The sequence below is a fragment of the Mesorhizobium sp. WSM4976 genome, from assembly GCF_029625685.1.
In the GTDB taxonomy this organism is placed as follows: Bacteria; Pseudomonadota; Alphaproteobacteria; order Rhizobiales; family Rhizobiaceae; genus Mesorhizobium.
Genome location: NZ_JARTVT010000026.1, coordinates 57672 through 115342, shown reverse-complemented (window position 1 = coordinate 115342; position 57671 = coordinate 57672). Strand labels below are relative to the sequence as shown.

Annotated in this window: 39 protein-coding genes and 10 pseudogenes (2 of these 49 cut by a window edge); 27 read left to right on the top strand and 22 right to left on the bottom strand. The window is 58.0% G+C overall.

Annotation, left to right across the window (positions count from 1 at the left end; all coding sequences use genetic code 11):
* From P9272_RS27695 to P9272_RS27665, 7 genes are all read left to right on the top strand, one after another.
* On the top strand, positions 1 to 447 hold the 3' portion of the coding sequence (locus P9272_RS27695; RefSeq protein ID WP_224571099.1) for an SPASM domain-containing protein. It extends 270 nt beyond the left edge of the window; 447 of the gene's 717 nt are visible here — the last part of the coding sequence; its start codon lies off the left edge, out of view; it ends in the stop codon at positions 445 to 447.
* A gap of 1064 nt (positions 448 to 1511) precedes the next feature.
* Positions 1512 to 2768, top strand: coding sequence for a diaminobutyrate--2-oxoglutarate transaminase (ectB, locus tag P9272_RS27690; RefSeq protein ID WP_063169362.1), 1257 nt, complete (start codon positions 1512 to 1514; stop codon positions 2766 to 2768).
* A complete protein-coding gene (locus tag P9272_RS27685; protein WP_063169361.1) occupies positions 2761 to 3600 on the top strand; it encodes a hypothetical protein in 840 nt (279 codons plus the stop codon). The genes ectB (P9272_RS27690) and P9272_RS27685 overlap by 8 nt, the downstream gene beginning before the upstream one ends.
* Positions 3601 to 3766: 166 nt before the next feature.
* Complete coding sequence (gene ectB, locus P9272_RS27680) at positions 3767 to 5068, top strand: diaminobutyrate--2-oxoglutarate transaminase (protein ID WP_063169360.1); 1302 nt, start codon at positions 3767 to 3769, stop codon at positions 5066 to 5068.
* A 463-nt stretch (positions 5069 to 5531) separates the two neighbouring features.
* Complete coding sequence (locus P9272_RS27675) at positions 5532 to 7361, top strand: IucA/IucC family siderophore biosynthesis protein (protein ID WP_063169359.1); 1830 nt, start codon at positions 5532 to 5534, stop codon at positions 7359 to 7361.
* A 390-nt stretch (positions 7362 to 7751) separates the two neighbouring features.
* On the top strand, positions 7752 to 8318 hold the full coding sequence (locus P9272_RS27670; protein WP_158515808.1) for a GNAT family N-acetyltransferase: 567 nt from the start codon (positions 7752 to 7754) through the stop codon (positions 8316 to 8318).
* Between the two features lie 282 nt (positions 8319 to 8600).
* On the top strand, positions 8601 to 10331 hold the full coding sequence (locus P9272_RS27665) for a GMC family oxidoreductase N-terminal domain-containing protein (protein WP_224571100.1): 1731 nt from the start codon (positions 8601 to 8603) through the stop codon (positions 10329 to 10331).
* Positions 10332 to 10412: 81 nt separating this feature from the next.
* Here P9272_RS27665 and P9272_RS27660 read toward each other — a convergent pair.
* Positions 10413 to 10556, bottom strand: a pseudogene (locus P9272_RS27660) (transposase); the annotation flags it as partial.
* Between the two features lie 456 nt (positions 10557 to 11012).
* Here P9272_RS27660 and P9272_RS27655 point away from each other — a divergent pair.
* Together P9272_RS27655 and P9272_RS27650 are read left to right on the top strand one after the other, a co-directional pair.
* On the top strand, positions 11013 to 11942 hold the full coding sequence (locus tag P9272_RS27655) for a 2-oxoglutarate and iron-dependent oxygenase domain-containing protein (RefSeq protein WP_063170383.1): 930 nt from the start codon (positions 11013 to 11015) through the stop codon (positions 11940 to 11942).
* A 476-nt stretch (positions 11943 to 12418) separates the two neighbouring features.
* Complete coding sequence (locus tag P9272_RS27650) at positions 12419 to 12859, top strand: GNAT family N-acetyltransferase (RefSeq protein WP_158515807.1); 441 nt, start codon at positions 12419 to 12421, stop codon at positions 12857 to 12859.
* A gap of 142 nt (positions 12860 to 13001) precedes the next feature.
* Here P9272_RS27650 and P9272_RS27645 read toward each other — a convergent pair.
* From P9272_RS27645 to ectB (P9272_RS27605), 9 genes and pseudogenes are all read right to left on the bottom strand, one after another.
* Positions 13002 to 13232, bottom strand: a pseudogene (locus tag P9272_RS27645) (IS3 family transposase); the annotation flags it as partial.
* Between the two features lie 117 nt (positions 13233 to 13349).
* Entirely contained in the window at positions 13350 to 14519 is a 1170-nt protein-coding gene (locus P9272_RS27640) for a Xaa-Pro peptidase family protein (RefSeq protein WP_063169356.1), read from the bottom strand.
* A gap of 81 nt (positions 14520 to 14600) precedes the next feature.
* Positions 14601 to 15869 (bottom strand): acetyl-CoA carboxylase biotin carboxylase subunit family protein, encoded by a 1269-nt coding sequence (locus P9272_RS27635; protein ID WP_082826583.1) that lies wholly within the window; start codon positions 15867 to 15869, stop codon positions 14601 to 14603.
* Between the two features lie 313 nt (positions 15870 to 16182).
* Entirely contained in the window at positions 16183 to 16626 is a 444-nt protein-coding gene (panD, locus tag P9272_RS27630) for an aspartate 1-decarboxylase (protein ID WP_063169354.1), read from the bottom strand.
* Between the two features lie 986 nt (positions 16627 to 17612).
* Positions 17613 to 18806 (bottom strand): annotated as a pseudogene (locus tag P9272_RS27625) (IS256 family transposase).
* A 756-nt stretch (positions 18807 to 19562) separates the two neighbouring features.
* A complete protein-coding gene (locus P9272_RS27620; RefSeq protein ID WP_224571101.1) occupies positions 19563 to 20030 on the bottom strand; it encodes a transporter substrate-binding domain-containing protein in 468 nt (155 codons plus the stop codon).
* Positions 20008 to 20376, bottom strand: a complete 369-nt coding sequence (locus P9272_RS27615) for a GNAT family N-acetyltransferase (RefSeq protein ID WP_063169352.1) — start codon at positions 20374 to 20376, stop codon at positions 20008 to 20010. The genes P9272_RS27620 and P9272_RS27615 overlap by 23 nt, the downstream gene beginning before the upstream one ends.
* A 328-nt stretch (positions 20377 to 20704) precedes the next feature.
* Complete coding sequence (locus P9272_RS27610) at positions 20705 to 22165, bottom strand: aldehyde dehydrogenase family protein (protein WP_063169351.1); 1461 nt, start codon at positions 22163 to 22165, stop codon at positions 20705 to 20707.
* A gap of 225 nt (positions 22166 to 22390) precedes the next feature.
* Positions 22391 to 23707 carry a diaminobutyrate--2-oxoglutarate transaminase gene (gene ectB / locus P9272_RS27605; RefSeq protein ID WP_063169350.1) on the bottom strand — a complete coding sequence of 439 codons (1317 nt, stop codon included), beginning with the start codon at positions 23705 to 23707 and terminating at the stop codon, positions 22391 to 22393.
* A 621-nt stretch (positions 23708 to 24328) separates the two neighbouring features.
* Between ectB (P9272_RS27605) and P9272_RS27600 the strand changes: the two genes are divergently transcribed.
* From P9272_RS27600 to P9272_RS27565, 8 genes are all read left to right on the top strand, one after another.
* On the top strand, positions 24329 to 24793 hold the full coding sequence (locus tag P9272_RS27600; RefSeq protein ID WP_063169349.1) for an Lrp/AsnC family transcriptional regulator: 465 nt from the start codon (positions 24329 to 24331) through the stop codon (positions 24791 to 24793).
* Positions 24794 to 25268: 475 nt separating this feature from the next.
* Positions 25269 to 26954, top strand: coding sequence for a GMC family oxidoreductase N-terminal domain-containing protein (locus tag P9272_RS27595; protein ID WP_063169348.1), 1686 nt, complete (start codon positions 25269 to 25271; stop codon positions 26952 to 26954).
* Positions 26955 to 27724: 770 nt separating this feature from the next.
* Positions 27725 to 28846: an alpha/beta hydrolase gene (locus P9272_RS27590; protein WP_063169347.1), complete on the top strand. Its 1122-nt coding sequence runs from the start codon at positions 27725 to 27727 to the stop codon at positions 28844 to 28846.
* Between the two features lie 224 nt (positions 28847 to 29070).
* Entirely contained in the window at positions 29071 to 29943 is an 873-nt protein-coding gene (ehuB, locus tag P9272_RS27585) for an ectoine/hydroxyectoine ABC transporter substrate-binding protein EhuB (RefSeq protein ID WP_082826582.1), read from the top strand.
* Between the two features lie 59 nt (positions 29944 to 30002).
* Positions 30003 to 30674: an ectoine/hydroxyectoine ABC transporter permease subunit EhuC gene (gene ehuC / locus P9272_RS27580; RefSeq protein ID WP_063169346.1), complete on the top strand. Its 672-nt coding sequence runs from the start codon at positions 30003 to 30005 to the stop codon at positions 30672 to 30674.
* Positions 30671 to 31339 (top strand): ectoine/hydroxyectoine ABC transporter permease subunit EhuD, encoded by a 669-nt coding sequence (ehuD, locus tag P9272_RS27575; protein WP_063169345.1) that lies wholly within the window; start codon positions 30671 to 30673, stop codon positions 31337 to 31339. Before ehuC ends, ehuD begins: the two co-directional genes overlap by 4 nt.
* Before the next feature lie 119 nt (positions 31340 to 31458).
* Positions 31459 to 32235 (top strand): ectoine/hydroxyectoine ABC transporter ATP-binding protein EhuA, encoded by a 777-nt coding sequence (gene ehuA / locus P9272_RS27570; RefSeq protein ID WP_063170381.1) that lies wholly within the window; start codon positions 31459 to 31461, stop codon positions 32233 to 32235.
* Positions 32236 to 32797: 562 nt separating this feature from the next.
* On the top strand, positions 32798 to 33466 hold the full coding sequence (locus P9272_RS27565; protein ID WP_176477193.1) for a hypothetical protein: 669 nt from the start codon (positions 32798 to 32800) through the stop codon (positions 33464 to 33466).
* Between the two features lie 248 nt (positions 33467 to 33714).
* On the opposite strand, the pseudogene P9272_RS27560 reads toward P9272_RS27565, so the two are convergent.
* Positions 33715 to 34785 (bottom strand): annotated as a pseudogene (locus P9272_RS27560) (IS5 family transposase).
* 715 nt (positions 34786 to 35500) lie between these two features.
* On the opposite strand from P9272_RS27560, the gene P9272_RS27555 reads away from it, so the two are divergent.
* The 8 genes and pseudogenes from P9272_RS27555 to P9272_RS27520 form a co-directional block, all read left to right on the top strand.
* Positions 35501 to 37180, top strand: a complete 1680-nt coding sequence (locus P9272_RS27555; RefSeq protein WP_063170379.1) for an ABC transporter substrate-binding protein — start codon at positions 35501 to 35503, stop codon at positions 37178 to 37180.
* On the top strand, positions 37177 to 38166 hold the full coding sequence (locus P9272_RS27550) for an ABC transporter permease (RefSeq protein WP_063169344.1): 990 nt from the start codon (positions 37177 to 37179) through the stop codon (positions 38164 to 38166). The genes P9272_RS27555 and P9272_RS27550 overlap by 4 nt, the downstream gene beginning before the upstream one ends.
* Positions 38163 to 39095, top strand: a complete 933-nt coding sequence (locus P9272_RS27545; RefSeq protein ID WP_063169343.1) for an ABC transporter permease — start codon at positions 38163 to 38165, stop codon at positions 39093 to 39095. The genes P9272_RS27550 and P9272_RS27545 overlap by 4 nt, the downstream gene beginning before the upstream one ends.
* Positions 39092 to 40102, top strand: coding sequence for an ABC transporter ATP-binding protein (locus P9272_RS27540; RefSeq protein ID WP_063169342.1), 1011 nt, complete (start codon positions 39092 to 39094; stop codon positions 40100 to 40102). The genes P9272_RS27545 and P9272_RS27540 overlap by 4 nt, the downstream gene beginning before the upstream one ends.
* Entirely contained in the window at positions 40095 to 41096 is a 1002-nt protein-coding gene (locus tag P9272_RS27535; protein ID WP_063169341.1) for an ABC transporter ATP-binding protein, read from the top strand. The genes P9272_RS27540 and P9272_RS27535 overlap by 8 nt, the downstream gene beginning before the upstream one ends.
* Positions 41097 to 41230: 134 nt before the next feature.
* On the top strand, positions 41231 to 43066 hold the full coding sequence (locus tag P9272_RS27530; protein WP_095769039.1) for a CocE/NonD family hydrolase: 1836 nt from the start codon (positions 41231 to 41233) through the stop codon (positions 43064 to 43066).
* Positions 43067 to 43465: 399 nt separating this feature from the next.
* Positions 43466 to 45334, top strand: a complete 1869-nt coding sequence (locus P9272_RS27525; RefSeq protein ID WP_082826580.1) for a CocE/NonD family hydrolase — start codon at positions 43466 to 43468, stop codon at positions 45332 to 45334.
* An 88-nt stretch (positions 45335 to 45422) separates the two neighbouring features.
* A pseudogene (locus P9272_RS27520) lies at positions 45423 to 45760 on the top strand (IS110 family transposase); the annotation flags it as partial.
* A gap of 44 nt (positions 45761 to 45804) precedes the next feature.
* Here P9272_RS27520 and P9272_RS27515 read toward each other — a convergent pair.
* From P9272_RS27515 to P9272_RS27485, 7 genes and pseudogenes are all read right to left on the bottom strand, one after another.
* Positions 45805 to 45997, bottom strand: a pseudogene (locus tag P9272_RS27515) (transposase domain-containing protein); the annotation flags it as partial.
* A 28-nt stretch (positions 45998 to 46025) separates the two neighbouring features.
* A complete protein-coding gene (locus P9272_RS27510) occupies positions 46026 to 48089 on the bottom strand; it encodes a recombinase family protein (protein WP_063169338.1) in 2064 nt (687 codons plus the stop codon).
* The gene (locus tag P9272_RS27505) at positions 48076 to 48378 is read right to left on the bottom strand and encodes a hypothetical protein (RefSeq protein ID WP_063169337.1); all 303 of its coding nucleotides are present in this window, start codon (positions 48376 to 48378) and stop codon (positions 48076 to 48078) included. Before P9272_RS27505 ends, P9272_RS27510 begins: the two co-directional genes overlap by 14 nt.
* A 49-nt stretch (positions 48379 to 48427) precedes the next feature.
* Positions 48428 to 49745 (bottom strand): annotated as a pseudogene (locus P9272_RS27500) (IS66 family transposase); the annotation flags it as partial.
* A 69-nt stretch (positions 49746 to 49814) separates the two neighbouring features.
* A pseudogene (tnpB, locus tag P9272_RS27495) lies at positions 49815 to 50167 on the bottom strand (IS66 family insertion sequence element accessory protein TnpB).
* Positions 50164 to 50598 carry a transposase gene (locus P9272_RS27490; RefSeq protein WP_063169336.1) on the bottom strand — a complete coding sequence of 145 codons (435 nt, stop codon included), beginning with the start codon at positions 50596 to 50598 and terminating at the stop codon, positions 50164 to 50166. The pseudogene tnpB and the gene P9272_RS27490 overlap by 4 nt, the downstream one beginning before the upstream one ends.
* Before the next feature lie 365 nt (positions 50599 to 50963).
* Positions 50964 to 52168: pseudogene (locus tag P9272_RS27485) on the bottom strand (IS110 family transposase).
* 209 nt (positions 52169 to 52377) lie between these two features.
* Between P9272_RS27485 and P9272_RS27480 the strand changes: the two are divergent.
* Positions 52378 to 52617, top strand: a complete 240-nt coding sequence (locus P9272_RS27480; RefSeq protein WP_063169335.1) for an IS110 family transposase — start codon at positions 52378 to 52380, stop codon at positions 52615 to 52617.
* A 48-nt stretch (positions 52618 to 52665) separates the two neighbouring features.
* On the opposite strand, the pseudogene P9272_RS27475 reads toward P9272_RS27480, so the two are convergent.
* The 3 genes and pseudogenes from P9272_RS27475 to P9272_RS27465 all read right to left on the bottom strand — a co-directional run.
* Positions 52666 to 52946, bottom strand: a pseudogene (locus tag P9272_RS27475) (integrase core domain-containing protein); the annotation flags it as partial.
* A gap of 188 nt (positions 52947 to 53134) precedes the next feature.
* Positions 53135 to 54142 carry an ATP-grasp domain-containing protein gene (locus P9272_RS27470; protein WP_063169333.1) on the bottom strand — a complete coding sequence of 336 codons (1008 nt, stop codon included), beginning with the start codon at positions 54140 to 54142 and terminating at the stop codon, positions 53135 to 53137.
* Positions 54143 to 54913: 771 nt separating this feature from the next.
* Positions 54914 to 55243, bottom strand: coding sequence for an ATP-binding protein (locus tag P9272_RS27465; protein WP_272482847.1), 330 nt, complete (start codon positions 55241 to 55243; stop codon positions 54914 to 54916).
* A gap of 2 nt (positions 55244 to 55245) precedes the next feature.
* Here P9272_RS27465 and P9272_RS27460 point away from each other — a divergent pair, with 2 nt between their 5' ends.
* Positions 55246 to 55551 carry a hypothetical protein gene (locus tag P9272_RS27460; RefSeq protein ID WP_164548505.1) on the top strand — a complete coding sequence of 102 codons (306 nt, stop codon included), beginning with the start codon at positions 55246 to 55248 and terminating at the stop codon, positions 55549 to 55551.
* 808 nt (positions 55552 to 56359) lie between these two features.
* Here P9272_RS27460 and P9272_RS27455 read toward each other — a convergent pair.
* Positions 56360 to 57671: the 3' portion of an amidase gene (locus tag P9272_RS27455; protein WP_063169332.1), read on the bottom strand. Its footprint extends 122 nt past the window's final position; 1312 of the gene's 1434 nt are visible here — the last part of the coding sequence; its start codon lies beyond the right edge, outside the window; the stop codon is at positions 56360 to 56362.

Genomic DNA, 57671 nt, shown 5'->3' with positions numbered 1-57671 from the left:
AGCCGCCTGGTCGGAGACAAGTATCGCGATCTGGTTCGTCAACTCGTCGACGCGGACATCCCCTTGATCCGATTCGTGGCCTTGGGCGAGCCCCACCCAGATATAGCCGACATTATTCCTACCGAAGCCCTGATAAAAGCGCGGCCGGTGAGCAGTAGGGGTGGAAGCGTCGACCCTAAGATCGTTGCACCACGTCAGCCAGTGGTCGGAGCCCTAACCTGCGTGGACGCACGACAGTATCGGAATGTTCTTCTTCCAAACGGCGACGTTACCCTGTGCTCTATGGATTTTGAACGGCGTCACGTATTGGGCAACCTTCTATATGAGGGTTACTCCGCTCTGTTTGAAAAGCCAGTTTTTCGCGAAATCGTCGACCGCATGAATGGAGCAGATGGTTTTCTGCTTTGCAGGATGTGTGAATTCGCCGACCCAAACGACCGGACCTGAGTGCATGCCGGCCGAGAGGGCGTGCCTGGCAGTGCGGATGGCCCCACGACAGATGCACCTGCCCGCGACGCCATCGTGTTTTCACGTTACGCCAGTATGTTCCTGTAGGCGCGGCAGTGGGCCTCGAGCATTTCGGAGACGAGCTCATCGAAAGGTCTTCGCCTTCCAACCGAGCTTGTCGGCCTGCCTAGCTTGAGGTAACGCCGATCACAGGTCAACCATCGGTCGGATGGAAACAGTGTTAGTCGATCCCGATCAGAGCTTGATTGCTTACTCACGGCTCACCTCGTCAACGCCTTCACCCTCCCGGACGATCTCCTTTTCGACTCGCCTGAAGGCAGCAGCCCAGCTGCGGCCGGGGATGGTTGCCGTCGCGGTAGTGGACGTTCTCGAAACCGATGCGGCCCTTCGCCAGCGCGTCTCCCGGTTGCTTCCGCCTGGCCTACGAACGGGCTTTCCGTCAAGGGGGTCCACGGCGGCCCCGCCCTCTTGATCCGGCGGCTCGGGCCAGTCATCGCGCAAGAGATCGGAATCCGCATTCTTCTCAAAGAGAGCGTGGCTTTCGCTGTGTCATCGGTCATCAAATAGTTTCTTGAATCAGGTTGGTGTCCGCAGCCCGAGGTTGAACGGCGAATATTGATGACCGCCGCGAAGCCGCTCGCTCGCTACGGCGCTATTGAGGAGCGCGCTCGCGAGCGGCTTCGCTACCGCCGAGCGACACAACCTCTGGCGACGCGACCCTGCTGATCTCCTTGGACTCATTCATTTGTCCGGAGCGCTATGGGCAGCGAAGGGTGGGTACGTCAACTACCTGATGCCATAGTAGCGATGCTTTCGCGGAAGCTTTAGAAGCCATCCTGTTGCAGCACATTCGAAAGCATCCGAATGGAGGGCAACGCAACCCAACAATATTTGATGAGGATGCCGGCATCACCAGACCAAACCCAGACCAAACAAAGCTGCCTCCGGCATTCTGCTTCAACGTTAAGCGACGAACATCTGCCGCAAACCACTAGCCATTAAACAGCTCTCTTCTTTGAAAGACTATGTGCAGAGGACTTGATATGGACACCGACGCTTTCACGGCTCATGAATCTAACGTTCGTCGTTATTGCCGGGCGTTCCCCACCGTCTTTACGAAGGCCCTTGGGGCGACGATCTGGGACGAGACGGGTAAGCCCTTTATCGATTTCCTGGTGGGTTCCGGCGCACTCAACTACGGGCACAACAATCCGGATATTATGGCGCCAGCGATTGAATATCTCGTCGGTGAGAACATTCTTCTGTCGCTTGATATGCATACGGCGGCAAAGCGTGACTTCATTGAAGGGTTCGTCGATTGGATCCTGAAACCCAGAGGCCTTTCGTACAAGATTCAGTTTCCCGGGCCGACCGGCACGAACGCCAACGAAGCGGCGCTGGCGCTGGCGCGAAAATACACCGGCCGCTCGAGCGTCATGGCCTTTACGAATGCGTTCCACGGCATGTCGCTCGGCTCTCTAGCGGTGTCGGGCTCGGCCTCAACCAGGGAACTGGGAGGCGTCGCTCGCCACGATGTGATCCGTGTTCCCTATGACGGCTATCCGAGCCAAGCTTTCGATTCCGCCAGTTACATCGACAGCGTTTTGAGCGACCCGGGGAGCGGCATAGAAAAGCCTGCCGCAATCATTCTGGAGACCATCCAGGCCGAAGGCGGCATGAACGCCGCATCCGCAGCTTGGCTCACGGAAATTCAGCGCATTTGCCGTACGCACGGCATTGTTTTTATCGTCGACGATATTCAGGCGGGTGCGGGCCGAACTGGCGATTTCTTCTCATTCGAGTCCGCGAAAATCGAACCGGATATTGTGTGTCTTTCCAAGTCCCTAAGCGGTTCAGGTAGTCCGTTGTCCATCGTTCTGATTCGACCCGACTTGGACATATGGAAGCCCGGAGAACATAGCGGGACCTTCAGAGGCAACAATTTCGCCTTCGTGACGGCAGGAGCCATGTGCAAGATGTGGTCGGATAGGAAATTTACTGCAGGTGTCGAGCGGACAGCCGTCAGGCTGCAAACGCACCTCGATCGCCTGGTTGCGAAATTTCCAAGATACATCGAACAGAAGCGCGGCCGCGGTCTGATGGCCGGCCTGAAATGCCGTTCACCGGCAGTTGTCGGCCGCGTGCACGATGTCGCATTCGAAAATGGCCTTCTTATCGAATCCTCGGGGCCAAATCGCGACGTTATCAAAGTCCTCCCACCGATAACCATCACCGATGCCGAACTCGATCGTGGCATCACCATCCTTGAACACGCACTACAGGAGCAAGACAATGCCTAGTCAGATATCTCAAGTGCCAGCCATCTCGCCGGTTTCGATCAAAGAACGGACCGGGTCGATCAACACGGCGGAGATCATCTCGGTCCTGAAAGGTGAGCTCACCGCTCTGCACATCAAGCAAGCTTTCAGCACCGAAGTAGCCGAGGAGATCACTACGAACTTTATTGGAAGCTCTGGTCTCAGAGAGCGTAAAGATGGTGTGCCCGGACAATATGTCGGCGCATCTCACTACAGGAAGGATGCAGCCACCTATTTCGCAGACGCCGAAAACGCGCGGCCGTACGTCGATGCCCTTTTTAAGAATTTGGTTGACCCGGTTCGAGCAGTATTCAGGGCGTTGAAGCGAGAGCTTCACAACCAGGGAATCGAATTGCGGCTAGCCCGTTCCGAACACGGCCAGGCCAATGTTTGTCGCGGCCTCAGTTGGTCGGGCACAGGCACATTTTCCTTGGATCCCCACGACGACGTCGCTCAAGTCTTACGTGCTGGCGATGATTACGAGCTTTCTGCGGTGGCGCACAATACGGTCGCAGCGCTCAACCTCTATCCCAGCATGCCTGAGGAAGGCGGCAATCTGAAGCTCTGGAGCCACAAGCCGACGGTTGCGGACCGGATATCGCAAGGTGTGGAGACCACTGGATATCCCTATTCGGCAGCCTATCTGGAAGCCGTCCCTTGCCGCGAGTTCGAGCTCAAAACCGGGGATATCGCCCTAATCGATGGCGGCTTCGTTCACGGGGTTACCGGTCAATTAGGCGACGGAAAGCGTCGCCTAGTGCTGAATTGCTTTTTCGGATTTGCGCGGCCTGATCTTGTTCTCTGGTGGACGTGACGTTGGACCTCGCAGCGATCGACTGGCTTGGGCCGTGAGTTGGCGTGGCCAGGCGTGTGACTGCTCATGCTGCCGTCATACAAGCCGAACCTCGAACCGATTGAAATGGCCTTCGCCAGACAGTTTGGGCTGATGCCTTTGCAGGCTACAATTCAGGACTCGCCCTATGAAGAAGCAGTTTACTCCTACAAACGATGTAAGCCTCGCGATCTTTGATCGTCTTGAGTCTGAGGTGCGGAGCTACGTCCGTGCGTTCCCAGTTCTGTTCGATCGAGGCGTCGGCACTGCCCTCATAGCTACAGACGGTCGGGAATACATCGACTTCTTGGGAGGCGCGGGAGCCTTGAATTACGGGCACAACAACCCAGCCTTCACGCGGGCGTTGTTGGACTACATTGCGCGCGACGGAATTGTGCACGGGCTCGACCTTGCTACGACCGCCAAGAAGGCCTTCATCGAAGCTTTTGAGCAGTTTATTTTGAAGCCCCGCGGTCTGTCTTATAAATTGCAATTTACTGGCCCCACAGGTACGAACGCGGTCGAGGCGGCTCTGAAGCTAGCTCGCCAAGTGACCGGCAGGTCAAACATCGTTTCGTTTACGAACTCGTTTCACGGAGTCAGCGCTGGGGCGTTGGCGGCAACCGGAAACACGAAGTTCCGAGATGCTGTCGGCTTTCCCCTCGCGCACGTGACATCGTTGCCGTACGAGGGCTATCTCGGCGCTTCAGACACGATCGAGTATTTCGAGAAGCTTCTCGATGATCCTAGCAGTGGTCTCGGCAAACCCGCTGCGGTGATCCTAGAAGCAGTGCAGGGCGAAGGCGGTGTCAATGCTGCTACCGTTGAATGGCTGCAACGGCTGCGTGATCTGACCTCTCGGCACGAGATCCTGATGATCCTCGATGATATTCAGGCTGGTGTCGGTCGCACAGGGAAATTCTTCAGTTTCGAGGCGGCTGAGATCGTGCCGGACATCGTTACCCTGTCAAAGTCGTTGTCTGCAATTGGAACGCCTATGGCCCTTGTCCTCATGAAGCCTGAACTTGATGTCTGGACGCCGGGTGCGCACACCGGCACGTTCAGGGGCAACAACTATGCTTTCGTCACTGCTCGTGCGGCCCTTGAGACTTACTGGTCCGACTCCAAGTTTGAAGATGAGATTGCTCGCAAATCAGCCATCTTGGCTCAAGAACTCAAGTCGATCGCAGACGACTTCCCCAGCCTTGCTCTGAATGTCCGAGGCCGCGGCTTGATGTATGGACTCGTATCACCAAAGCACCACTCATTGCCGGGGCTCATTTCCCGGGAAGCTTTTCGTCGCGGCTTGGTGATCGAGATCGCTGGCTCGTATGGTGAGGTGCTCAAGTTCATGACAGCCCTTACCATAACCGAGGCTGAACTGCGCCGTGGTCTGTCGATCGTACGCGACAGCATTGGCGCGGTGCAGGACAGCATTTCAGCGGAGTAGGCATTCACTCAGTCCCCCCTACCCAGTCTGGGCTTATCAAGCAAAGGAAATTCCGCTTTAGACGTATGCGATTGTATGGAGACGGACAGCAAAAATGGACACTCGGAGAGCTCAAACAATGGACACCGACCGCTTGACGTGATCGAACGACAGTACGGCATGTGCAAATCAATACACACTTCTTGCTCGTTGCAAGATGAAGGACGACGTCCAGGGCCGGTGAAACCGGTATTCTAATATATTATATAAGTAAGATGGTAATATTGCTGGTTTATCACGAGCGAAGACGAACGGTACACAACACATTAGAAATTAACTTGTATAAGAGGTCCGGTATTTCTTATCCTTTCTGATGAAAAATAGAACGGATTTTGTGCGACGTCGAAGTTTGGCGAGACGAGTGTAAGGCGCGTTCGCGAACCTTACACCGTTACGTTCTGAAGGAGTTGAGATCGTGAGTGATATGACAGCCCGAGACGATGAGATAAGCCTAGCCGAACGCGTAACGCAGCATTTGAAACCGCATTTATGGGCAAAGGCCAACCGGCTCCTTATCCGTAAAGCAATCAGCGAATTTGCACACGAGTTGCTAATTGCTCCTCGACTCCAGCGAATGGAAGGCGACTGGGGGAAGTATGTGCTGGAAAGCGAGACCCCTGGGTTGGAGTATTGGTTCCAGGCTCGGCGCCTCCTGCTAGATCACTGGCAAGTGGACGCCGGCTCTCTGGAGAAAAGGATTGAGGGCAGGCCGGCCCCCCTGGATGCGCTTGATTTTGTTATTGAGTTCAGCCGCCATCTTGGCATAAAGGAAGAGATGATGCCGGTTTACCTGCAGGAGATCAGCAGCACGCTGTATGGCAGCGCGTACAAGCAGGCCAAAACAGAGATATCCGCCGCAGAACTGGCTTTTGCCGATTACCAGATCGTTGAGGCTGGCATGACGGAGGGCCACCCGACCTTTATCGCGAATAACGGTCGCATTGGCTTTGACGCGCTCGACTATAGTCGCTATGCGCCGGAGGTGGGCAGTTCGATAAGACTCATATGGCTGGCCGTCCATAAAGAAATGGCAACGTTTAAGTCCATTTCAACGCTCGACTACGACCTTCTCATGCACGAGGAACTCGGTCGACAGGCGCTGGAACAGTTCGACGCAGCGTTGCGTCAAAAGGGACTAAACTCGACCGATTACATCTATATGCCAGCGCATCCTTGGCAATGGTTCAATCGGCTCTCAACTATCTTCGCGGCGGATATCGCCAACCGGCACATTGTCTGCCTAGGCCAGGGGAAGGACATATATCATGCCCAGCAATCGATCCGCACACTTTTCAATATAAGCGATCCGCATAAACGGTACGTGAAAACGGCGCTGTCGATACTTAACATGGGGTTTATGCGCGGCTTGTCACCGACACACATGCTGGCGACGCCCGCCATCAACGAATGGTTGAAGAATTTGCTCGACAGTGACTCCTATTTAGCCGCCAACGGCTTCAGCATCCTTCGCGAGGTCGCGACGATTGGCTATCGCAATCGTTGTTTCAACACCGCCCTCAAGAAGGACTCCCCTTACAAGCAGATGCTTTCTGCGCTGTGGAGGGAAAGCCCCCTTCGGCAGTTGAAAGAAGGGGAACGTCTGATGACAATGGCGTCGCTGCTTCATGTCGATTACAATGGTGAAGCACTCGTGACAGCCCTCATCAATGCCTCGGGGTTAGACGCCGCCGCTTGGCTACGCCGCTATTTTGAATCTTATCTGGCGCCGCTTCTCCACTGCTTTTATGCTTACGATCTAGCGTTTATGGCACATGGAGAAAATATAATTCTAGTTATGAAAGATCACGCTCCGACGCGAGTTATCATGAAAGACATTGGCGAGGAGCTTCGTATTCTAGGCGGAGATCTCAACGTGCCGGAGGAGATTAAGAGGATCTGCATTCAAGTAAATCGCGACATGAAGCACGACTTCATTTTCACCGACGTTTTCGACTGCTTCTTTCGTTACTTGGCTGTAACACTCGAAGAACATCTTGATTTTCCGTCGACACACTTCTGGCAGCTCGTAAGCGAGTCCATCCTTGGCTACCAGACGAAACATCCGGAATATGACGAAAAATACAGGCAGCATGACCTATTCGCTCCAGAATTTCTGCGACGATGTATGAATCGACTGCAGATACAAAAAAACCAGCAAATGGTGGACTTCGGTGATCCGGGAGAATACCTGCACACCGTCGGCACGCTGAAGAACCCACTGGCGGGCATTCGCAAAGTGACCAGTGCAGGTTAAGCTTGAAGGAGGCGCGTATTTTAAATGAACAATGTAGTTAGCCGGTTTTGGGCCAATACCATACCCCCCCCTTGGGGTAAGCAACCCCTTGCGTAAACGCCGCCGCAGCATGTTGCGCGTATCAGGCGCCCGCTCACCAGCGCGTCGCCTGCTTCCATTCTGAAAGGAGGCGCCTAATTTTTTTATCGCCTTCGGGCCGGCTTTCCAGGTGCCGTCAACACTGACACGGTTAGGCGCCCAAAGCTTGATTTGTGTAGACCTCGCTACCTTAAGCATAAACCTCGTCGAACGCCTTCAATCAAGCACTGCGGCCTTGACGCTCATGCTAGGAGATCATGGCCGCGTTGGAGGTAAGTGCGGCTCTAACTTATGGCTAGAAGGGAGCTTCTCATGTACATTCTAGAAACGCCGCGCCTAATCCTAAGGCCACCGTCGCATAGCGACGAGCTTCTTCTACATGAGCTTCATAGCGATCCATTTGTGGTAAATGCCATGTGGGATGGAGTCTATCCGACCCGAGAGCAATCGAAAGCTAAACTACAACAGTTCATCCATCATTGGCAGAGCAATGGTTTCGGCTTATGGATGGTGTTCGTAAAAGGCGAAGGCCAAGTCGGAAAATTCGCAGGCTACTGTGGATTGATGTACAGTGGCCCGTATCTGCCCGAAGATCCCACTAATGTGGAAACCGTATCGTGCCTCCACCTTGCGTCTTCCGGTAAGGGGATCGCCGCAGAGGCCGGCAGGGCAGCGATCCAGTTTGCTTTCGAGAACCTAACGCTCGAGAAGGTCACTTCATTCATTCGCCCAACGAACACGCGTTCGCTTCGGAAAGCACCGAAAGTAGGCCTTCGCTATGTAAGAGACCGGGTCTACAATAACGTAGTTATGCGATATTTTGAAGTGACAGTCTTGACTGCTGTAAAAATCGAAAAAGTCGTCGTTATCTCTTGTTAGTATCATTGTTTCTCGGAAGACGGTGATGCAAGAAACCGTAGGCGAGCGCTGCTCTCGCCCTACGAACTTGCAATCATTCACACCGACGCACCGGCGTGTCCGGAGATGCATGTGCCCTGGAATTGAGAGCTTGTCGGTTCAGAGATAGTTCAGATGGGTCGCTCGGTCTCGCTTCGGGCATGCCCTCGACCGATTTGGCGATCAAATCGCTCCGTTACAGACGGCATGATGTGGAGCTGCCGCGCCGTAAGTGACCATATCTCAGGCGGTAGGAGGAGCGCTTTGCTGAAGAAGCCCATCACACTTGGTACCTTGATGGGGAGTTGCGTGGTTTTCGATTATATCGTCGTGGGTGGTGGCTCCTCTGGATGCGTGATGGCGAGCAGGCTCTCCGCCTATGGCGCTCGCGTGCTGCTCATTGAAGCTGGCCCTGATACGCCGCCGAATGCCATTCCTGACGACATCCAGGATGGCGACCCAACGCGTGCTTACCTTAATCCCGGTTATCGATGGCAGTCACTCCACGCGACAACGGTGCGAGGTGGCCGCAAGCCTGTCCATTACGAACAGGCGCGCGTCATGGGTGGCGGCTCCAGCATCAATGCCCAAGTCGCCAACCGCGGCGGGCCCGGAGATTACGATGAGTGGGCCTCAAGCGGTGCAACGGGCTGGGGTTGGGAAGACGTGCTGCCCTACTTCCGTCGTCTAGAATGCGATTTGGATTTCGGCGGGGAATTTCATGGCACGAACGGCCCCTTGCCAATCAAACGTGTGCGCCAATCAGACTGGTCGGGCTTCATCCGGGCAATCTCCGATGCTTACGATGCTTTGGGGCTTCATTTCAGGCCAGACTTCAATGGTGCATTCGGTGATGGCTATTCAGTTGTCCCATTGACCAACCGCAATGGTCATCGGGTCTCCTCCGCGATGGCGTACTTACCCGAAACCGTCCGCTCTCGCCGCAATCTAACGATTTTATCCGAAACGACAGTTGCGCGGCTGACCTTTTTGGGAACAACGGTAACGGGGGTCGAGACGGAGAACAAATCGGGCGTGCAATCGTATAGCGCTTCTTGCGTTATCCTGTGCGCAGGAGCACTCCATTCACCCGCCATATTGATGCGCTCCGGGATCGGCCCCGCGAAGGAATTAGTACAATTCGGAATCCCTATCGTTGCAGATTTGAAAGGTGTGGGCCAGAATCTTCAGGAACACCCCACGATTTGCGTTTCGGCCTATTTGAAGCCGGCCGATCGCTTGTCACCCGGCGTGAGCGAATATATTCAGATGCACGCCCGCTACTCGTCGGGTTACGAAGGCTGCCCGTCGACCGATATGGCAATATCGACTGTTGCCAAATCATCCTGGCACCCGCTGGGGAGGCGCCTCGGCACTCTCGCCGTGTGGGTCAATCGCAGCTACTCGACGGGAACTGTGGCGCTCAAGGGTAGTTCGCATAAAATAGAGCCGGAGGTCGATTTCAACTGGTTGAGCGACAAGCGGGACGCCGAGCGCCTCAAGCAGGGCTTTCGCTTCATAGTCCGCCTGCTGCAGCAAGATTCGCTGTCCTCTGTGGCGCTGGACCCGTTTCCGTCAGCGTTGAATGCGCGAGCGAAGCTGGTGAGCAAGGTCACAAGCACAAACTATGCACTCACGTCATTTCTGGCGCTGCTCATGGACGCGTCGCCGCGGCTGCGCCGTGGGCTGATTAGGCGCGTCATAACGGATGGGGATAGCATTTCCGATCTCGTCAACGACGAGAAACATCTGGATCGGTATATTCGCCAGAACGTCATCCCAAGTTGGCATCCGACGTCGACCTGCAGGATGGGGGCAGCCGCGGATCCTGGCGCTGTGACCGATCCGTCGGGACGCGTTCATGGTATTTTGGGTTTGAGGATCGCCGACGCTTCCGTCATGCCATTTTGCCCTCGGGCGAACACAAACATTCCGACGATTATGGTGGCTGAGAAATTGGCCGACACAACCTTGAGAGACGGCAGACGGAGCTAAATCGCTGCCTGCTTTGCTGCTCGGCTAGTCGTCTCGTCGAGACGGCGGATAACGTCGACAAGCGCTTCCTCAGCTCATGTGCTCCTTGGTGCCGCCAGGCAGAACGCCGAACCCGATGTAGATGGCTTTTTTGCGAACGAAGTCTTCGTCCCTGAGCTTGACCGCTCGACCCGGATAGCGTCGAAAAAGACTATGGGATAGGAAAATTTCGAGCGGTCGGTTTCTGCCATTCGGCCATCGTCCGGGACGGCGTGTGTGATGGACGAGCTCAGGTAGCTGGCGATACCTCGCGTCATAGAGCTCTTCGAGATGGCCGATCCTGCCATGAAACCCGGAGGTCGGCGCTGGTCTGGATTGAGCCTGGAAGTCATAAAGCAATTCAGAATTGTAAATCGCTCTTAGTATCTTGGCCGTGATAATGTTAAACTAACCGCGACGGATGTAACAATATATACAACTATATTAACATACAAATCGTTGTTATCTTCACCAGGAAGCGCTAGAGATCAATTGCTAAGACGGAATCACCGCCCAGCCATCGGCTTAGCCTTAGAATGGGACATCATGTCGACTTTCGTTATTATTGGAAGAGACGGCGCGTTGCCCACATCCAAGGAACTGTCGACTTTGAGAGCCGCGGCAAACACTAATCAACTTAAGCGCCCAAAAAGGGGATTGACTATGACCACGCTGCCGAAAATTTCACTTTCGAAATTGAGAGACGATGCAACGCGACGTGACGAGCGCCAGCGCCTGCAAATGGCATGCCAGGAATACGGGTTCTTCTACCTTGTCGAGCACGGCATCCCCGGGGAACAGATCGCGCAAGCCATTGAGGCTTCCCGGCGATTCTTCGCATTGCCACAGTCGGTTAAGGAACGCTACGGGCACGCCTTTCAGGACGTGTACCCCACTGCCGCCCGTGGATACAGTCCTTTACACGGCGAAATGCTACATCCTGAGGCCGGCTTCGATCCAAAGGAGGTATTCGACCTCGGAATTGAGAACGAAGGCGACCGGCGTCCGTTCTCCGGCCGCACGCGCCTTCCGGATGAAGCCTTGGCTCCTGGCTTCGCAAGAAACCTGCTTGCTTTGCAGGCTACCGTGCTCGCCGGGATTGTCCCCCAGATCGGGGATGCGCTGGCGGACCTGATAGGTATGGAAGAGGCATGGTTCCAACGCCATTTCAGCACGCCGACGCTTGGGCAACGCGTGATACGGTATCCAGCTCGCGGCGGCACTTGCGCAAAGCACACGGATCATGGCTTCTTCACGCTGCTGCTGCAAGAGGAACTCCCCCTGCGTTCCTTGCAGGTGTGGTTCCGCGGTCGATGGATGCCGGTGCCGAGCCTGCCCGATAGTCTCGTAGTCAATCTGGGCGACCTCCTTCAGGTCTTGAGCGACGGCCGCTTCAAGAGTACGCCCCACCAGGTCGTGCATAGTGGTCCGACTGATCGAATTTCGCTGCCCTTCTTTATTTATCCCGAGATCGACGCTCGCCTGACTTCGCGACAAGGGCAGCAAGTTAGTGTTGTAGAAATGATGCTGCGCAACGTTGAGTCAATATGGGTGACTGGGAATGGCGCCGGACGCGCGCGCGAACTGCAATGATTGTCTGCTTTTCTAAAGCATGCGCAATTATGGCGCCGACGCGGTGCAGATCTCCGTGGTAAGCTGGAAGAACTCTCGCATCCGCTAGATTGTCCCGCCGTCGCGCGTGTAGCGCGGCGGTCGGAAGCCCGCTTCGGGATGAATGCACCTATGGTGTCAGATTGTTTGCATCGTGTGGTCGCAGGGAAAGATCGCACTAGATCTGCACCGCTGTCGCAAACGTGCTGCGGGAAAACCTGAGGGAACTTGATCCCATGATAACGCTCGCCCAACTCGCGCTTGACGTATCGCGAACCGAGCTCCCGGGAACCAGTTCCAGCGCGACCACGACGCCGTCACAGGCGGAAAGATCTTATAACACCCGGCGGTCGCGTGCTGCACGTCTTGCGGGCCGGTGGCAGTTATCGCAAGCCGTCAACCTTTCAGGCCGAACACCTCGCGCCCTGGAGCCCATTCTCAGCCGGAGCCCGCCCCTCATGGAGATTCGTCTCGCAGGCACTGCCGACCGCGATGCATGGCGGTCCCTTTGGTACGCATATTGCGCCGACCAAGGTCTCAATTCATCAGAACAGGCGACAGATAGGATCTGGCGGCGCATCGAGCGCCCAGACGAACCGATTAACGCGCTGATCGCGGTCTCAGCAACTGGCGTTACCATAGGTTTTGCTACCTTTGTCATTCACCCGTATACTCTTAGCGATCGTCCGGTCTGTTTTCTCGCAGATCTCTATGTCGACGAGTCTTCGCGGCGCCAGGGGATTGGCCAAGCCATGCTCACGAATCTGGCCTCCTACGGTCGCGACCAAGGCTGGCTGAGAATCTATTGGAATACGGACAGATCAAATTATCATGCGCGGGCGCTCTATGACAAGATCGGTAAATTGAGTCCATACCTTACCTACTACTATGACCTGTAGACTTGCTCTGAGGTCGTAACGAAAGCGCATTGACCTGCCCCAGTCTTTTAAACAGTGGCGAGTAGACTAGAGGTGCAGCCATTTATGTTGCGCACATGGGCTTGCAGCGGAATGTATTTTCGGCGCGATGATCCATTGATCAGGCAAGGACCGTGTTCGAGGTAAACTCCGTGCGGTGGTCTGCGACGATCATGCCGGGCTTGCCGCGCTGGGCGATCAGGTCGTCAGTTCGCGAGCAACGCGGCGACCAGAGATCTGTGTCCGGAATCGCGTAAGGCATTCGCGCGTCACGTCGTCGACGAGTTGATCGGCCGCAGGAGAACTGGTCGTACAGCGACCAGCGTGCGTTCGGCTTCGCCTCGACACGGATCGGCCCCGCATGCCGACCGCCGCTCGCCGTCCGCACTTCAACAAGGTAGGCGACATCTCGTCGACCGGCAAGATCTATTCCGGACGTCCGCGCTGTCGTTATGACAAGCCATATTCTAATTTAGATCTCAAAAATCTTCCGGGGAGCAGTGGTCAGTACCTCGACGCCGGAGTCTGTGACACGGAACGTTTCGCTGATGACGTATCCAAAATCCTCCTCGATCCAATTACCTAACATCAGGTGAAAGGTCATGTTTGGTAGCAACTCTGTCATATCGCCATCCTTAAGGCTTGCGGTCGGCTCCAACCAACCAATGCCGTGTGCATAGCCGCAACGCGTCTCCTTTTTGAGGCCCCGCTTCTCGATGCTGCGATTGAAGGCGTTGGCAACATCGCTGCAAGTCGCTCCTGGCCGTATCGCATCAAGAGCGACCTCAAGGCCGGCGACTTGGATCTCATGCACGCGACGTAGACGATCGGAGGGTGAGCCGATCGTGTAAGTGCGCATAAGCCCAGCACAGTAACCATATCGCGCACCGCCGATTTCGAGATTCACCTGCGATCCATAGCGAAAAACGTCCTCGCTCCACGGAATGTGGCACGTTCCCGTTCGCGGTGATGAACACAAACTTATTCCCTCGATCCCGCTTCCTGGCTTACCGTTTGCGCCGCGCACCAACGTTGCCACAATTTCCGCGCACGCGTCTGCTTCACGCACCCCGGGGCGTATTACCTCAGCAGCGCGTCGAATCGCGGCGTCTGAGATTGCCGCCGCCTCCCGCATTACAGCTATCTCGAGATCTGACTTGATGAGCCTTTTCCAAGTGACCGCCTTAGTAGCATCGACGATCGTGGCACCAGGCAGGCGCATCCTAAACTTTTTCGCCGATTGCGATGGAAGGCAGCATAGCTCGATTCCTATGCCTCGACTCGCGAGGCCGACGTCCTCCAAGTAATCGACTACCGCGTCATAGCCATCCTTGTCAGGATTTCCAATATACGCTTCGGGGTATGCGACGATTTTGTCGCGCTCCATAAAACATTGATGAATGGCTGCCGGCGCATCACAGCGGCGCAGAATGAACGTCGGTTCCTCTTCTCGTATCGAAACCACAACGGCCTGAGGAACATAGGCTGATAGCGCGGTGTACCCCGTGAGATAGGTAATGTTATGTTGGTCGGAAACGACGAGCGCGTCGATATCGCACCGACCCATTTCGAACTTCACCGAGCCGAGCCGGCGAAGGTATTCACTTCTAGGGAATGCCTGGGGTCCCTTGGATATATTCATAAGTTTGAACTCCAGCTATGCTTTTGACAACAAGGCGAGCTATTGCGGGTAAGAGTTCTTATGCTGGCGACGGATCACCTCTCAGTTGGGGGGGAGTCGTGGGGCTGCAGATCGCTCCTGTTCGCCCGACGGCGGTGTGATAGACCAAGCGATTAAGTCGACAGCTCGTTGGAGTATCGCTTCGGTCTGAGCAAGGCTGGGTGAAACGGCGACGACATGTCCTATCCAGTCTCGAAAATCGCCTTTCCTGAAGATCGGCGCGTTGGGTTCAACATACAATTTGATTTCAGCGACACCTGGTACCGCGATCGCCTGACTGCCGCCATCGATCCAATCGAGGGTGCCGTCGCAATCAGCAACTAGGAACCGCGCGGCTGCGGTCTGCAAATGCCTTCTGCGCAAATCCCATTCCTCGCCGACGACAAGCTTGATGTGCTCGGTGACCAGATCGACACCGCTCGCCAGTTGGACCAGTTCAGGCTCAAGCGCACCAGCAAGACGCGGATTCACTTCGATTACAACCGGGCCATGATTAGTCAACCGGAGCTCGATGTTCGTTGGCCCCCAATTAAGGCCAAGAGCTTGCAAGCACCTCAGCGAAACATCAACGATACGGTCATGATCGTCTTCCGCAAGCGGGGCCGGGAAGGTCGTTTCACGGAAGACGAAATGCGGTGGGGGGCCGAAATCAACGGCGACAATCCCAATAACCTCATTGCCCATTATCTCCACGCTATAAAAAGGGCCGCGCGCGAATTCCTCAACCAATATCCTCGGCGAAGACGGCCAGATGTGCTTCCCACCCAACAGATAGGTCGTGTGGTCAGCTAACTCATCGGCGTTGCGGCACAATCGGACACCGATGCTACCGCTGCCGATTGCCGGCTTAACAATTACGGGAAAGCCGATCTCCGCGACAGCGCTTTCTACTTCTGCCACATTCAGCGCCATGCGATAAGCGGGTATCGGAACTCCGGCTTCCGCAAGTAGCTGGCGCTGAGAGAATTTGTCACAGCATCGTTCAATCAATTCGGGGTTGGGTCCCGGTAAGTCGAAATGCCGACATAGTTTGCCAACGGTTGCATAGACCGACTCGTCGATGCCCGAGAAGCCCGTGATACCAGCGATGTCATTGGTCTCACGCAGCCTGGAACATTCGCGAATCAAGGTATCAAGATTGGTTGTATCGACACGGATTGCCTCGCTTCTTTCCGCCGCAAGATACTCGTACTGTGTTGGATCAACTGATAGTGTAATTGGATGAAAGCCAAGACGCCGGGCCGCGTGGATGTATCGTATTCCATTACCTCTTGCATGGCCTTCAACCAGGATGAGAGCTTTCCTTGACATTGGCTGTTCTCCACTCTGCGTTTTTGTCGATAGGTCGTTTTGCCATCGTGGACCTCAGACTTAAAGACAACGATCCAAGGCCAAACATTCCGTGAAATTGGTCGCCTCTACCCGCAGCCGCTGGCTGAAGCTGAAGTTGCCTTTGGCGCAGCAAAATCGTCTTCCCAGATCTGGGCAGAACCGATTGGGCTTGATGGCAACTGACCGAATAGTGGCCGAGTGGGATAATGCACTGTATCGCGTACCAGAGTACTGGGGACGAGTACGCCCTTGACCGGGACCCGGCGCCACGAGCTGTCACCGAAAGGCCCTACTAGGGAGTGAGTTTTAGCGCGTTATCGCCGGGAGAGCCCTCGCGAATCGAGAACGTTATCCTTCCATCGTCGTCTATTGCACCCTCGTAGAACATGTGGTCGCAGATAGAATTATCCCGGTGGAAAGTCAGCACTCGCGGCTTGATCTCCACCATCTGATGCTCCTCGATGTATGCGGAGGAGCAAACGATTATTTCGTCCCCGACCTGACAGGTGCGAGCAGCGGCTCCGTTCAGCACGCAGCAACGAGAACCCCGCTCTCCATAAATCACGTAAGTGCTGATTCGAGCGCCCGATGATTTATTCCAGATTTCAACGAATTCCATTGGAAGGATGCCGGCTTCGTCGCAGTGATCTGGATCCAAAGTTATTGAGCCCCGGTAGTTCAAATTCGCGTCGGTCACAGTTATTCCATGAAGCTTGGCGGCAACAAATTTTCTCATCTACATTTCCTCTCGGCGGTGGGACACTGCGTCGACAAGCGATTGCTGTGTCTTGGTTTCAGGATGGATGGATGGACGTTCTGCGATTTGTCGTATTGTGGTTCTTAGGACAAAATTGATTACTCTGGCGTGGCCAGCACGAGACAGTCAGGCGAAGGCTGGTTGTGGTGGGCGGAGGCATTGCCGGCCGGCTGTCCCCCATTGGTAATGCCATCCGATACAGTTCCGACATGTTCCGTTCCTTTAATTAGTTGTGATTTCAGGTGACTGTGCCAATCGGCCCGTTCAACTGGATCGCACACAAAGTTGCAAACCTCGTGCCAAACTGGCTAATCAGGCCGGAAACAGAAATGCGTGATCTCTTTCAGCTATTTAGGTGAGCAGACCACGGATCGGATCAAGAAGGCACGTCGCGGACGCGACAAAATGTTGAGTGTAGGACGGGTTGAGGTGGCGCCCTTCTGCTGGTGGTCGTGCGGCCGATCTGGGCATCGTTGACTTCTGGCGGCGGGGATGTCGAGGACGCTCGGGTATTGGCTGTTCGGATCTTAGACGCGTGCAGCCTCATGCCTCGAATGCGGCCGTTTTACTTGTCCCAGTCGAGGCCTGCCTAAATGTTTGATCTCAGGTTTTGATGGGGCATCCTTATCTTCCGAATCAAAGGATGCACTATGGGCCAGGTTCTTCATGGGAGCGCCACGACGACAGAGGCGGTCCGTCGGGCGCCCGCTGATCAAGGGTTTGTTTTCAGCGATGGGATGGTCGCGGGGCTTACGCTCCTAAGGACGACCTTAAGAGCCCAGCCTCGCTACCGTGCCATGATCGCGCAAGGCGGCCCTCGCCGGAGGCGTACCCGAGGATCGCCCCTGACCAACAAGGAAAAGCCGGATCGACGCGGTCATGTATCCTCTAAGAGTTGTCATGACGCTTACCTCCTTCAGGTTGTGTGCGTCAAGTTCTGCAAAATGGGGCGGCCACGATGCTGGTCATGCGGCTTGGCGTAGAGCGAGCTTCTTGTGCTCGCGCAGATCGTCCATGTTGATGTAGCGGTTGGCCTCCATCCAGTTCTCGTTGGTCTCGCAGCCAGCGCCCTGACGAGGCGCAGGCAGCTTTCATTGGGGAAGATGCGCATGACATTGGTGCGCCGGCGGATTTCCTCATTGTGCCGTTCAAGCATGTTGGTGCTCTTGAGATGCTTGTGATGCTGGCGCGGCAGGCAAAAGAAGGTCAGCGTGCGCTCGATGGTCTCCTCCACCCAACTCGTCAGTCGCGGATAGCGGCCCGACCATTTGGACAGCCATGCGGCGAGATCGGCCTTGGCCTCGGCGAGATCGCGCCGGTCATTAGAGCCAGCGCAAGTCCTGCAGGCAGTCGGCGCCGTGCTTTCTCGGCAGGTGATCGAGCGCGTTCCTGAGGAAGTGGACGTAGCAGCGCTGCCAGGCGGCTTCGGGGATCACCTCGCCGATCGCCGCGACCAGGCCGGCATGATTGGCGGAGACAACCAGCTCGACGCCCTTGGGGCTGCGCGCCTTCAGCGCGACGAGGAAATCCCTCCAGGCCGAGCGGCTTTCGCGATTGGCCATCTCGACGGCCAGGATCTGGCGCCGGCCGTCCCAGTCGATGCCGACAGCGATCAGCACCGCCTGGCTCATGACGACGCCGGCCTCACGCACCTTCTCTTAGCGCGCATCGAGGATGAGGTAAGGAAACGGCTCTTGAAGGGGGCGCCTGGCAAAGGCAGCGAGGCTCTCGTCCAGCCGCTTGTTGATGGCCGAGATCGACGAGGCCGAGAACGCATGGCCGCACAGCTCTTCCGTGATCGCCTTGACCTTGCGGGTCGACACGCCCTGCACATACATCTCCGCAAGCGTCGCCACCAAGGCCCGCTCCGAACGCTGGTAACGCTCGAGAAGCTCGGTCGAGAAGCGGCCGGCCCGGTCCTGCGGAACCCGCAGCTCAAGCTTGCCGACCCGCGTGACAAGGGTGCGGCCGTAATAACCCGAGCGGTAGCCGAGCCGCTCAGGTGTGCGCTCGCTCTTCGAAGCCCCCAGCGCCTCGTCCATCTCGGCCTCGAGTACCTCCTGCATCACCGCACGGATCACTTCGTGAAGTCCGTCCGGGTCCGAAAGCAGAATGTCTTTGATGGCAGCGCTGCCGGTCTTACTTTCAATCTTGGTCATGGTGGCGTTCCTTCGCGGGAATCGGTGACGTGAACAATCACCAGCCTGCCATGACCGCCCTCTCTCAGCGAATTTGCAGAACTGTCAGCACACACCCTCCTTCATCACAAACCCAACCGAACAACTGGGCAGGTGTTCCAAAAAACGCCGAGTTCCAATAAGGACTCAGGTCCTGGTCCGCTATTGTCACCCCTTCCAAGTCGATGTGTTCGTCACAAATCTTGCGCAATTGAGAAAGGTCGCCCGGGCGTACAACTCTGATTTCCACAGTATTCTCCTGCTTCTCGTTCCGGCACACGTCAGGGGATTTGCTTGCGCAGTTGCCTGATGTGGCAGGTGAGCCAGCCCGCATATTGGCCGTCGTATTGTGGGCCGCGACGCTCACATGTGCGCACCCGATGAAGTGTAGATGTGTTTGTTTCAGGCAATGAGGCGCGTCTTGTGAGCACCGCCACGGTGGACCTGAAATCGCCTCACAGACGCTTGCCCACTGAACACGTCCCCGCCATGACCGGGGACGTGTTAAGGCACATTGCCTTCAGCCTCTGCAGAGGTCAGCGGTCTTGCTGCCGTCCGCAGGTTGTCTTTGCCGTAGCCGTATTTGCCGAATACTGCCATCATTTCGCCAGAGCCAACATAGTCCTGCATACGGCATTGAACGCGTCGACCGCAGCCTGCTCGTTGAGCTCGAAGGCGATAGCAGGATAGTTGGCTGGCGCGATGAACGAATCGGCCAGCTCAAGGCTGTGGTCCTTCTTAACAAGTCCAGTCGCTGTAAAGTAGTCGAGGGCACCGGCGGCGGCGCGACAGCCTGTCCGCCGGCGGTCCGGCGACCTGCATGATTTTGTCGTCGGCGATGCCTGACTTTTTCGCGTCCTGGACCGCGGTGTAGCCTGTATCACTGACGAAGGTGAGTCCCTTGTCACGCACATCCTCATAAGAATGCAGCCCTTCCGGGTTGCCCTTAGGCACCAGCAGTGCGCCTCTCTCCGTAGCGATCGGTTCGCTGAACAGCACGTTGCGGCAGCGCTCCGGCTTGATCCACATGCCGGCCGTGATGAAGTCGAAGCGGCTAGCCTGCAGGCCGGGGACAAGTGAGCCCCATTCGGTTACGACCGGCTCGATTCTATTCTCGTGTTTTTGCGCGACGCACGCAAATGCCAGACAATCCGATCCCCAAATTAATTCCCAGCACCGCAGGTTATTTGGTGTCCGCTTTTTCAACGAGACGCTCCATGAGCGTGCTGTAGGCGACAAAACCGGTGTGAGACCAGAAGGTCTTGCGGCCAGGATTGGTCTCCAGCACGTCGAGGAAAATCCTTGATTTGTTGTGGAAACGAGACCGAATAAGCAGCTCAAGGGTCCTGCAGCCAATCTCCGAACGTCGGTGTTGGCAGCTGACGTAGAATTGCCTCAAAAAGACGCGTTGCCCACTCGGCTCCGCATTGTCTGGCTCCAAACGATGAGTGGCGAGGCCCACAATCTCGCCGTTCTGGCTGAAGAGGTCGACCATCCAAATTTCGCGATTCACCAACTGAATAAACCGCTCCTTGAGTTCTGAAACCGTCATCGGGGTTTCGATGCTTCTCGGCCTCGATCAACTCGCGGTTCAACATTGCCAACTTGTCGAAATCTTCGGCGGCAGCTCTGCGAATCTCAATTGTCTCTGAAGCACTGTGATCCTCTCCTGACCCATGCGACCCACGCAGCGGGCTAGGCAATGCGCTCCTACATGTCCGTGGTGGGTAAAGCCCGTCCGCAGCCAAAAATCCTATGATTAGAGTTGTTCTCGATGACCTCCGATACGGATTCTCTCGCCGGGCTTATTTCGATTTGGTCGAGGTCATTGAATCCTGCATCGCCCGACAGCCGCGCCGTCGGTAGGGATCAGCAAGCGTTCAATTTCCAGATGGTGGCTGCGAGAGGCGGATACCAACGTTTCTCGTCTGAACGTAGCCGTCCAGCGCTTCCTGACCCTTCTCCCTGCCGTAGCCGGACTGGTTTATCCCACCGAACGGTGTTTCCACCCCGCCCACATACCACCCATTCACGTACACTTGACCGGCCCAAAGGCGGTCGGCGGTCCAGAGGGCCCGGTCAATATCCCGCGTGAACACGCCCGCTGCCAGACCGTGAACGGTGTCGTTCGCGAGATTGACGGCCATTCCCGGATTATCGAACGTGGTAACGGCAAGAACAGGACCGAATACTTCTTGCTGGAAGAGATTGCTGTCTCGCGCGACATCGGCAAACACCGTGGCCGCCATAAAGTAACCGCTCCGCTCCGAAAGCGCAGTCCCGCCGGTTACGAGTCGCGCGCCCTGCGAGAGGGCCGTCTGGCAGGCCCGCTCAACTCCTTGTCGTTGGTTTCGGGAGATCAACGGGGTGATGTCGCAGTTTTCGCGTCCTGGACCGACCGACAGTCCTTCGACGCAGACCCTCACTCTTTCCACCAGTTTGTCTGCAATAGAACGTTCCACAATAAGACGTGTAAGGTTGTTGCAATTCTGGCCTGCATTCAGAAAGGTCCCGACGCGTACCGCTTCCACAACGCAGTCGAGGTCGGCATCGGAATACACAACTGCAGCCGACTTTCCGCCCAGTTCCATTATGCAGGGCACGATCCGATCCGCTGCCGTCTTGAGCACCGTCCGCCCAGTAGTAATCGAGCCCGTGAAGACGATGTGGCGAACGTCGGGATGTTCGATCAGCGCCTGGCCTGCCGTTTGGCCGTATCCAGTGAGCACGTTGACCGCTCCGGCAGGCAGCCCCGCTGTCTCACAGGCACGCGCAAGTTCAACTCCGGAAAGGGGAGCTAGTTCCGGCGACTTCACCACGACTGAGTTGCCGGTTGCGATGGCGCAGGCCAGCGAGCGGGCCGTCAGTTCAAGTGGACCATTCCACGGAACGATCTGGGCGGACACGCCGAAGGGACTTCTGACTGTGTAGTTGACCAGGTTGGCCCCGCGCGGGATCGAGCGCCCTTCAAGTTTGTCGGCCAAGCCACCATAGTATCGCAGGTATCTGATGGCGGTCTGAACCTCGCCATCGGCAAGTTCCAATGCCTTCCCCGTCTCCGCGCAGTTAATGGCTGCGATCTCGTCGAAACGCGCTTCAAGGGCGTCGGCAACGCGAAACAACATGCGACCGCGATCATACGGATGCATGTCTATCAGCACGCGGTCGCGAAAAACGCGGTGAGCAGCAGTAACGGCAAGCTCGATGTCTTGGGGTCCTGCTTCAGCTACGACAGCAATCGTTTCGGCGCTCGCCGGGTCATCGACCTCGATGCGTGTGCCGGACACAGAATCCCGCCACTCGCCATCGATATAATTTTTGACTACGTCGTTGCTGGCCATCCAGTCCTCTTTCTTATCGCTCGATTTTCTTCGAATTGGCGCAGCGACAGTGGTCGGCGCCGCAGGAAGAACGGCAACCGTGGTATCGGTCCGGCAGTGAAAGCCCTAGTCTGCCGTTCAGCCGCTCCGAGTTCGCCCACTGCCACATGCCACGGAACGGCCTTCCCGTTCCGTGACTGCGAGCGGCCCGATTTTGGACCTGCTAGTGGCCCGGTGCTTTGTCGGCTAGCGAGCCGCGCCTCCACCGTCGAGGGTAGTCGCTACTGCGCCAATGCTGTCGCGAATGATGGACAGACCACGCCGAAGGTCAGCCTCGGCGATGGTGAGGGCAGTCATGAACTTAAGCACCTCACCGTATGAGCCGGCGATCTCGATCACCAAGCCCCGACGAAAAGCCTCCTGGGAGACCAGACCTGGCAAGGAGTGGTGCTTCGGTGAAACGAGTCCGTACATCAGACCGCGGCCTCGCACGCTCAGGCCGAGGGTGGGGAATTCCTCGGTAATCGCGTTGAGTTCTTGGACCAAGATCGCAGACTTGCGAGCGATCTCATCCTCGAACTTGGAGTCGGACCAGTAAGCTTCGAGGGCCGCACGAGCAGTGACGAAAGCATAGTTGTTGCCTCTGAAGGTCCCGGTGTGTGCGCCCGGGGCCCAGACATCAAGTTCAGGCTTGATGAGAATAAGGGCCATTGGGGTTCCGATCGCCGACAAAGATTTGGACAGGGTAACGATGTCCGGCACAATTGCAGCCGCTTCGAAACTGAAGAAACTGCCCGCGCGACCGACCCCGGCCTGGATGTCATCGAGGATCATCAAGATTCCGTGCCGCGACGTTAGCTCGCGCAGCCGTTGCAGCCAAGTAACGCTCGCAGCATTGATGCCGCCTTCACCTTGGATCCCTTCCAGGATCACCGCGGCAGGTTTGTCGAGGCCACTGTTGGGGTCATTGAGAAGCTTTTCGAAGTAATCGATTGTGTCAACTGACGCCCCCAGGTAGCCTTCGTATGGCAACGATGTCACATGGGCGAGGGGAAACCCGGCAGCGGCCCGGTGCTCCTTGTTTCCCATCGCTGCCAATGCTCCAGCGCTTTCCCCATGGAACGAGTTGGTAAACGAGACGATGTTCGATCTCCCGGTCACCTGGCGAGCCAGTTTTAGACTCGCTTCGACCGCGTTCGTACCTGTGGGGCCGGGAAACTGTAATTTGTATGTCAGACCACGAGGCTTGAGAATGTATCGCTCGAAAGCTTCGATGAAGGCTTTCTTGGCCGTCGTGGCAAGGTCCAGCCCATGCACAATTCCGTCGCGCTCGATATAATCCAGCAGCGCCTTCTTGATGACGGGGTTGTTGTGCCCATAATTCAAAACGCCTGCACCGGCGAAAAAGTCGAGATATTCCCGACCGTCTGCAGCGATGAGAGTGGTCCCGACTCCGCGATCGAATAGGGCGGGGAAGGCGCGGACGTAGCTGCGCACCTCAGACTCCAGGCGATTGAAAACCGCGAGACCTGCATCCATTTCAGGTGCGAATTGCTTGCTCATAGGCGAACTCCTCAATCTGAAGCCTGCAAAGCCAGGCCTCTTCTGCTTTATGAAGTGGCGTGTAGGTGCCGTTGTGAGACAATAGCGCGCTACATTGGGCGCCTTGCGCAAATTCTGAGCGGCGGGATGCAGTAATTATGCGAAATTGCCGGCAGGTTGCATAAGGCCGGCGGTTTGTGTGGCTGCGGTGACGATTTTTCCCAACCACCTCAAGACGGCTGCATTTGATGCAGCAACCGGGGCAGGCGAACCTAGCGCTCGATTCCCTATACACAGATGAGACTCTTGGCAGCGTGAGCCAACGAATGGAAGCCGAAGCGCGGAAATAGAGGTCCCCCCTATCATCATCGTCCAGTCGGCTTAGCGTTTAAGTTCCGAGACGTTTCCTCGGCCGAACTGGGCGCAAGGCCTCGGCTTTTGACCGTCGGCTGCCATTGTCAGTTGGGCGATGGTGGACAGCACTCTTCGGCCAATGGCTATAACTGACGTCGAGGACGATAGCCGACTTTGGTCCCATGCCTGGCCTGATCGTTTGGGCTTCCGTCTGCGCGGGGTTGAGGCTACAGTCGAGTGCATATCGCAGTTTTTCTGCGCAAATTGCAGCTATTCCGGAGAATGACCATGGAATTGGATCGGATAGATCTGAAAATCTTAAGCGCTGTTCAGCGCAACAATCGCCAAACAACGGAAGAATTGGGCCAACTGGCCGGTATATCGCCCACGGCCTGTCAGCGGCGATTGAAGCAGTTGCGACAAATTGGCGTAATTGAGGCTGATGTTGCAATCGTGTCGCCTGAGGCGGTGGGCAGGTCCCTGATGATGCTGGTCTTGGTCGACATTGAGCGCTATCGTTCCGACGTCATCGATCGCTTCAAGCAGTCTCTACAGAAGGCGCCTGAAGTAATGAGCGCGTATGCGGTCACCGGTAACGCCGATTTCGTTCTCCTTCTCTCCGTGCGTGACTTGGCAGAGTACGACGCATTCTCGAGGCGTTTCTTCTTTGATAGCCCGGCTGTTAGAAATTACAGCACGATGATTGTGATGGATCGCACGAAGGTAACCTTGGCGGTGCCAATCGATGTATAGAACGCGCAATCTTACGCGCATTCAACAACTGGTTGATCCGATTCACCGATGACTGGCGCAAGGGTCAGCCGCCTTGCCCGCCGGCCATGATTGGGACGGGAGTTTTCGTACCGCTAAAGCGGCGATGGAGCGCAAGGCGAAGCATCATTCTGCTCCTTACAACGGCCTCGTCAGCGCGATGCTGCAAAAGCACTTCTGGACCTACCGGGCTGCATTCTGATGTATCTCGCGATAGGTTTGTCCCCTTCAGTCGCGATGCGCTTTGTCCACTTAAGTCACGACGCTCCGGCATCGCCTTCAGCCCTGATGGACTGCTGGCAAGGTCATGTTTAAACGTTCCGCCCCGTTGGGAGGCCGCCATAATGCGAATCTCTTAAGAATGCGCTGATTTCCTGCGTCCTGCAAGATAATTGCGCGTTTTTGCTTGCTCGCCGTCTGCTAGATTTTTGCCCGACTCAGACATTTGCGAGTTTGCGTGGTTTTCGATTATATCGTCGTGGGTGGTGGCTCCTCTGGATGCGTGATGGCGAGCAGGCTCTCCGCCTATGGCGCTCGCGTGCTGCTCATTGAAGCTGGCCCTGATACGCCGCCGAATGCCATTCCTGACGACATCCAGGATGGCGACCCAACGCGTGCTTACCTTAATCCCGGTTATCGATGGCAGTCACTCCACGCGACAACGGTGCGAGGTGGCCGCAAGCCTGTCCATTACGAACAGGCGCGCGTCATGGGTGGCGGCTCCAGCATCAATGCCCAAGTCGCCAACCGCGGCGGGCCCGGAGATTACGATGAGTGGGCCTCAAGCGGTGCAACGGGCTGGGGTTGGGAAGACGTGCTGCCCTACTTCCGTCGTCTAGAATGCGATTTGGATTTCGGCGGGGAATTTCATGGCACGAACGGCCCCTTGCCAATCAAACGTGTGCGCCAATCAGACTGGTCGGGCTTCATCCGGGCAATCTCCGATGCTTACGATGCTTTGGGGCTTCATTTCAGGCCAGACTTCAATGGTGCATTCGGTGATGGCTATTCAGTTGTCCCATTGACCAACCGCAATGGTCATCGGGTCTCCTCCGCGATGGCGTACTTACCCGAAACCGTCCGCTCTCGCCGCAATCTAACGATTTTATCCGAAACGACAGTTGCGCGGCTGACCTTTTTGGGAACAACGGTAACGGGGGTCGAGACGGAGAACAAATCGGGCGTGCAATCGTATAGCGCTTCTTGCGTTATCCTGTGCGCAGGAGCACTCCATTCACCCGCCATATTGATGCGCTCCGGGATCGGCCCCGCGAAGGAATTAGTACAATTCGGAATCCCTATCGTTGCAGATTTGAAAGGTGTGGGCCAGAATCTTCAGGAACACCCCACGATTTGCGTTTCGGCCTATTTGAAGCCGGCCGATCGCTTGTCACCCGGCGTGAGCGAATATATTCAGATGCACGCCCGCTACTCGTCGGGTTACGAAGGCTGCCCGTCGACCGATATGGCAATATCGACTGTTGCCAAATCATCCTGGCACCCGCTGGGGAGGCGCCTCGGCACTCTCGCCGTGTGGGTCAATCGCAGCTACTCGACGGGAACTGTGGCGCTCAAGGGTAGTTCGCATAAAATAGAGCCGGAGGTCGATTTCAACTGGTTGAGCGACAAGCGGGACGCCGAGCGCCTCAAGCAGGGCTTTCGCTTCATAGTCCGCCTGCTGCAGCAAGATTCGCTGTCCTCTGTGGCGCTGGACCCGTTTCCGTCAGCGTTGAATGCGCGAGCGAAGCTGGTGAGCAAGGTCACAAGCACAAACTATGCACTCACGTCATTTCTGGCGCTGCTCATGGACGCGTCGCCGCGGCTGCGCCGTGGGCTGATTAGGCGCGTCATAACGGATGGGGATAGCATTTCCGATCTCGTCAACGACGAGAAACATCTGGATCGGTATATTCGCCAGAACGTCATCCCAAGTTGGCATCCGACGTCGACCTGCAGGATGGGGGCAGCCGCGGATCCTGGCGCTGTGACCGATCCGTCGGGACGCGTTCATGGTATTTTGGGTTTGAGGATCGCCGACGCTTCCGTCATGCCATTTTGCCCTCGGGCGAACACAAACATTCCGACGATTATGGTGGCTGAGAAATTGGCCGACACAACCTTGAGAGACGGCAGACGGAGCTAGGCCAGGCGGCATGTACATTCTGCCGGAGCGCTGCCGCAATGTGGTGTTCACCGAGCCGCTTGCTAAGTTCACCGAAGCCCTGCTCATGCCGAATGGCAATCCCAAAAGACCAGCACTCCTTTGACGATATTCGTGATAAGGGCCTAACGCTGGTCACCACCGCCGGTTCCGACACGGTCACGACCGCCAAAGACGCGGGCATTCCGGAGGATCGTGTCATGCAGGTCGCCGGCCAGGCCGAATTCTTGCAGGCAGTGAAGGTCGGCCGCGCGGCGGCGGGGTCGCTAAACTACTTCACGGTAAGGAGCTCGCTGACAAGGTCGACAGCGTTGAAATGGCAGATCCGTTCACCCCGCCGGCTGGGAAGGCCGGCTACCCAAGTCTCGCCTTCCTGCCCAATCAGCAGGCGGTCGATGCCTTCAACGAGGTATTGAATACTTATATCGGCTCCGACCAAATGATGCAGTCGGTCAAAATACGGCTACACCAAAATCAATCTGCCGGACGGCACCAAGACCGGCGACCTGTGCAAGGGTTGAAATCTTGCGGGGAATGCCACCCATGCACCTAAAAGGCTCCCGGCCGCAGTGGCTGGGCGACGACAGAGCAAAGTGACAAGACGCGAGGCTCCGGGGTGCCGATTTCCGGTATTCAGACGAGATAGTTCGGCAACGTGGCATGTGAGGCTGCTACGCTCAGGAGTGAGCAATGGCAGTCCATCTCGCATGTCGCAATGCCGACCTGATGCCCCTCCTTTTGCCGAGGAACCGATGATCACCAAGCATCGCGTATCGGTTGATGGTGTCGAGACATCGTACTGCGAGAACGGAGCTGGTAGGCCGATTGTTTTCCTGCAGGGGGCGGGCTTCCGTGCAGAGGCTAAGAGTTCCTTTGTTCGGCAGCTGAACGGGCTATCCGATCAATTTACGGTAGTAGCGATTGATCAACTCCATTTTGGGGGAACGGATTATCCTGCTGACTGCAAATACATTAACCGGCTCGGTCGTGTGAATCATGTAATTAGCTTCCTCCAACAACTGGGTTTGAAGCAGATCACGCTAGTCGGCCATTCAGAAGGATCATTCGTCGACGCGCGGGTCGCGATCGTGCGTCCCGATCTTGTTTCTAAGCTTGTCCTGCTGACCGCTAACTCCGTGTCGCCGGCGTTCGGAGATGACCGTGACGAAGCTTGGCTGGAGGCCTGCCGGCAGGCTTACGGCTGTTCCGGCCCGATGCCGAGCGAAGAGGAATACATCACCGCACGGCGGAAAAGCTGCCGCGCCCACGGGCAGGATGTGGAATGCGCCGAGCGAGAAGCCTATCGGCGGGCCGCGGCTCGGGGACAATGGGAGATCTGGCAGAGATTGCCGGAAGACGAGACAAACCTGCATCGTTATCCACTGCTGCAGCAGAAGTATATCTTCCCCTACCTTGATCAGCTTCAGGCCCAGACGTTGATCATCTGGTCCAAGAACGACCCTACCGCGACGCCGGAGCAAGGGATCAACCTGGCGAAGCTGATCAGGAATTCAGATTTCCATCTGCTCAATAATGCCGGCGATTCCGTCCAGGTTGATCCGGAGCGAAGCCGTGAACAGACTCATCCGTCAATGGCACGAATGATCAACTGTGACGGGAACAATGCTCGGGCCAGCGTCTCCGAGGCGAATCTCTCAGCGGCGTGTCGCATACGACGAACTTGTGCCCTGCCATGGCAACAAGGGCATAGCCCAGGCGGTGGCGCCCATCCAACCGGGCAGGGCAGGAGTCATGCAAGACGTGGTGTGCCTCAGTTGGCCATACCACAGCTCGCGATTGTTCACTTCCAACGAACCACGGGGATGACGGAAATGTGCGTATGCACCCAAAAATCACCGAATTTCTGCGAATAACTTGCATTTCTCGCACAAAGCACCACAGCTGCGCTGCTACGCTCACGAAGCATGCACAAGTGGCGTAGCAAAGGATCGACTGGAGGAATCTATACCTAAGTGGGGACCCTGCAGCTCACACGATGATGGGAACCGCCGGACTACAAGCTCAACAAATGATGCAATGGTCTTTTCCCGAGGCATATCGGGAGACCATCGGCGATGCGAAAACGGAGGACTAACCAGTGGTCAAGTGGAAACTCGACGAATGCTTTAAGGCTGCAATCTTGAAGAGGATTGCCGCGCTCGGCCTGGCGGCGATGACAATCTCGTCCTTTGCCGGTTCGGCCTCGGCGGAGTCGCTGCTCGATAAGATTAAGAACGGAGAAACGATCCGTCTTGGCTTCACCAATGAGCCTCCCAGTGCCTATCCTGGTGCGAACAACGAGCCGCTTGGCCTGGTCAATGTGATGACACTGGACGTTCTGAGAAAGATGGGAACGACCAAAATCGAGCCGGTCGTAACCGATTGGGGTTCCCTTGTCCCGGGCCTCCAGGCTGGTCGCTTTGACATCATCACGGGCGGCATGTGGATTAAGCCGGAGCGGTGCCGCAACGTCCTGTTCAGCGAACCGATCGCATCGAGCAATGATTCGATGATCGTGCCGAAGGGCAATCCGGAAGCGCTGCATTCCCTCCATGACGCTCAGAAGAAGGGGCTTACCCTGGCCATCATGACGGGTACCACCGCAGTCGAGCAGGCGAAGAAATTAGGTTTCCCTGACGACAAGGTTATGCAGGTCGCCGGACCGCCCGAGGTCGTACAGGCTGTAAAGGCCGGCCGCGCCGCTGCCGGCTCGCTCTATAGTCTGAACGCGACGACTCTTGCCGAGCAGGATCCCAGCATTGAGGTGGCTGACCCGTATACCCCGCCGGGACCGAATGAACATCCCGCCATAGCCTTCCCGCTCAGCGAACAGGCTGCGGTAGACGCGTTCAATGCTGTGTTGAAAGACTATATTGGCTCTGACGAAATGATGGCCGCGGTCGGCAAATATGGTTACACCAAACGCGATCTCCCGGATGGCAGCAAGACCGCTGATCTTTGCAAGGGCTGAAGCTATGCGTCTGACCGCTCCCCGGCCCTTGGCCGGTAGGCGGTCAGTGGGGAGGGCATATGAGTAAGGTCGATCTCAGCTTTATCTTTGCCGTGCTCACCAAGGGCGTCATGACTACGGTCATCGTCACTCTTGGCGCCTGCGTCGTAGCGATCGTCCTTGGGCTTTTCGTGGGCCTGACCCGAGTCTCTCCCCGTCGGCAGTTGCGCTGGTTCAGTATCGCCTACATCGAATTCTTCCGCGGGACGTCCATGCTGGTTCAGCTCTACTGGTGGTTCTTTGTATTGCCGATTTTCGGTATTTTCCTGTCGCCGTGGACTGTCGGAATTTTGGGGATCGGAATGAATGCCTCTGGCTACGCAGCCGAGTATGTCCGCGCCGCCATTCAGGCCGTTGATAGGGGCCAGTATGAGGCATCTACAGCGCTCAATTTTTCGCGGCTCACCATGATGCGGCGTATTATCCTCCCACAGGCAATGCGCGCCATGCTGCCGACCTGGGGTAACATGCTCATCGATGTGCTTAAGGGTAGCTCGCTCGTCTTCTTCATCACCATTCCCGAATTTACTAGCGCCGCCAAGCAGGCGGCCGACGCAACTGGCGATTATATGCTGTTCTTTGCGGTTGCACTATTCGGTTATTACATCATCGCGCGCGCCCTCATCACTCCTTTCGTGCGCTGGCTGGAACGCCGCGTCTCGCGCGGTTTCGTTCGGGAGCAGGTGGCTTGAAGATCTGGGATTGGTCTTACGTATGGGAGGCTTTCCCATATCTCTATCAGGGAGCGATCGTCACCATTGAGGCTACGCTGCTCGGGTTTGCGATCGCGCTGATATTGGGTCTTGTCTTCGCGATGATTCGCCAGTCGCCAAACCGCTACGTCTCGACCACCATGGCGGAGATCGTGGAGTTTATCCGTTCAACGCCCTTGCTGCTGCAGTTGTTCTTTGTCTATTTCGTTGGTCCGCAGATCGGAATCTTCATTCCTGCCTGGACGGCGGGAGTTGGCGTGCTGGGGATCCACTATGCAGCCTATTGTTCCGAAGTCTTCCGCGGCGGCATCGAGAATGTGGATGGCGGCCAGTGGGAGGCCTGTACGGCACTAAACCTTTCGCGAACGCGGACCTGGCGAACAATCATTCTGCCGCAGGCGATCCCGCCCATGGTGCCAGCTCTGGGCAATTACTTCATCGGCATGTTCAAGGACACGCCGGTCCTGGCGGCAATCTCGATCTTCGAGATGCTGCAGCAGGCGAAAAATTTCGGGGGCAATAACTATCGATACATAGAAGCGATCACTATGTGCGGCTTCTTCTACTACGTGTTCAGCTTGGTTGCTTCCGCTATCGTGCAGTCGGTCCGCGTCTGGCTCAACCGCCGCTACCATCTGCAATAGGGAGGCCTTATACTATGAGCGAATTTGTGCTTCGCTTCGAGGACGATCTCACGAAGCGCCCTAGGGCATCAGCCAGGCGGGACGAGCTTGACCTCGATATCAGGCGCAGCGAAAAAGTCATGAACGAACCCATAGTTCGCTTCGAGAACGTCACAAAGCGCTACGGCGCGTTGACGGTGCTGGACGAACTCAATCTCGAGATCGCACGCAACGAGAAGGTGTCCATCATTGGTCCGTCCGGCTCGGGCAAGACCACCGTTCTGCGCATGCTGATGACGCTTGAGCACATCAACGGGGGGGTGATATGGGTCGACGGTGAACCGTTGACGCATACGCAGAAGAACGGCCAAATAGTGCCGGCGAGCGAGCGTCATCTCCGTCGCGTGCGTGCCAAGATCGGTATGGTGTTCCAGCACTTTAACCTGTTCCCGCATATGACTGCTCTGCAGAACTGCATGGAGGCGCCGATCTCCGTCCTTGGGCTCTCGAAGAAGGAGGCGGAGGCCCGAGCGGCAGAGCTGCTCGACTTGGTGGGCCTCGGCGACAAGAAGAACCATTTCCCGATCCAGCTTTCCGGGGGCCAGAAGCAACGCGTGGCGATCGCTCGGGCGTTGGCCATGCGGCCCAAGGTGATGCTGTTTGACGAGGTGACATCAGCGCTTGACCCGGAACTGGTTGGAGAGGTGCTCAACGTCATCCGCAAGCTCAGCGCCGAACATGACCTCACAATGCTGATGGTCACGCACCAGATGGGCTTTGCCAAGGAGTTCTCCGATCGCGTGTGCTTCTTTTCTGGCGGTAAGATTGTCGAGCAAGGCCCGCCCAGCCAGCTTTTAGGCAATCCGCAAAACGAGCGAACGCAGCAGTTTCTCAATGCGGTGCTGGAGACGAGGTGAGTTGCGGGTTGTGCCGCTAGTTGAGTTATCCCGTGGGTGGCTTCCGGGCAGGAACTGGTCCGTTCGGAGCAGGCTGCCCTGCGACGAACCTACGCGCGGTTTTTCAGGGCCGGGTTGATGTCGAGGTTACTGCCCCAGTTCATTCAGGACTGCATAACTAGGATCGTCCGGTCCAAGCCCCAGATTGGTCGAGTTAGGTAAATAGCGCTGCCCGTTCGGCAGTTGCGAGCTTGAAGATCTGATGTGCGTTCAATCTGCCATTCAGGGCATCTGGGCTCTGGAAAGTGCCCTAACACGATTGTCTGACGGCGGACGCAAACCCGGTATCCTACAGGCCCGGGGAGGGTCGCACAAGCGTTCTGCGGTTTCCCAGTTTTTACGGCTTTCATGCGAATGCACCAAAACAATGCCGACTTACTGCGCCTGGAAAGGCATGTTTCTCTGAAACAGCCGTTTCGACGCTGTTAAATTCGTGCATTCAGAGAGAACCTGTATCGCGCAGGTGATGGGCATTTGCTGCCGAAATCACCATCTTAGCTGCTTCCAGAAGAAGGATGCTTCCGTGACAACTCAACAAAGGGCCCTCGGAATTATTGGGCTGGAGATCGGACTTCCGCCTCGTGAATTTCCGCCACCGCAACCGGAGTCGGTCTTCAACCCGGCAACTTTCGACTTCCCAATTATAATAGAGACCGCGGCCGGGGCTTTGGAGGAGAGGGTCATTCCCGGTGATGCTTCTCTCGAGCCGGCCTACATTGCAGCTGCCAGGCGGTTGGTCGAGCGCGGAGCAGTCGCGATAACCGGGGACTGCGGGTTCAGTATCCGGTACCAGGCTGCAGTGGCCGCGTCTGTCGAAGTCCCGGTGGCCATGTCGAGCCTGCTACTGGCGCCCACGCTACTCCGGCAGCTTCCAGCTGACGCAAAGCTCGCCGTTGTGGCCGCAGACTCAAGACACTGCGGCAAAGAGCTGCTGGGCATAGATTCATCCGCAGAGGCAAGAGTAGTCATCGGCGGCATTGAAGGTGACGCGTGGCCGGCTGGTGTTGTTGAAATGGAGTCGGAGGTTGCAGCCTGTGTCGCGCGACTTGGCGCCGCACATCCGGGGATTGCCGCCCTCCTATTTGAATGTACATTGTTCCCGATGGTGACGTCAGCAATCCGTCGTAGGACAGGACTGCCCATCTATGACGCCGCGACCCTTTATCGGATGACATTCGCGTCCGTGGCTTGACCGCTTGGAGGCCACTATCCCAAAATATGAGCTCATGTCTGGTATGAGTTGCGGCTCGTTATTGTAACACACGTCCGCATCTTGTCGAATACTCTGTCGAGACTGGATCCTCGATTTCCGAGGTCAGGACGCGGTGCCTGAGATGCAGGTTGGATTTTTGGAACTCGTGCTGGTCGACCGTGATCCAGACGCTAAGCGGCGACCGACTTCGGCCGGAGTTGAAGCAGGGCGATCAAGGGCCACAAAAATCACTTCAGCCACCTGAGCAGGAGGGAGAAGTTGTATCCGGCGGCGGCCAGGACGGCGTTGAGGGCGTCGCCCTGCTGGCCGGCGAGGTAGTTGCGGCCCATGCGGTGTTCGTTCTTGATGTGGCCGATATGACGCTTGCCAGCGTGTGGCCGTCATAGGGATTGCCGGGCAGCGCTTTTGCATGCAGGGCGAACTGGCCGCCCTTGGAGCGCTTCAGCGTGGTGGCCACCGACACCTTCACACCGAACTCGTAGGGCATATGCGCCTTGCCCTTGCCAATGCATTCCACCTCGTGCGCGTGCAGGCTGTAGATCTTGCGGCCGCGCTGGCGCTGGCGTTGCTAGAGAACGGTGGCGGCCTGGTAGAACGGCCATTTGAAGAGCGCGTCCAGCCCCGCATCGCCGGCGATCTGGCGAGAAATGTCGCGAATGGTCCGGCCGAGATAGGTCTTGAGCCTGCGCAGCGCCTTGTTGGCCCGCTTGAACTGCTTGGCGTGGGCATAGCGCTGGTGGCTGATCAGCGCCAGCTGATAGCTCTGGCGCAAATGGAGCTCCTTCCCTCTTGGCCAGCCGCACCAGCCGTTCGCGCGCCCGGTTGATGAGCTTGGCGTCGGTCGGGAACATGACGTTCTTCGGCTGCACGGTTGTGTCGACGATCACCTGGCGCGTGTCGGCCGGCTTCATCGCCCCGGTCTTGACCGCAAGGCTGAGGCTCTCCTGCAACAGCGCCACGATCCGCTCCTCGCCCATGCGGCTGCGCCAGCGCGTCATCGACGAGAGGTCGAACGGCAGCGTATGGCAAAAGAACGTCTCGCCGGTGAGATACTGGAAGTAAGGGTTCTCCACCCAGCGCTCGCACAGCACCTCATCCGACAGGTTGAAGGTGTGCTTGAGGATCGCCAGCCCCGCCATCAGCCGGGTCGGCAGCGGCGGCATGCCGGGGCCGTCCGAATAGACGGCGCCGAAACGCTCCTCCAGCACCGGCCGGTCGATCGCCTGCTTCATGTTGATGATCTGATCGAGCCTGGAGCGGAACAGGTCCTGCTCTCCCGTCTCGCGTGGCTTGGACATTCGCCGTCCCCTCGATTCGCCGCCGCCGAACCGAGTGAATCACGCTCCGCAGCACAAGGGAATCGCAAAACCGAATTGCAGGAAAACAGCGTCCAAATACCGCTAATCCTGCAATTCAAAAGACGCTATCCGCCTCAATCAAAAGGCCAGATCAATGGCTTGCGGATAGTTCACGGTCGACGAGCTGGCGGCCACGCATCAGGCTGGAGATCCATCAGCGTTTACATCGTTTTTCAACGGGCGGCTCAAGCTCCGTGTTGTTGCGCGGCGCGCAGCTTGTCGAACGCCTCTTAGACCGTCGTGTGCCGGAAGAGGATATCCTCTGGAATTTCGGCATCGACATTCCGACATCACACATCCGTGATAAAGGCGTTTGCGGCTCGACGGGACCCTCCAACCCGAGGTCGCGAACAGAACCTGAATGACTGCCTCGTTTGCTATATGCGAATTGTCCGTGGGCGCCGCCAGGAGCTGGAACCGGCCAATCGACTTTAATTCTGGCTAGCTGTGCCCAGAATCGAGAAAAACGCCGGATTCATGCAGGCACAGCGGCCAATTTGCAGGAACCACCCCCCTGGGCACTGCTACTTATCTGGAATGAGGGGACTGTGGAGCTTCCGTCAAAAGGAAGCCAGATGTTCCGGGTTGAGGCCGTAGATCATCGTGGTCGTGTGAACATGAAGTGATGATAAAGCCGGCAAACAGGGAGGATAAAATGAGCCAATACTCATATAATCGTCGTGCGCTTATGAAGGCAATGCTGGCGATTTCGGCGACCCCTTGGGGGATTAACTCGAGGGCGTTCGCCTCGTCGTGCGACGATCGCATCCTGCGAATCGGCGGACTGGGTGGAGGCCCTGATTCGATGAACCCCTTCGCCACTTGGGGCTCCTTTTGGCCCTTGGCTATTTGCTATGATTTCTTGGTCTGCATAGACGCCCAGCGATACGACGATCGAAAGGGCTTTGCCCAATCTTGGTCCGTCGCCGACGACAACCTCACTTGGACCTTCAAGATCTGGCCCGGCATGAAGTGGTCGGACGGCCAGCCTGCTACCGCTAGGGACGCGGCGTTCACTTATAGTTATTTGCACGATTCCATAGGCAAGCCCGACGAGCTAAACGTCGGGTGGAACAGCACCAGCGGTCTTGAGAACGTCGAGTCCATCAAAGCGTTCGACGACGAGACTTTGCAGATCGTGACCAAGTTCCCCGCGACCTGGCCAATAGACAATATCATAATGATCGTTCCCGAGCACATTTGGAAGGACATCAGCTATGCTGACGCACGCGTAACCTTCCGCAACGATCCGCCTTTGGTGGGTACGGGACCTATGATCGTTTCGGAGTTTCACCAGGGCCAGTTTACACGCCTGACGCCGAACCCCTATTTCCGTACGGGGAAGCCCCAAATCGCGGGGGTGATCCTGCGGTCCTTCGATGCCGCCGATCCGATTGCGCAAGGTCTTAAGAGCGGGGAACTCGATTATGGCAACTACCTGACGTCCGCCCAGTGGGCTGATCTCTCGAAGGATCCCGACATTGTAGTCGGTGAATCCCGCATAGCTCAGAAAACCTATCTCGCCTTCAACACCGCTTCGGGAGATGGCGCAGGTAGCACCAAGGCTCTGCAGGATCCGGCGTTTCGCGATGCGCTCGGCTACGCGATCGATCAGAAGGCCATCGTCGATCGAGCCATGCGCGGACACGCCGACCCTGGTGTCGGACTCGCAATGCCGGTGGCGGCCGATTACTATTCAGATCTGAACGACATCAGGCGCCACTTCGATCTCGCCGAAGCCAACCGCCGGCTTGACGCCGCAGGGTACCGGGACACGAACGGCGATGGCATTCGGGAGGACAAGGACGGGAAGAGTTTCCAGCTAGAGCTGGTGTCTGGACCTTCAGCAAATATAGAGATGCCGGTCGCGGCAGTGCAGTTTATCGCTGGCTGGTTGGAGCAAATCGGTATCCCTGTATCGGTGACTCGGCTCGACTCCGGTGCGCTGAGCGCCCGCGCCGCAGCTCCGGCGAAAGGCGGCGGAGGGTGGGATCTGCTCATTTCCGATACCTGGCAAGGCCCAACACCTAAAGACCTGCTCATCTTCGGCAGCAGCAATTCCATCGGCATCAAGAACAAGGCGTACTGGACGAATGCGGAGTTCGACAAACTGTTCGCGGAGGTGCAGGTCACCGTTGACCTCAAGAAAAACCAAAAGCTGGTCGACCAGGCAGCGCGACTAATTTATACTGAAGCGCCTTACATCGTACTATGTTACCCCACCCTGCTCGAAGCCCACCGGAGGGATTGCTTCGAGGGTTGGGGAAAGCAAGGCATCATGTCGATGGACAGCTACTTCCCATTCGATCGCTTGAAGCCGGTGCCCGCGCCGTGAACGGAGGGGGAGGGAGCCGTCACATCCTGCGCATCATCGTCAGGGCCTCTATAACCCTCCTGATGGTGGCAGTCCTGAACTTCATCCTATTCCGAGTTATTCCAGGTGACCCTGCATCTCTTTTGCTTGGCGGGGCGCGCGTCAGCGTCACCGCCGAGCAGATTGAGGCGCAGAACCAACGTTGGGGCCTTGACCGGCCGCTGTTCCCGGACCAGGCGGTCGACTACCTGTCGGCAACACTCCGCGGCGATTTCGGCTACAGCTTCAAGTTCAGGGGCAGGCATGTCGCAGACCTGATAGCGGAACGCCTGCCGGACACCATAGTCCTAGTCGGGGTTGCTCAGATAATGGCAATCGTTATTGGGGTGATGCTTGGGATCTACGCAGGCTGGCGCCGGGGAGGAGCCGGCGACCGTATCGCAACCGGAGCCTCTCTGGCGCTCTATTCTACGCCGGCTTTCTGGCTCGGCATGATCCTGGTGGTAATCTTCAGCACGGCATTGGGTTGGCTCCCGGGCTATGGTGCATACTCGCCCGGCCTGATCACGGGCTCTCTTGGTTCGTTCCTCGACTACCTGCAACATCTCACGCTTCCCGCCACTGCGGTGGCGCTTGGGCTAATCGGCCAGTACGTCGTCGTCGCTCGTGCCGCAATGAGTGACGTACTCACCGAGGATTACATGGTAACCGCACGGGCGAAAGGGCTGACCAACGGTCAAATGCTGATGCGTCATGCATTTCGCAATGCAATGCTACCGGTCGTGACCTTGATCACCCTCAATATTGGCTATGTGGTCGCCGGGGCCATCACTGTCGAAGCCGTTTTCGCCTGGCCGGGTATCGGCGGGCTGACGGTGGAAGCACTCAACGCACGGGACTACCCAGTCCTTCAAGGCATATTCCTGTTGCTTGGCGTTTCAATTGTTCTCGCAAACCTCGTAGCCGATCTTGCCTACAGCCTTCTAGATCCGAGGGTCCGACAATGAGCGACAATATTGTTCGATATTGCCCGCGAGGCCGGGCGCGCGCAATAAAAGGCTTTCTGCGTCAATTTCTCAGCTATGGCGGTGCTCAGGTGGGCCTCGTATGTCTGGTATTCTTTCTTGTTGTGGGAGCGGTCCCCAATATTCTGGCGGGACCGCTCCAGACTGCGATCAATGCAACTGGCGATTTCCTCGCACCCCCATCAGGCGAGCATCTGCTCGGCACGGACGAAATCGGGCGGGACGTGCTCAATCTGGTCCTCCATGGTGCCCGGATCTCGCTTACGATTGCGCTACTCGCGACTGTGATCAGCCTCGTCGTTGGGACTACAATCGGTACGACCGCTGGCTACTATGGTGGCAGGGTCGACGTCTGGCTGATGCGCTTGACAGACTTCTTTTTTGTCATGCCGTCCTTCGTGCTGGCGCTGGTCATTACACCCGTGGTTCTCGAGGTGATGGGGCGCGGTGGAGAAATCCTGGGCTTCCGTCCTTCTCTTTTCGTGATCATTGTCGTTATAGGCATGACAAGCTGGTCCTTTGTTGCACGTATCGTCCGGAGTCAGACACTGTCGCTTAAGGAGCGACCATTCATTGATCGTGCGCGCGTTGCGGGTAGCAGTAATTTCGGCATCATGGTGCGGCACATCCTCCCCAATCTCGTGCCGCAAATCGCAGCCAATGGTGCGCTGGTGGTCGCCAGCGCAATCTATGTCGAGACATCGCTCTCATTCCTTGGACTCGGGGACCCGTTGCAGCCTTCATGGGGCACTTTGCTTTCGCTCGCTCAGCGCGCCGGCGCGGCCAGTGCTGGAGCCTGGTGGTACCTCGGCGCCCCAGGACTGTGCGTACTCACGGTTTCGCTTAGCTTCGTCCTGATTGGCAGTGCCCTTGACGACACGTTCAATCCACGGCGGAGGGTGATCCCATGACCAGCTCCTCCCAGGACAAAACACCGCTTCTGGAAATAGACCGGCTCTCTGTCGATTATGGGCTCAAGGGCGTTTCATTGCGAGCAATCGACGGCGTAAGCTTCGCGCTCCGAGCCGGAGAGGCCGTGGGCCTCGTCGGAGAATCGGGCAGTGGCAAGACCACGACCGCGATGGCGATCGCTGGTCTACTATCACCCAACGCGCGGGTCAGCGGCGGCCAAGTGCGCTATCGTGGCAACCGACTGCCGATCGACGATGATGCGGCGATGCGGCCACATCGCTGGAGCGAAACGTCCGTTGTCTTCCAGGGCGCGATGAACGCACTTAATCCTGTTCACCGCATTATCAAGCAGATCGCCGAGCCATGCATGCTGAAGCTCGGCATGTCGCGGGGCGAGGCGACCAAGCGGGGAAGTGAGTTGCTTCAACTGGTCGGCATCCCGGCGGATCGTGGTTCCGCCTACCCTCACGAGTTGTCGGGCGGAATGCGACAAAGGGTGATGATTGCCATGGCGCTCGCGTGTCGACCTTCGATTATCATTGGTGACGAGCCCACCACAGCGCTCGACGTCATCACTCAGGCTCAGATCCTTAACCTGCTAGGCGACTTGCGATCGCAGTTGAGCCTCGCCCTGATTTTGATCACCCACGACCTTTCTGTGGTGGCTAAGTGTTGTGATCGCGTAATGATCATGTACGCGGGCCGCATCGTCGAGGATGGCACTGTCGCCGAGATTTTCGCCCAGCCCAAACATCCCTACACCCGACAGCTGATCGAATCGATCCCGAACCCAGCGAGCGGCAAAAAGATGATCCGGCCAATACCGGGTGATCCTCCCAACTTGGTGAATCGACCCTCGGGCTGCGCTTTCCATCCGCGTTGCCCGTCGGTCATGGGGGGGTGCGCGACCGAAGTCCCCAGCCTCAATAAGTTCGGGCGGGGACGTGTCGCCTGTCACCTTCACCGGTCCTTGACGCAAGAAGACAAGGTCGCTGTTCATGCCTGACACTGCCGGCATCCTGCGTCTCGAGAGCCTGCAAGTTCATTTTCCTATCCAGGGCGGTCTGTTCGACCGTGTCCTGGGCCGATCTGTCGGCGCCATGCGCGCGGTAGACGGGATCGACCTCAACGTCGGGCGGGGCGAGATCGTCGCCCTGGTCGGCGAATCGGGAAGCGGCAAGACCACTGTGGGCCGCGTCATCACCAAGCTTGCCAAGCCGACTGGCGGCAGAATGCTGTTCGAAGGCCGCGACATGAGGTCGGTAGAGGGCTTCTCGGCTCTACGTCCGTACCGGCGTCGCGTGCAAATGATCTTCCAGGACGCTTATCAGGCCCTCAATCCGCGACACACCGTGTTCGACATCGTGGCGGAGCCGTTGCAGTCCCTGCGGCTGGTCGGTAACGCCACTCAACTCGCCGACCGGGTGAGTGAAGCGCTTGCGGCCGCTGGGCTCAATCCTCCCGGCGATTTCTTCGCCCGCTTCCCGCACGAGCTATCCGGCGGGCAGCGCCAGCGCGTCGTGATTGCAGGAGCGCTTGCCGTCCGGCCGGAACTCATCGTTGCTGATGAACCTGTATCGATGCTCGATGTCTCGATACGCGCTCAGATTCTTCAGGTCCTGGTTGACTTGCGCGACAGGCACAACATGGCGCTGCTGTTCATCACCCACGATTTGCCCCTTGCCTGGCTGATCGCCGACCGGATTGCGGTCTTGTATCTTGGAAAATTGGTCGAGATTGGTAGCGCCGACGAGATCACATTCAACCCTCGCCATCCGTATACCGTCGCCTTGCGCAACGCCACACCGCAGATTGGCGGCAACGCAGGTCGCGCCGAGTTGCCGGCCCTGCAGGGCGAGGTTCCAAGTGCCGCGCGCGTGCCGAAGGGCTGCCGTTTCCATCCTCGTTGCCCGCTTGCCTTCGACCGTTGCAAAGCTGAGGAGCCGCCGGCGATCGAAGTTGGACCACAGCACCTGTCAGCCTGCTGGCTCGCTAAGTGAAAGGCATGCAATCAGCGCCACCCCAATGAGCGTATTCCATCTGGTATTGCACAGGCAGGTGGGCTGGAACACCACCATGCAGATAGAATGCTGAGACCCGTCGAAATTGGCCACTCCATCTTGAATCAGTCTCAATGTCTGGGAGGCACTCTGAAGTGTGTAATGAACTAGGCCCGATTAAACCGCCAACGCCGCGATACGAAGTGGTTTTGCAGACCGGCTTGCGCGTTCCAATGCGGGACGGCGTTGAGCTCGCCACGGACCTGTATCGGCCTATTGGTTACACTGGGGAACTCGGGTCAATCCTTATCCGAACTCAATACGGTAAGACGCCCTATCGCTGTCCGGTTGAGCCTCGCCACAAAGTGGCAAGAATGTTTGCTGGACAAGGCTTCGCCGTACTTGTGCAGGAGCTTCGTGGAGTCTTCGATTCCGGCGGCGTATTCACCCTCATGGAGAATGAAAGGGACGACGGTTATGACACGCTGTCCTGGATTTCGCAGCAGCCATGGTCGAATGGACGCGTGGGCACATATGGGTGCTCGGCGCTTGGTATCGCGCAGGTTTTGCTGGCGCAGTTGTGCCATCCAGCCCACCGATGCGCAATTGCGCAGGGATCGGGCGGCGCGAACGGCTCTGCCGGAGGGCGATATCGCAACGGGGATCTCCGTCTCGGCGGTGCGGTGGAGGTTGCCGCGTTTGTCCCCTGGTTCCACCAAACCGCAGCGAAGGACCGGTCCCGAGTGCAACCGAAAAGCGATGAGGAGTATCAGCGGGCTTTCGCGTCGCTGCCGCTCGTCAACATGCTTAAGAGCCTTGGGGGACCGCCGACTGACTGGGAGGACTGGGTCTCGCGTGACCCAGGCGATCCCTGGGGGGATCGGAATGGGATGCTTAGCGAGGACTCGACCATCGACGTCCCAGCCCTGTTCGTGAACTCGTGGTACGACGTGGGGGCTGCCGACGCGCTTCACCAGCAGCGCGTTTTTAGTGCTCGCGGATTGAGCCCGGCGGCACGCGATCACCAACATATCATTCTGTCGCCAGCCACGCATTGTGGCACCGAGAGTCTCAAAGCCCCGACGGTTATCGGCGAGCGCGAGCTGGGCGACGCGCGCCTGGATTGCTGGCAGATCTACCTGGACTGGTTCGACTGCTGGCTGAACGACAAGCCCGACCGGATCGAGGGAATGCCCCGCGTCCAGTACTACGTGATGGGTCGCAACGAGTGGCGTGCCGCGTCAGAATGGCCCCCTCTTGGTGTGGAACTGCAGCACTGGTTCCTCCGCAGCGGCGGGAATGCCGCGACCCGTCTAGGCGACGGGACTCTTGATGTAGAGCCTCCGAGTGCCGACGAGCCGGCTGACACGTTTACCTACGACCCTGGGGATCCGGCGCCGTTCTTGGGGATGGACGGCGGGAAGTCAAGTGGAACTACTATAGGACCCCGCGATTACCAGGACGTCCAGCTTCGTCCAGACGTCCTCTGCTTCACTTCACCGCCCCTCACAGAGGGCATGGAGGTTACCGGATTTGTCCGGGCGGTCCTCTTCGTCTCTTCTTCGGCCCCGGACACGGACTTCGTGGCCAGACTGTTGGACGTACATCCCGATGGCCGTGCGATTGACGTGGTGGACGGGATACTGCGCGTCCGCTATCGCGAGGGCTTTGATCGGGCTGTTTTCATGGAACCGAGCGTTATATGCAAAATCGAGATTGATCTCGACGCCACAAGTAATTGGTTTCCGGCCGGCCATCAAATTCGCCTGGAAATCACTAGTTCGGCCTTCCCGCGGTTCGACCGCAACCTGAATACGGGAGGTAACAACTGGGACGAAACTGAATGGGTAGTGGCTCGGAACACGATTCATCACTGCGAGCAGTTCCCCTCCCACGTACTGCTTCCTGTGATGACAGCGATGGGGTCCCATGCCGGCAAGGCGAATTTGAACAGCTTGCCGCCTGGCTAGCCTACCTCCACTATTTCAAACAAACGGTGATAACAAGCTGCGATCGGTCGGGGAGCCCGTCGCTTCTCACATCAAGCAGCTTGCCCCATCGGCCCGCGTCAATCAGCATGGAATGGGGGTCCATGGATCGGCACATAATGGCGGTGAGACTCACAATTGATGTTTTGCACAGCGGCGTAGGCGCGCTGTCACATTGATTTAAGCAATAGGGAAATTGGGGTGGCAACGCGCCATCATTGAGTGCCGGACCTGCTAGAGAAGCACGGTTGAGTTTCTTTTCAAACAACTTAGCAACGGCACAGAGTTCATCGTTGTACTGTGAATGCGACGAACACACCACCGTGCAGATAGAATGCTGAGACCCGTCGAAATTGGCCACTCCATCTTGAATCAGTCTCAATGTCTGGGAGGCACTCTGAAGTGTGTAATGAACTAGGCCCGATTAAACCGCCAACGCCGCGATACGAAGTGGTTTTGCAGACCGGCTTGCGCGTTCCAATGCGGGACGGCGTTGAGCTCGCCACGGACCTGTATCGGCCTATTGGTTACACTGGGGAACTCGGGTCAATCCTTATCCGAACTCAATACGGTAAGACGCCCTATCGCTGTCCGGTTGAGCCTCGCCACAAAGTGGCAAGAATGTTTGCTGGACAAGGCTTCGCCGTACTTGTGCAGGAGCTTCGTGGAGTCTTCGATTCCGGCGGCGTATTCACCCTCATGGAGAATGAAAGGGACGACGGTTATGACACGCTGTCCTGGATTTCGCAGCAGCCATGGTCGAATGGACGCGTGGGCACATATGGGTGCTCGGCGCTTGGTATCGCGCAGGTTTTGCTGGCGCAGTTGTGCCATCCAGCCCACCGATGCGCAATTGCGCAGGGATCGGGCGGCGCGAACGGCTCTGCCGGAGGGCGATATCGCAACGGGGATCTCCGTCTCGGCGGTGCGGTGGAGGTTGCCGCGTTTGTCCCCTGGTTCCACCAAACCGCAGCGAAGGACCGGTCCCGAGTGCAACCGAAAAGCGATGAGGAGTATCAGCGGGCTTTCGCGTCGCTGCCGCTCGTCAACATGCTTAAGAGCCTTGGGGGACCGCCGACTGACTGGGAGGACTGGGTCTCGCGTGACCCAGGCGATCCCTGGGGGGATCGGAATGGGATGCTTAGCGAGGACTCGACCATCGACGTCCCAGCCCTGTTCGTGAACTCGTGGTACGACGTGGGGGCTGCCGACGCGCTTCACCAGCAGCGCGTTTTTAGTGCTCGCGGATTGAGCCCGGCGGCACGCGATCACCAACATATCATTCTGTCGCCAGCCACGCATTGTGGCACCGAGAGTCTCAAAGCCCCGACGGTTATCGGCGAGCGCGAGCTGGGCGACGCGCGCCTGGATTGCTGGCAGATCTACCTGGACTGGTTCGACTGCTGGCTGAACGACAAGCCCGACCGGATCGAGGGAATGCCCCGCGTCCAGTACTACGTGATGGGTCGCAACGAGTGGCGTGCCGCGTCAGAATGGCCCCCTCTTGGTGTGGAACTGCAGCACTGGTTCCTCCGCAGCGGCGGGAATGCCGCGACCCGTCTAGGCGACGGGACTCTTGATGTAGAGCCTCCGAGTGCCGACGAGCCGGCTGACACGTTTACCTACGACCCTGGGGATCCGGCGCCGTTCTTGGGGATGGACGGCGGGAAGTCAAGTGGAACTACTATAGGACCCCGCGATTACCAGGACGTCCAGCTTCGTCCAGACGTCCTCTGCTTCACTTCACCGCCCCTCACAGAGGGCATGGAGGTTACCGGATTTGTCCGGGCGGTCCTCTTCGTCTCTTCTTCGGCCCCGGACACGGACTTCGTGGCCAGACTGTTGGACGTACATCCCGATGGCCGTGCGATTGACGTGGTGGACGGGATACTGCGCGTCCGCTATCGCGAGGGCTTTGATCGGGCTGTTTTCATGGAACCGAGCGTTATATGCAAAATCGAGATTGATCTCGACGCCACAAGTAATTGGTTTCCGGCCGGCCATCAAATTCGCCTGGAAATCACTAGTTCGGCCTTCCCGCGGTTCGACCGCAACCTGAATACGGGAGGTAACAACTGGGACGAAACTGAATGGGTAGTGGCTCGGAACACGATTCATCACTGCGAGCAGTTCCCCTCCCACGTACTGCTTCCTGTGATGACAGCGATGGGGTCCCATGCCGGCAAGGCGAATTTGAACAGCATCGCTAGGTGTTTAGATTGTGGTATTCGGCTTTGCCCCCCGCCTTGAACGGGTTGTTTTGAAGTGCTGCGCTTCGAGATGATGACAAAACGTGGTCTGTGTGAACAGCCACAAGCATCAGGAAAGGAAGCGCAGCATGAAAAATTATGCCGGACTGGACGTCTCCGTGAAAGAGACCACCGTTTGCATCGTGAGAAGGGCGCCGAATTTGCCGAGAGATGAAGGTTGCTAGTCATCCGGACGATCTTGCTGACGCATTGAAGAACCCCGCATGGAATCTCGCCCGGATCAGGCTTGAAGCCGGCCCCTTATCCCAATGGTTGGTCTGGCGGCAGCCGGACTACGTGACCTGTATCGAGCCCCGTCATTCCAAGGCGTTCTCAAGGCACAGGTCAACAAGACCGACCGCAACCATGCTCGCGGCATCGCGCAGATATGCGGGTTAACCTGTTCCGGCCCGTGCATGTCAAGAGTAAGCGGTATTCTCGGGCCACGGCCTTGAGCTCGAGCTTGTTGATGTAGACCCAAGGCAGGAGATCGTCGATCTGGCTGTTGGGGTGGCCGTTGACGATCCTGGTGAGGACATCGGCGAGATAAGCCGAGCGGTTCGACACCATTGAGCTTGCAGGTTTCGATCAGCGAGGCGATGACTGCCCAGTGTTCGGCGCCGCCGTCAGAGCCTGCGAAGAGCGCGTTCTTGCGGTTGAGCGCGAAGACTGATTCATTATGCACCCCCTCTTCAAATGGCGGGAAACAGCGATTTCTGATTATCGTCGTTGATGATACGCGGAGATTTGCGCGCCAAATCGGCCTTGATCCGTTCATCTTCAAGGTCGCTGGCGCGGATCTGGTAGGGCGCGCCGCGCATGACCTGCTCGGCTGGTAATATGCCGTCCCTGACGAACCGGCGGATTTTGACGTGCGACACGCCAAGCTTCGCGGCCGCGTCCGACATGGTAAGCCACTCGCCGTTCTTGTCGGAAGACCGATAGCCGCTGATCTTGTGCACCGTGCGCAGGGATTGGACGCGTCGCGCCGTCCAGGTCTTTCCCTGACCCGTCTTCATGCCCATGCGGTTGAGTGTGGCGGCGATTTCGGCATCCGACCATCGCGTTGCCATGGATCGCATGACCGCCAGAGCCTCCTCAGGCGTACTCTGGCCATGCTCTCCGGATTTGGACTTGCGAACCCTTACCTGGGAATGCTGGCCCCCATGCCAATGGATGGTCAGGATCACATCGCGCGCGTCGTCATCGACGTCCGCCACAATGTCCTTGATGAGCGCGCGCAGCAGTTGCTGACGGAACCGCATATCGACACCCGGCGCATTCCAGGCGGCTTCGAGATCCTGGGCGAGGCCGGTGAAGTCAGGGATCGCGTCGACAGGCTCCATACGCTGGACTTCACTGAGCCGGGCCTCGCAGGTCTCCACGCGCCTGAGCCTAGCTTCCCAGTTCCTCTCGAGCTGGGCCGCTATAAGCCGGTTCTCCGGGTCGCAGGCGGCGTAGCGGCGCTCGGCGAGCGATGCCTCATAGCGTGCCTGCTGCAGGTCCATCTCGATCATCTGCCGCCGCCTGGCTTCGCTCTCCAGCTGCATCTGTTCAGCCTCCAACGCCGCCTCGATCGCCATCGGCGCAACCGCCTCCAAGGCTTCGCGGGCCACCGCCGCATCGGTGCGAAAGCCGTTGAACGACATGCATCGCGCCTGCGCCATCATGGTGTTCTCGCAACGATAGACCGGGTAACCTTGGCCACGTCCGGCATACGTGACAACCAGTCTTCGCCCGCATCGACCACAGGAGAGAAGACCCGGGAGCAACGCGCGACCGCCGCGGCCCGACTTGACGCCGCCGGCTTTGCCATAGGCGTTGGCGGCGAGAAGTTCCTGGTTCCGTTCGTACTCGCTCCATCCGATATAGCCTTCGTGATGCTCCTTGAGCACCACCGCCCAATCGCTGGCCGGCTTGTAATGACCATAGCTCTTGCGGACGCGGCCATCCACGATCTCGGTGCGCTTCTCGCTCTTACCATAGACATAAGCGCCGGCGTAGAACGGGTTCTTCAGGACGGAGATCACGTTGCGGTAGCGGACCGGAACCCAGGCGAAGGACACCATCTTCTTGCCGTCGGAGGGTCTGGGGAAATGCACGCCATCGTCGATCATCGAGATCAGGACCTGGCGGGCACTGCCGAGTTCGCGGAAACGCGCGAATATCAGGCGAATGGTCTCCTGCAGGCGTATATCGGGATCGAACCCGAGACCGTAATCCCGGTGCCAGACGTAGCCGAAGGGCACAGAGATGCGCAGTTCGCCGCGCTGTGCCTTGGCGCGGTCAGCTTCGTACATGCGAGCACGCAGCACCCCGAGTTCGAACTCGCTTATGCTCCCCTTCATGCCGAGCAGCAGGCGATCGTTCGGCAGTCCCGGATCGTAGACTCCGTCCAGATCGATCACCCGTGCATCGACTTCGCCGCACAACTCGAGCAGCCGATGCCAGTCCGGTCCGTTGCGAGACAGGCGGGACGCCTCCAGGCAAAGCACAGCGCCCACATGACCGGTGCACAGATCGTCGACCAGGCGTTCGAAACCGGGACGTTCCACAGCTCCACTTGCGGTGCGTCCCAAGTCCTCGTCGATCACCTCAACCTTGCGGAATCCCCAGCGCCGCGCGACGTCGACCAGCTCATATTGCCGACGCTGGCTCTCAAGATTGAGCTGCACTTGCGCCTGCGTGGACTGACGTACATAGACAACGGCCTTGCGCTTGAGGATGGTGGCCGGAATCAGATTACGGCTCGTCATCGCGGCTCTCCTCCGTCACGATACCGGCGGCGGCCATCAGCACATTGGCGAGCCGGGCGATCACGATCGTTCGTTGCGCTGCGCTCAGCCCGACTAGCTTGTGCGAGTCGAGCGCATGCTGAGCTGGCGAACGATCACGAGAGATCGTGTCGGTGGCGGCAAGGTTCTCATTTTGAGTCTCCCCGATGATGAAACCATCCGGAGAGCCTCGCCGGAAACGGCGCTGGATCAAGAGCTTGTTCAGTTCAAGCAGTGCAGCAAGCGACGCGCGCGGGGAGCCCAGATCCATTGCTGCGCACGGGACTTCGACCTCCTGCCCAACATGGGCAGAATGACCCCGAGATTGCGATCGGACGGATCGAGCGTTCGACGGTGTTGCTGTCGATCTCGATGCGGCCGTCGTCAAGGAAGTGCGAGAGGCCTTCCCAGCGTGAGAGCGTGTAGCGGATTGCCTCTGCGAGCTTGGTCTTCTGACTGATCAGGCCGAGCTTCTCACGCAGCCAGGGTTCGAGATCGGCGACGATGGCGCGGCTTTTGTCCTGACGCATCGCGCGGCGCTCGTTGGCCGATCGGCCACGGATGTCATCCTCGATCTTGTAGAGTTCGGCGATCCGTCTCAGCGCGTCACTGGCGATCGGCGCGGGACCGGCTGCTGCCAGTTCATAAAAGCGCCGACGGACATGCGCCCAGCAGAAGGCGAGCGTGACGCCGCTTTTGTCGGCCAGCACGCGATAGCCGCCATAGCCGTCGACCTGCAAGATTCCGGTGAAGCCTGCGAGATGAGCGATCGGACGCTCGGCCTTTCGGTCCGGCGCATAGACATAGGCGACGCCCGGCGGGTCGCTCCCCTCCCATCGTCGGTCATCGCGGGCATAGGCCCAGAGTTGACCTGTCTTAGTCTTGCCGCGGCCGGGATCGAGCACCGGCGCGGTCGTCTCGTCGGCGAAGAGTTTTGCCGAGGACTTCAGCTTGCCAAGCAGCCGCTCATGCACCGGACGCAGGTGCCAGGCGGCGCGGCCGACCCAGTCGGCGAGCGTAGAGCGATCGAGATTGATACCCTGCCGGGCGTAGATTTGCGCCTGACGATAGAGCGGAAGGTGATCGGCATATTTTGAGACCAGCACCTGGGCGACCGTTGCCTCGGTCGGAAGACCACCCTCGATCAGCCGGGCCGGCGCCGGAAGCCTGAACCACGACGTCCTCGCAGGCGCGGCAGGCATATTTGGGCCGGCGCACGACGATTACACGCAGCTGCGCCGGAACGATGTCGAGCCGCTCGCTCACGTCCTCGCCGATCCGATGCAAGCCATTGCGGCAGCATGGGCAGGCATGGTCCTCGATGTCGACGACCATCTCCACGCGCGGCAGATGGGGTGGCAGCGCGCCCCGGTTGGCCCGGCGCCTCGTGGCCTTTGCTTGCCGCTCGGCGGGAGCAGATTGCTCCTTCTCTTCCTCACCGGCGGCCTCGATCTGCTCCGCCTCTTCGAGCCCCAGCAGCAATTGATCCTCGGGGAGCGTCTCGGCACGCCGGCCGAAGCGGTGACGCTGCAATTCCTTGATGATCTGAATCAGACGGGCATTCTCGACGTCGTGCGCCAGGACCATCGCCTTCAGCGCGTCCGGATCGTCGGGAAGCTGGTCAGCCGTCATCGCCATGAACGGATCAGACCATATTCGCCGACAGCCCGCGACAGCGGAATCTAGGCTGATTCACTTCGTCGCGGGTCAGCCCGCCTGGGCTGGCACGCGGGTCCGGCGCGCCTCATGGACTCGCCGCCAGTCGAGACCTTCGAGTAGCGCCGAGAGCTGCGCGGCCGTCAGCCGCATCATGCCGTCATGCACTTTCGGCCAGCGGAACTCCCCATCCTCCAAACGCTTAGCAGGCAAACCCCGGTGCCATCCCAGAAGATCAGCTTGATCCGGTCAGTCCGCTTCGCCCGGAAGACGTAGACGGCCCCGCTGAACGGATCGGCCCCCATTGTCTCTCGCACCAGCGCCGCCAATCCCTCCGCACCCTTGCGGAAGTCGACGGGCTTCGTCGCCACCATGACCTTGACCGCACCCGTCGGCCCGATCACGACGTCGCCTTCAGCGCGCGGATCACTGCGGCCACCGTCTTGGTATCGGCGCCCCGGCCGACGCGCATCGCGATGCCGTCGATCTCAAGCTCGATCATGCCGGCATCTCGGGTGGCTTGCCGTTTCCGCTGCTTCGGTGAACGGCTGGCTGCAGGTTCCGCCGCCGCCACAACCGCCGGCACAAAGGCAGGAGAATCTTGCTGCACCGAAGCGGCCTGTTTGCGCGCTTCGCGGCGCCAGGCGAAGACCTGCTGCGGCCTGAGACCATAACGGCGGGCGACCTCGGAAATGATCGCATTCGGCTCCAGCGTCTCTGCGATGATCCGCGCCTTGTCATCCACCGACCAGTGACGCCGACCGCCGGCACCGTTGATCACCTCGAAACGCCGAAGCTGCCGCTCCGGGTCAAGCGTAAGGTCAAGTCCAGACACAAGCCGATCTCCGATCCCAATACAGGATCGGCAACCTCACAGATCGCGACCACTCCCGAAAGGTGGTCCGGAAACACCGCTCTGATGTCCGCTGTCAAGGTTTGGAACGCATGAGGTCGCCCGATCCGAGGAACGGCTGCTCATTCTGATGATCGCGCATGGGTGGGGAGGCGGAACTGAAGGACGTCGGTGATCAAGCTCTGATGCGCGGGTTGGCTACCGCATTCCCGATTGTGCGTCCGGGGCTGTTCCTATCTTACTGCGGGCGTCGGTCGATTTGCCGGCCACAAAGCGTCTGACGGGCATTCCCCTGCCGTGGTCCCGCCTCCGCCCATGCGCGATATGTGCGCCATCGCGGCGAGCGATCAGGTGACGCGCGCCTCCCTTGCGACTGCCCACATAAAGCCGACCAGTTCACGGGCGATCGCGGTGCAGACGACCGTTGTCCGTTTGCCCCGAGCGCTCAGCATGCGGTAGCGGGCTGTCAGGCGGGACTGCGCCTTCCAGGCGATCTCACGCACCTTCGGTGACGCCTGCTCCAACCGGTATAGCTTCGCCTTCCCGACCTTGGGCGGATGTCGATAGGTCCAGGCGCTCTCGACCAACATGTGGCGAACCCGACCGTTGCCTGCCTTTGTGATGCCGCCGCGCCGGACTGTCTCCCCGGTTGAGCGCTCGCCGGGGACCCGACCGAGATATCCCATGAGCTGGCGTGGGCTTTCGAACCGGCTGGCGTCGCCGACTTCGGTGACGAACGTCACGGCGACAATTAGGTCTACCCCACGCAATGTCTGAAGCGCCCACACGATCGGTGCCAGCGACCAGGCCGGGACGAACTCTTCGATCACACGCTCCAGCCGCTCGACCCGCTCTTTCGAGACGCGCACCGCCTCGACCATCTCCTGGAGTGCGATCTGATGCGCGGGATGATCGAACCTTGTTCCTGAAGCCAGCGTAGATAGCGCATCGTCCAGCTCTTCTTTCGCGGATAGCTACGGCCGTGCTTGAGCATGAATGCGCTCACCTGCTGGCGATGGACCCGCAGCGTCTCGACCGCGCCCGCCCGCGCGCGAACAAGATCCCGTATGGACTCGTGCCCTTCATCGGGAACCCACACCGCGGTCAGCTCGCCGGCGCGCAATAGTCGGGCAAGGGAAATGGCGTCTCGACGGTTCGTCTTCACCCGATCGCCGGGCTTCCTTGGTATCAATGATGGTGCAACCACGGTGCACTCGTGCCCGAGCGACCGGATCAGGCGATAAAGGCCGTACCCGGTCGGCCCAGCCTCATAGCAGAAATGCACGTAATCAAAGCGGCTGGCGATCCGGCCTATGACCCGCCGCATGCTGGTCGCCGACGCGTCGACCTCACCGAAGAACCGAACCTCTCCTTCCCGGCCTGCCTCCGCAATCGCAATAGCGTTCTTAAGCTTCGCAACATCGATTCCGACAAATGCTTCTCTATAATCCGCCACGGCTCGTCCTCCTGTGGTGAGGATCGGCTCGGCCCGTCCGAGCAACCCTCGGACGCGCAGTGTAGGGCGAGCCACCTCATCGGCAGAGGCGGACATACGGTCTTACTGTCAAGACGCTGACGACCCAGAATCGCCGGGCGCTGCTGACGGCCCTCAAGTCGCTTCAGGAAAAGGCCATCGCCATCGAGAACGACATCCGTGGCCTGTTTCGTAACTTCGGTCTCAAAGTTGGCATTGTCGACGGCCGGCAAATTCGCGGATCGCATCCGGGACCCTTCCGGTGACATTCCGGAACTCGAGACATCATGGAGACGTTGCTCACCGCCCGTCGGAAACTTTGCGAGCAGTTCACGGTGCTACACGAAAGACTGTTGTCGATCGTGAGGGGTGACACGGTTTGCAGGCGGTTGATGACCGTGCTGGGCGTCGGCCCTATCGTTGCACTGGGTTTCAACGCCACGGTCGATATTCCTGCCCCCTTCAGGAATTCGAAGGACGTGGGGCCGTATCTCGGTTTGACGCCGCGGTTACATCAATCAGGCTAGGATAATCGCGTCGGCAGGTCAGCCTAGGAAGCTTGAATGGGATTGACTTCAACACGCCGAATAGACAAGTCCAGGCATTTGGTGGAGCGGATTGAGAGTGAAGCGCTCGGGCTGGGAAGCCCATGCCTTGCAGATGAACTCGTAGGGTGAGACCTTTGAGGGCCTTCAGCCTGCGGCCGAAATTTGTAGGCCGCAACAAAGTCGGCAAGATGCCGACGCAGTTGGTCATGATCGTCGTAGTGGAAACGCTTGCCCGTCGCGTCCTTGATGGTGCGGTTCATTCGCTCGACCTAGCCGGTGGTCCAAGTATGCTTTGGCTTCGTGGTTCGAAGCACAGCGCGACGATGCGGCCCCCGAACGTGCTTGCGGGCTTCCTGGCGCCGCGACGAGCGCTTGCAGGCGCTGACGGTCGCTGGCCAAAACGGTGAAGGGGGATGCTATTGCGCATGCATCTAACTCGCACGCCAAACCGCAAAACGGAATCCCGAAATCGGACTCTTTTGATCCGATCAATCCACTATGAGACGCCGATTCCGAAATAGCGGGTGTGGGCGACATTGAGGATGCGATTGATCAAGCTTACGAAGCTGTGTCCGCCGGCCGTTGCAGCTGTGCCATAACTGGAGTGTATACCAAGGGCCGGCACCGAGTTCATCTCTAGGACAAACGGTTGGCCTGAGCGATCGATCCGGAAATCGACGCGGGCATAGTCCCGGCAGTGGCAGGCACGGAAGGTCGCAACCGAAATATCCCGTAACATCGTCTCAAGCCCGCTCTCGATTTTCGCCGGGCAAATCTTGGGCACCGCTGCGGCCGCCACGTACTTCGCATCCCAATTCATAACACGCGTTTCGCGGTCACCGAAGTCCTGCTCCACTAGAGGCAAAACTTCGGGCTCCCCGTTTCCGAGCAACGCAACGCAGATTTCCCGCCCCTCGATGTATTCCTCCACTAGCGCATCCTGAGCATGCTGCGTGACGATCACTTCGACGGCCTGCCGCAACTTAGAGTGTTCATGTATGATCTGCAATCCGAAGCTGCAGTCCTCCTCCCGCGGCTTCACTACCACTGGGAATCTCAGGTCGCCGGTGTTCTCGGTGCCGCGACGCATCACGCGAAAGTTCGGAGTCGGCACGCCCTGATCGCGGATGAGCATTTTGGTAATGACTTTGTCTCCCGTCAGCCCAATCCCGAAGGGGCTACATCCAGTGTATGGAACACCGGCCATCTCAAGCATGGCAGGAACATGAGTGTAACGCTTTTCGCCCTGAATTCCCTCCGCCAAGTTGAAGACCATTCCCGAGGGGCGACCTTGCGGATCAGGTGGCATGAACCGCTCGAGACTGGCGAGCAGTCCTTTATCGCCTTCACACACTACCGTCTCGTGGCCGCCCTCTTGAAGTGCCGCCACCACATCTTCCAACGTGCCGCTATGCGGCCAAGGCTGCGGCGGCTGCGGACAAGGCTGACCGAACCGGTTAATCACACCGTTGAAATCACTGTTCGTTACGATGGCTACTCGCATGAGCTATCTCCTTTGACGTTTGTCTGCTGTCACGAAACCAATGAAAACTGGATGGAGGCCAACCGCTATATCAACATTGACGACCTGCACGAGTACAAGAGGCTCGAAGCACCATGGCTGACCCTTTTCACAACCCCCTCCACAAACATAGGTCCACCACCCGGTTCCCTCTCCGGTTCCCGACCCTTTCCGCTGGCGGTGCTCTTTTTGCCCAAGTAGCTCGAAAGACGGCGAGTTGGGTTGCGGTACCATCAATAAAGCCTTATGCAGGGTTTATGCCAAAACAGATGATAACCGGCGGATGAGAGCGCTCCGACGCGAAATGATCGCTTCAAAAACCGTGCCAACCTCGCAAAATGCACGTCGGCCAGTGCTTTGAGTTTGATATCAAACTTACGGTCATATCAGGTACTAAACTGGCCCGCACAACCACTATGTCGCAGGCGCGACAAAATCCGACAGAGATCGTATCCCAGGGGACGAGCGGCGACCCATCCGCAGTCTTTTGACGCTCGCCGGTCCCTTACATCGAGCCCTGGCGTCCAGAATTGAAGTTGGGCGAAGGCGATCCGCATAATCGTATGCCCGGCCTGGCCGGCTTCAACGTGCGAGCGCTGCAGCAGTTTCAACAATGATGGCGAGTCGGCATAAATCTTCTTGAGAGGCTGGCGCTTAATCCCGGAACAAACGCGGCAATCAGCACTTCGCCTTGCTCATTTCGATGACGGCCATAGTGTTATTGCGCGCTTCAAAAGCTGGACAGCGATTCCGCTAATTCCCGGACAGCGTTTTCACAAAAGTCCGACAGTTCGTCGAGGTTGGTCCTCGGCAGCCTGGTTGCTGTAGGGCTGATTGATTTCGGTGTTCTCGGAGTCGGTCAAGAGGGCCGAGGCTTTTTTCTTCGGATGCTCTCGCCCTGAAGGGCGATGCGGTGTGCATTGTGCACGAGCGGTCGTGTATAGCGTCGGCGACCGTGCTGTCGTTAATAAGGTCGTGCCAGCTTGCCACGGGGACCTGGGCGGTGATCAGGGTGGATTTTCTCTGATAGCGCTCCTCGACGATTTTCGAAGAGGTGGAAGCGCTGCTGATCGGAGAGAGCATGGTTGCCGAAGTCGTCGTGGATGAGCCAAGTGGACACGGGTGAGCTTGTCGATGAGGCGGGGAAAGGAACCATCGATGCGTCGCTCTCGAACAGGATAACAGTGCGGCTTCGGAAAAGTCCGGACAGGCTTTCCGGTAATCTCAATGATGAGATCCGCGCCCGCCGTTCCAAAAAAAGGTTCGGCACGAAGCCCGCATTTTTTGCACTGGGCTTACGGCGTGCTGATCCACTGTTTCGTCATTACTATTCCCGAGCCTTGCAACCGAGCCGGAAGCGTCAGGCGAATGCAGGATTCCTGCGCTCGTAGAGCGTCCCAGCTTGGTCAGCACAACCTGACGATACGCGCCATCTTGGCGGCAAAGGCATTTGACGCAGCTGAATTGTCACGATCAGACGGCAGTTGGATCCTCATTGGATGGCCAGTGTTGCAAAAATCACAGGCTGGAGATCGGACTTGCGCCCTGGTGAATTTCCGCCACCGCATCGGGGTCGGTCTTCAACCCGGCAACTTCGACTTCCCAATTATAATAGAGACCGCGGCCGGGGCTTTGGCGGAGAGGGTCAGTCCTGGCGATGCCTCTCTCGAGCCGGCCTACATTGCAGCTGCCAGGCGGTTGGTTGAGCGCGGAGCCGTCGCGATAACCAGGGACTGCGGCTTCAGTATCTGGTGCCAGGCTGCACTGGCCACGTCTGTCAAACTTCCCGTGGCCATGTCGAGCCTGCTACTGGCGCCCACGCTCCTCCGGCAGCTTCCGGCCGGCGCAAAGCTCGCCGTCTGGCCGCAGACTCAAGACACTGCGGCGAAGAGCTGCTGGGCATGGATTCATCCGCAGGGGCAAGAGTAGCCATCGGCGGCATCGAAGGTAATACGCGGCCGGCTAGTGTTACCGAAATGGAGTCCCCGGGTTGCAGTCTGTGTCGCGACTTCGCGCCGCACATCCCAAGATTGACGCACTCCTATTTGAATGTACATTGTCCCCGATGGTGACGTCAGCAATCCGTCGTAGGACAGGACTGCCCATCTATGACGCCGCGCCCCTTTATCGAATGACATTCGCGTCCGTGGCTTGACCGCTTGGAGGCCGTCAGGTGCTTGAGCGCGGCAGTCTCAAGTTTTAAGGGGTGGCAGCGTGGAATCTGCTCCTCGCGAAAGAAGGAAGCCCCAGGCGACTTTCGATCGTATATGCCGCGGCTAGGACGGAGGTGTCGGAATAGCGCGCGCCGACCAGTTGTAGCCCGACGGGCAGCCCTTGATCATCCAGGCCCGATGGAATCGATGCTGCTGGTTGCTGGGTCAAGTTGAAAGGGTAGGTGAAGGGCGTCCAGTCCACCCACCCCTTGTAACTATCATCCGGCACATTTCGCCCGACGGGGAACGGCGCGATAGGCATCGTCGGTGTGACCAAGAGATCGTAATTTTCGTGGAACTTCGCCATCAGAGCGGAGAGCTCGAACCGCATCGCCTCAGCTTCCTGAAATTCGGTAAGGGTGATCTTCAGCCCGCGTTCGGCACCTTCCAGAAAGCCAGGATCTAGTAATTGTCTTTGCTGTTTGTTCATTCGTGACACAATACGGGCGGCGCCAGCGAACCAGAATGTAGAAAACACCTCCACCGGATCCGCAAATCCCGGATTGACTTCGGCCACCTCGGCCCCAAGAGCTCGAAGCTGGTCGATCGCATTATCGGTAACGTTTTGGATATCTCGCGCCACCTTGACATAGCCGAGGTTCCGACTGTAGCCGATCCGCAGGCCCCTGATGGTGGTCTTTGCTGGATCGGGGTCGAGACCTAGGTACGCCGGACCCGCATAGCCATCGCGAGCGTCCTTTCGTGCAATCACATTCATCATCAGGATCGCATCCGCAACGGTGCGGGTCACCGGCCCCAAATGAGACAGCGTTGTCATGGCGCTAGCTGGCCATTGCGGAACGATGCCGAAGGTTGGCTTGAAGCCGAAGGTCCCCGTGAAGCTCGCCGGTATCCGGATTGATCCCCCGCCGTCGCTACCCTGATGAAGAAAGCCAAGGTTGAGCGCAGCCGCAACTGCCGCCCCTCCCGACGACCCGCCTGGTGTCAGGTCAGGATTCCAGGGATTGCGGGTGATCCCGTAGACCGGGCTGTCTGTTACCCCTTTCCAGCCAAATTCTGGAGTGGTTGTCTTGCCCAGGATAACGCCACCGGTCTCACGGATACGGGCTGGAACAGGGGCGTCTTCAGTCCAGGGTCCCTCGGTGCTGCCGGACAATGAGCCACGTCTTGTCGGCCAGCCTCGTGTCAAGGTGAGGTCTTTGATGGTGGCCGGAATGCCATCTAGTACTCCGGCTGGTTCCCCCTTCATCCATCGACCCTCCGAGGCCCGGGCAGCAGACCTGGCCCCTTCGTGGTCGACGAGGCAAAATGCGTTCAGCGCCGGGTTGTTGGCGTCG

Bases quoted from the DNA above. Each gene is read 5' to 3' on its own strand.
- ectB (WP_063169362.1), top strand. From the start codon at position 1,512: ATGGACACCGACGCTTTCACGGCTCATGAATCTAACGTTCGTCGTTAT.
- P9272_RS27685 (WP_063169361.1), top strand. From the start codon at position 2,761: ATGCCTAGTCAGATATCTCAAGTGCCAGCCATCTCGCCGGTTTCGATC.
- ectB (WP_063169360.1), top strand. From the start codon at position 3,767: ATGAAGAAGCAGTTTACTCCTACAAACGATGTAAGCCTCGCGATCTTT.
- P9272_RS27675 (WP_063169359.1), top strand. From the start codon at position 5,532: ATGACAGCCCGAGACGATGAGATAAGCCTAGCCGAACGCGTAACGCAG.
- P9272_RS27670 (WP_158515808.1), top strand. From the start codon at position 7,752: ATGTACATTCTAGAAACGCCGCGCCTAATCCTAAGGCCACCGTCGCAT.
- P9272_RS27655 (WP_063170383.1), top strand. From the start codon at position 11,013: ATGACCACGCTGCCGAAAATTTCACTTTCGAAATTGAGAGACGATGCA.
- P9272_RS27650 (WP_158515807.1), top strand. From the start codon at position 12,419: ATGGAGATTCGTCTCGCAGGCACTGCCGACCGCGATGCATGGCGGTCC.
- P9272_RS27640 (WP_063169356.1), bottom strand. From the start codon at position 14,519: ATGAATATATCCAAGGGACCCCAGGCATTCCCTAGAAGTGAATACCTT.
- P9272_RS27635 (WP_082826583.1), bottom strand. From the start codon at position 15,869: ATGTCAAGGAAAGCTCTCATCCTGGTTGAAGGCCATGCAAGAGGTAAT.
- panD (WP_063169354.1), bottom strand. From the start codon at position 16,626: ATGAGAAAATTTGTTGCCGCCAAGCTTCATGGAATAACTGTGACCGAC.
- P9272_RS27615 (WP_063169352.1), bottom strand. From the start codon at position 20,376: ATGACGGTTTCAGAACTCAAGGAGCGGTTTATTCAGTTGGTGAATCGC.
- P9272_RS27610 (WP_063169351.1), bottom strand. From the start codon at position 22,165: ATGGCCAGCAACGACGTAGTCAAAAATTATATCGATGGCGAGTGGCGG.
- ectB (WP_063169350.1), bottom strand. From the start codon at position 23,707: ATGAGCAAGCAATTCGCACCTGAAATGGATGCAGGTCTCGCGGTTTTC.
- P9272_RS27600 (WP_063169349.1), top strand. From the start codon at position 24,329: ATGGAATTGGATCGGATAGATCTGAAAATCTTAAGCGCTGTTCAGCGC.
- P9272_RS27590 (WP_063169347.1), top strand. From the start codon at position 27,725: ATGATCACCAAGCATCGCGTATCGGTTGATGGTGTCGAGACATCGTAC.
- ehuC (WP_063169346.1), top strand. From the start codon at position 30,003: ATGAGTAAGGTCGATCTCAGCTTTATCTTTGCCGTGCTCACCAAGGGC.
- ehuA (WP_063170381.1), top strand. From the start codon at position 31,459: ATGAACGAACCCATAGTTCGCTTCGAGAACGTCACAAAGCGCTACGGC.
- P9272_RS27555 (WP_063170379.1), top strand. From the start codon at position 35,501: ATGAGCCAATACTCATATAATCGTCGTGCGCTTATGAAGGCAATGCTG.
- P9272_RS27545 (WP_063169343.1), top strand. From the start codon at position 38,163: ATGAGCGACAATATTGTTCGATATTGCCCGCGAGGCCGGGCGCGCGCA.
- P9272_RS27540 (WP_063169342.1), top strand. From the start codon at position 39,092: ATGACCAGCTCCTCCCAGGACAAAACACCGCTTCTGGAAATAGACCGG.
- P9272_RS27535 (WP_063169341.1), top strand. From the start codon at position 40,095: ATGCCTGACACTGCCGGCATCCTGCGTCTCGAGAGCCTGCAAGTTCAT.
- P9272_RS27530 (WP_095769039.1), top strand. From the start codon at position 41,231: ATGTCTGGGAGGCACTCTGAAGTGTGTAATGAACTAGGCCCGATTAAA.
- P9272_RS27525 (WP_082826580.1), top strand. From the start codon at position 43,466: ATGTCTGGGAGGCACTCTGAAGTGTGTAATGAACTAGGCCCGATTAAA.
- P9272_RS27510 (WP_063169338.1), bottom strand. From the start codon at position 48,089: ATGACGAGCCGTAATCTGATTCCGGCCACCATCCTCAAGCGCAAGGCC.
- P9272_RS27505 (WP_063169337.1), bottom strand. From the start codon at position 48,378: ATGGATCTGGGCTCCCCGCGCGCGTCGCTTGCTGCACTGCTTGAACTG.
- P9272_RS27480 (WP_063169335.1), top strand. From the start codon at position 52,378: ATGGAGACGTTGCTCACCGCCCGTCGGAAACTTTGCGAGCAGTTCACG.
- P9272_RS27470 (WP_063169333.1), bottom strand. From the start codon at position 54,142: ATGCGAGTAGCCATCGTAACGAACAGTGATTTCAACGGTGTGATTAAC.
- P9272_RS27465 (WP_272482847.1), bottom strand. From the start codon at position 55,243: ATGCTCTCTCCGATCAGCAGCGCTTCCACCTCTTCGAAAATCGTCGAG.